Source organism: Streptomyces sp. NPDC045955 (assembly GCF_056430805.1).
Genome location: NZ_JBWKKY010000020.1, coordinates 56527 through 113411 on the forward strand (window position 1 = coordinate 56527; position 56885 = coordinate 113411).

Sequence of the window (56885 nt, forward strand, 5' to 3'; positions counted from 1 at the left end):
CTCCTTGGTGATGTTGACGTCCATGTCGTCGGCGCGGGAGTTCTCGCCGACGATCATGCCCTCGTACACCTCGGTGCCAGGCTCCACGAACAGCACGCCGCGCTCCTGGAGGTTGGTCATCGCGAAGGCGGTGACCGCACCGGCGCGGTCGGCGACCAGGGAGCCGTTGCTACGGGTCTGGAGGGTGCCGAACCAGGGCTCGAAGCCCTCGTGGATGGAGTGGCCGATGCCCGTGCCGCGGGTCTGGGTCAGGAACTCGGTCCGGAAGCCGATGAGGCCGCGCGAGGGTACGACGAACTCCATGCGGACCCAGCCGGAGCCGTGGTTGGACATGTTGTCCATGCGGCCCTTGCGGACGCCCATCAGCTGCGTGACGGCGCCCATGTGCTCCTCGGGGACGTCGATCGTCATGCGCTCGACCGGCTCGTAGACCTTGCCGTCGATCTCCTTGGTGACGACCTGCGGCTTGCCGATGGTCAGCTCGAAGCCCTCACGGCGCATCGTCTCGACCAGGATGGCCAGCGCCAGCTCACCACGGCCCTGCACCTCCCAGGCGTCCGGCCGCTCGGTGTCCAGCACCCGGAGGCTGACGTTACCGATCAGCTCGCGGTCGAGGCGGTCCTTGACCTGGCGGGCGGTGACCTTGCGGTCCTTGACGGCCGCCTTGTTGTCGGCGCCCTTGCCGGTGGCGCCGCGGCCGACCAGCGGGGAGGTGTTGGTGCCGATGACCATGGAGATCGCCGGCTCGTCGACCGTGATGAGCGGCAGCGCGACCGGGTTCTCCGGGTCGGCCAGGGTCTCGCCGATCATGATGTCCGGGATACCGGCCACGGCGCAGATGTCACCGGGGCCGGCCATCTCCGCCGGCTTGCGGGTGAGCGCCTCGGTCATCATCAGCTCGGAGATGCGGACGCTGCTGACGGACCCGTCGCGCTTCATCCACGCGACCGTCTGGCCCTTGCGCAGCTCACCCTGCTCGACGCGGAGCAGCGCGATACGGCCGAGGAAGTTGTCGGCGTCCAGGTTGGTGACGTGGGCCTGGAGCGGGGCGGCCTCGTCGTAGGTCGGGGCCGGGATGTGCTCCAGGATCGTGGAGAAGAACGGCTCCAGGCTGGTGGAGTCGGCCGGGACCGTGCCGTTCTCCGGCTTGGTGAGCGAGGCGATGCCGTCGCGGCCGCAGGCGTAGACGATCGGGAACTCGATCTGCTCCTCGTCGGCGTCCAGGTCGAGGAAGAGGTCGTAGGTCTCGTTGACGACCTCGTCGATCCGGGAGTCCGGGCGGTCCGTCTTGTTGATGCACAGGATGACGGGCAGCCGCTGCTGGAGCGCCTTGCGCAGCACGAAGCGGGTCTGCGGGAGCGGGCCCTCGGAGGCGTCCACGAGCAGGACGACACCGTCCACCATCGACAGACCACGCTCCACCTCGCCGCCGAAGTCGGCGTGGCCGGGGGTGTCGATGATGTTGATGGTGATGACGTCCCCCCCGTCCTTCGGGTGGTACTTCACCGCCGTGTTCTTGGCCAGGATCGTGATGCCCTTCTCACGCTCCAGGTCGTTCGAGTCCATCATGCGGTCGTCGACCGAGTCGAGCTGGTGCGCGGCGAAGGCGCCGGCCTGCTTCAGCATGCCGTCGACGATGGTGGTCTTGCCGTGGTCGACGTGGGCGACGATGGCGACGTTGCGGATGTCGTGGCGCGTGGCCATAAGAAGGCGTACTCCCGGAGTGTGAGGAATGCCCTGCGCGTACGTCGGTGGTGCGCGGGCCCTGCCGGGCTCAACATGCCACGGCCTCACCCCATGGTACGGGTCCGCGGGTGCGGGGGTGAGCCGGGATGCATCGGTGCAGGTCAGCTCCTGTTTCGAGGTACTCGGCGTCAGCGCCCGGCCCCGCTGGGGCTGCCGCCCCCAGATCCCCGCCCCGGCCTGCACGGCCTCGTCCTCAAGGGCTCCGGCGCCCGCGCCGAGCCGCTCCGGCTCGCCAGACCCCGGTCAGCCGGTCCCGCGTGGCGACGTGCGACCAGGTGAAGGTGCCGTTCGCACAGGCCTTCACCGCGGCCCTGTCGGGCGTACGGCCCTGGTCAGCCTCGTCGTCGCCCTGTCCCCCGAACATGCCGTCAACCCTGTCACCAGGATCCGGTGATCAACCCTGCCGTGCAGGTCAGCCGTACCGTGCCGCGCATCCGCCGGCTCCTCTTCCCCCGTGCGCCAACGCCCGCGCCCGCACCGTGATCGCTGCTGGGCTCATGGTGCGGGCGCCGGGGCGGGACGGCAAGGGAGCTACGCGACAGGTGACCCCTTCGCCGACGGCCCCGCCGCCGGCTTCGCGCCCTTCTTCAGGAAGCCCATGTCCTCGTAGACCGGCGTGCCGAAGCCGAACGCTCCGGTGTTCACGAGGGTCTTGCGGGCCGCGATGAGCTGGGGGCGCTGGTAGAGGGGGATGGAGCCGGCCGCCGCCCAGATGCGGGAGTCGGCCTTGCGGAGCAGGGAGCGGGACTTGCTCTCGTCGAGGGTGGACACGGCCTCGTCGAAGAGCTGGTCGACCTGGTCGGTGCCGACGCGGGTGTAGTTCTGCTCGACGTTCAGGGAGCCGTCGGCGGCCGGGACGGGCTTGGCGTAGACGGGGCGGGCGTCGGTGGCGGGGAAGGCGGTGGCCGGCCAGGAGTACAGGGCGAGGTCGTACTGGCCGGACGCGATGTGGTCCCTGAAGTAGGACTCGTCGGAGACCTTGGAGATGTCCGTGCCGATGCCGACGCGCTGAAGCATGCGGGAGATGCGGTCGGCGACCGTGCGCAGTGTCTGGGAGCCGGGTCCGGAGGGGAGCACGAAGCGGAGCGTGAGGGGCTTGCCGTTCTTGGCGAGCGGCGCGGCCTCGCGGTTCGCCGGGGCGGCGGTGCCCTTGGGGGCGTACGCGCCGGGGGCGCCGCCCCGGGCCGGGTGCTTGTACTGCTTGCCGTCGGGGGCGAGGTGGTCGGCGGGGTCCTGTCCGCCGTGCGCCTTGTTGTCCTCGCCGACGGCCTTCTCGCCCTCCGCGCCGGCCGCCTTCTCCTCTTCCTTCTCCTTCTTCTTCTGCTCCTTGAGGGGGCCGCCGCGCACCCACCCGGCATCCGCGAGCAGGGCCTGGGCCTCCTTGGTGTCCTGGCCGCCGAGGGCGCCGCTGTTGTCGGCGTAGTGGGCCTGGCCGGACAGGGCCAGGTGGCTGCCGACCGGGACGGCGGGCAGGCCCAGGGGCTTCAGGACGGTCTCGGCCAGTTCCCTGCGGTCGAGGGCGCGGGCGACGGCCCTGCGGACGCGCTCGTCGGCGAGCGGGCCCTCGGCGCCGTTCAGGGCGAGCTGGGTGAAGGCCGGCTCCAGGGACTTGCGCACCTCGAAGCCGCGCAGGGCCTGCTGCTGCCGGGCGTACTTGGCGGCCGCCTTGCGCGGCTTCTTGCGGTCGACGGTCTCCTCGTCCGCGGCCTTCTCGTCGGAGCCCTTGGCGACGGCCCGGGAGCGCGGGGCGTCCGCGGTGGACCGGTCGGCGCCGGGGCCCATCAGCGGGCTGCTGGAGCTCTGGGGGCGGGCGGCGACGGTGATGCGGCGGGCCGCGGAGGGGTCGATCTCGGCCACGTCGAGGGTGCCGGCGGCCAGCTCCGCGGCCCGCTTGTCGCGCGGCACGGTGCGCAGCACGATCTCGGAGAGCTTGGCGGGCTCGCCCCACCAGCGCGGGTTGCGGGCGAGGGTGATCTCGTCGTCCTTGCGGTCGACCTTCTTCACCGTGAAGGGACCGGCGGTCACCTTGAGCTTCTTGCGGGCCCCGTCGTTGAAGGAGTCCGGGGTGCCCATGACGTCCTTGGGGTACAGCGGCGAGAACAGCGACCGCCAGTCGGCGTAGGGGCGGCTGAAGGTGACCCTGACCTCCAGGGCGTCGTCCCCGCGCTCGATCTTCTGGATGCGGTCGTAGCCGGCGTTGCGGGCGGTCCAGTAGGCGGTGTCCTTGCCGGACAGGGCGCGCCACTGGGCGGCGAAGTCGGCAGCGCCGATCTCCCGGCCGTCGCTCCAGACGGCCTGCTGGTTCAGCTTGTACAGGACGACCTGCTTGGGCTCGGTCTCGACGACCTCGGCGGACTCCAGGTAGGCGGGGTTGCGCTCCGGGCGGCCGTCGGCGTTCATCCGGAACATCGACGGCAGGACGGCCTGGGCGACGCGGAGGGTGGTGGCGTCGGCGTCCGACTGGAAGGTGTTCAGGGTGTCGGGCACGGAGTCCACTGCCCAGCGCAGGGTGCCGCCGTCGGCGATCCGGTCGCGGCCCGCGGGCTGGATGTCCGGTGCGGCGAGCGGCTTGCCCGCCGGGTCCTCGGAGCCGCATCCGGTGAGCGCGGGCACCGCGAGCACACCCGCGGTGAGGAAGGCGACCGAGCGCGTGACCGCACGCGGGCCGACGCCGTGCTGGGACATCTGTGCTACCTCCGGGAAGCCGCGGGCGTTATGATCACTTTTGGCGGTATTTGGAGTTCATCTGATGTATGCGGCCACTGAAGAGGAAAGGGTTCGGCAACACAGGGCGACACGGCGGTCACGGGCGGGAAGCCACCCGTGCGGCGCAACGCACCGCAGGGTGCACCCGCACGCCTCGGCCAATCGATGCACATCCCTTCACAGCACAAGGTGTGACGCGCAACACTCGCAGGCGCATGAGCGTTGCCGCCTTGGGCCTCGAAGGACCCGCGGAAGTGAGGGCAAGTCATGTCCGTTCACGACGAACTGACGTCAGTCCAGCGCAGCCTCGACGAGCTGTTCCGCTCGCTGGGACGCCTGGAGAAGCAGCTCGGTACCGGCGGCCTGGAGATGCGCCGCGTCCGTGCCGACGCCAACCACCTGCGCGAGAGCGTCGCCCTGCTGCGCGACGCCGCCGCCACACCGACCGCACCCAAGCGCCCCGACCTCGTCACCATCTCGGACGCGCCGTACGACCCGTCGCTGTGGGTCGACTCGGACGACGAGGGGCTCGGCGCCCGGGACCGGCGCGCTCCCTGACCGGGAGGGCGTCGAGCGACCGACACGTCCCCCGAACCCGACCGGAGTCGTCAAGTGGCCACTGGTACGGAACCTCCCGCCACAGAACCCCATCCCCGAAGCGGCGGCGTACGGGCGGGTACGCGCGCCGCGATCGACGCCCCGCACCTGCGCACCGACCGCTGGTGGCTGGCCCCGGCCGGCACGGTCGCCGGGCTGCTGGCCTTCATCGTCTACTCGACGTGGCGGGCCTTCGCCGACACCGACTACTACGCGGCGCCGTACGTCTCGCCCTTCTACTCGCCGTGCCTGGCGGAGCGCTGCGAGCCGATGAGGGCCGGGCCGAACTGGGAGATCTTCGGCAGCTGGTGGGGGATCTCGCCCGCGATCATCATCCTGATCTTCCCGCTCGGCTTCCGTCTGACCTGCTACTACTACCGCAAGGCCTACTACCGGGGCTTCTGGGCGTCCCCGCCGGCCTGCGCGGTGGCCGAGCCGCACCAGAAGTACACGGGTGAGACCCGCTTCCCGCTGGTGCTGCAGAACATCCACCGGTACTTCTTCTACGCCGCGATCGTCGTCGCCGGGATCCTCACCTACGACACCGTGCTCGCCTTCCGCGACGAGCACTACGCATGGGGTCACATGGGCCTCGGCACGCTCGTGTTCCTGGTCAACATCGTGCTGATCTGGGCGTACACGATCTCCTGCCACTCGTGCCGGCACATCGTCGGCGGCAAGCTCAAGCACTTCTCCAAGCATCCCGTGCGCTACCGGATGTGGCAGTGGGCGGGCCGGCTCAACGCCCGGCACATGCAGCTCGCCTGGGCGTCGCTGGTGAGCGTGGCGCTCGCCGACTTCTACGTCTACCTGGTCGCGTCCGGCGCCTTCGACGATCCGCGGTTCTTCTGATGAGGGGTGCGTTCTGATGTCCGTGGTCGACCGGCAGGAGTGGGACGTCGTCGTGGTGGGGGCGGGCGGCGCCGGACTGCGCGCCGCCATCGAGGCCCGCGAGCGGGGCGCCCGTACGGCCGTGATCTGCAAGTCACTGTTCGGCAAGGCACACACGGTGATGGCCGAGGGCGGCATCGCGGCGGCGATGGCCAACGCCAACGAGAACGACAACTGGCGGGTCCACTTCCGCGACACCATGCGCGGCGGCAAGTTCCTCAACCAGTGGCGGATGGCCGAGCTGCACGCGCAGGAGGCGCCACAGCGGGTGTGGGAGCTGGAGACCTGGGGCGCGCTGTTCGACCGGACGAAGGACGGCCGGATCTCCCAGCGCAACTTCGGCGGTCACGAGTACCCGCGCCTCGCCCACGTCGGCGACCGCACGGGCCTGGAGCTGATCCGCACCCTCCAGCAGAAGATCGTCGCGCTCCAGCAGGAGGACTTCAAGGAGACCGGCGACTACGAGTCCCGGCTGAAGGTCTTCCAGGAGTGCACGGTCACCCGCGTCCTCAAGGAGGGCGGACGGGTGTCCGGCGTCTTCGGCTACGAGCGCGAGTCCGGCCGCTTCTTCGTCCTGGAGGCACCGGCTGTCGTGATCGCGACGGGCGGCATCGGCAAGTCCTTCAAGGTGACGTCGAACTCGTGGGAGTACACCGGCGACGGCCACGCGCTGGCGCTTCTCGCGGGCGCTCCCCTGCTGAACATGGAGTTCGTGCAGTTCCACCCGACGGGCATGGTCTGGCCACCGTCGGTGAAGGGCATCCTCGTCACCGAGTCGGTGCGCGGTGACGGCGGGGTGCTGCGCAACTCCGACGGCAAGCGGTTCATGTTCGACTACATCCCCGACGTCTTCAAGGACAAGTACGCCGAGACCGAGGACGAGGCCGACCGCTGGTACGACGACCCGGACCACAACCGGCGTCCCCCCGAGCTGCTCCCCCGCGACGAGGTCGCGCGGGCGATCAACAGCGAGGTGAAGGAGGGGCGCGGCTCGCCGCACGGGGGCGTCTTCCTCGACGTGTCGACCCGGATGCCCGCCGAGGTCATCAAGCGGCGGCTGCCGTCGATGTACCACCAGTTCAAGGAGCTGGCCGACGTCGACATCACGGCGGAGGCGATGGAGGTCGGGCCCACCTGTCACTACGTGATGGGCGGCATCGCGGTCGAGTCCGACACTGCGGCAGCCCGGGGGGTGCCCGGACTGTACGCGGCCGGTGAGGTGGCCGGCGGCATGCACGGCTCCAACCGGCTGGGCGGCAACTCCCTGTCGGACCTGCTGGTGTTCGGGCGCCGGGCGGGCTGGCACGCGGCCGAGTACGCGGCGGGGCTGGCCGGGGCGCGGCCCGTGGTGGACGACGGCCAGGTCGACGCCGCCGCCGCCGAGGCGCTGCGGCCCTTCTCCGCCGAGGCCGAGACCGAGGAGCCGAAGGGCGGCCCGCCGGAGAACCCCTACACCCTGCACCAGGAACTCCAGCAGACGATGAACGACCTGGTCGGCATCATCCGCCGCGAGGCGGAGATGAAGCAGGCCCTGGAGAAGCTGGGCGAGCTGCGGGCACGGGCCCGCCGGGCCGGCGTCGAGGGGCACCGGCAGTTCAACCCGGGCTGGCACCTCGCCCTGGACCTCAGGAACATGCTGCTGGTAAGCGAGTGCGTGGCGCGGGCCGCGCTGGAGCGCACCGAGTCGCGCGGCGGGCACACCCGCGAGGACCATCCGGGGATGGACCGCAAGTGGCGCCGGATCAACCTGCTGTGCGCGCTGACCGACCCGACGGGCGGGCTGGCGGCCACGGACCCGGTCCGCGGCCAGATCACCCTCACCCGGGAGACCACCGAACCCATCCGTGCCGACCTGCTCGCCCTCTTCGACAAGGAAGAGCTGGTCAAGTACCTCGCCGAAGAGGAGCTGTACGAATGAGCAGCTACACGGCCCACTTCAAGGTGTGGCGCGGTGACGTGGGAGGCGGCGGCCTGGAGGACTTCAAGGTCGAGGTCAACGACGGCGAGGTGGTGCTCGACATCATCCACCGCCTCCAGGCCACCCAGGCCCCCGATCTCGCGGTGCGCTGGAACTGCAAGGCGGGCAAGTGCGGTTCGTGCTCCGCCGAGATCAACGGCCGGCCGCGGCTGTTGTGCATGACGCGCATGTCGGTGTTCGACCGGGAGGAGACGATCACGGTGACGCCGCTGCGGGCGTTCCCGGTGATCCGCGATCTCGTCACGGACGTCGGCTTCAACTACACCAAGGCCAGGGAGATCCCGGCCTTCGTGCCGCCCGCGGACCTCGGTCCCGGCGAGTACCGGATGATGCAGGAGGACGTGGACCGTCCGCAGGAGTTCCGCAAGTGCATCGAGTGCTTCCTGTGCCAGGACACCTGCCATGTGGTGCGCGACCACGAGGAGAACAAGCAGGCCTTCGCGGGGCCGCGTTTCCTGATGCGGGTGGCGGAGCTGGACATGCACCCGCTGGACGCGGCGGCGGAATCCGGCCTGGACCGCAAGACCACCGCCCAGGACGAACACGGCCTGGGCTACTGCAACATCACCAAGTGCTGTACGGAGGTCTGCCCGGAGGGCATCAAGATCACGGACAATGCGCTGATCCCGCTGAAGGAACGGGCGATCGACCGCAAGTACGACCCTCTGGTGTGGCTGGGCTCGAAGATCAGGAGGCGTTCTTCAGCAGGCTGAGCGCCTGCCGGAGGTTGTGTTCCGCGATCTCCCGCATCCGCTCCGGGTGCGGGAAGTCGCCCTCGATGAGGGTCAGCGGGCCCGAGACCAGGCCGAGGTGCATCGACAGGCGGTAGAGGCGCATGCGTGCTTCGTCCAGGCCGGGGGCGCGCAGGGCGTCGTAGTGGGGACCGAAGCGGAGTTCGAGGAAGACGTGCTCGTGCTCCACGTCGAAGTACATCAGGCCCTCGATGTCGATGAGCGCCGGCTGCCCGTCGGGTGTGAGCAGGACGTGGTCCGGGCCCAGTTCGCCGTGCAGGAGGGTCTTGCGGTCGCGCGGCCGGACCTCGGCGGCCAGGGCGTGGATCGTGTCCTCCAGTCCCCGGCGTACCGCGGCGGCACGGGGTTCGCGCCGGGCCGCTTCCGCGAGGCAGCGCAGGGCGCCGTCGGTGATGCGCTGTTCGCAGGAGACGCCGTGGGAGGAACCGCCGTTGTCGACGACGGCGACCTTCCCGAAGCGCGGTCCGGTGTGGGCGTGCAGCGTGGCGAGGAGTTCCGCCATCCGGTCCATGAGCCGAGGTGCCTCGCGCGGGTCCCGGGCCAGGGCGTCCTCCAGGCTGCCGCCGGTCAGGTCCTCCACGACGGCCGCGTCGGCCGGGAGGTGGGTGTGCGTGGCGTCGGCGTACATCAGGCGTGGGGTGCGGACGCCGGAGGCGGCCAGGCGGTCGTGGGCCGCCGTGAACAGGTCGAGGCCGGTGCCGTGGGAGAAGACGTCCCGGGGGTCGGGGTCGGGCTGGTCCCAGTAGTCCTCGTCGGCCGACCACACGTAGGCGACGGCCGTGGAGTCGTCGTCGAGGATGAGGCGGTAGACGCCCTTCTTGGTGCCGCCACGCAGGCGTTCCACACCGGTGAGGGTGCGGCCGGGGCCCAGGGCTGCGCGGGTGAGGGGGGCGAGGTCGGCGCGGGTGAGGGGCCTTCGGGTCTTGGTCACCGCACCCAGTCTTCCTTGTACGCACGCCAGTCCGCCTCGGTCGCGGCGAAGTCGATGTACAGCGCCACGCCGAAGCGGGACCGGTCGGCGTCCGTGCGGGACAGGCCGAGGCGGACGCCCCGGACTGCGGCGGGCACGGTTTCGGCGTGGCCCCAGTGGTCGAAGTTGCTCTCCCAGTAGAAGGGCAGGCCCATCAGCAGGTCGGTCGAGGGCGGGGTGACCTCCAGGGCGAGGGAGGTCTGCTGGGCCACGTAGCCGCCGTAGATGCTCTCCAGCGGCTGCGCGGTGTCGTACGACATGACGGCGATCTGGTCGACGCGGCGGGCGACCTGGCCGAAGAACTCCTGGGACCACCACTTGGGGTGGTCGGTGAACGTCCCGGCCACGGAGTGGAGGGCGGGGAGCGGGTCGATCTGATGGGAGGCGACGGAGAGGAGGGCGTCCCGGGAGCGGGTCTCGCGGCGGAGGGCGTCGAGGAGGGTGAGGTAGTCGCGGTCGCCGGAGTGCAGGGGCTCCAGGTCGAGGTGGATGCCGTCGTAGCCGGTGTCCAGCACCTGGCGGGCGGAGCGGACGACGGCGGCTCGGGTGTCCGCGTTCGCCAGGCGCATGCCGTCGGGGCCCTCGGTGGCCAGGACGTCGCCCAGGAAGGCCTGGACGCGGACGCCGGGGATCTTCTCGTGTACGGCGTCGATGAACCAACGCGCCTTCGGATACACGGACCTGGGCAGTGTGCCGTCGTGTTCCAGCGGGCCCGAGTGGACGTACAGGTCGCGGATGCCGGTGCCTTGCAGGCGGCGGGCCAGGGCGGTGACGTCGGCGTCCTTCTTGCGGCCGTCGACCCAGGCGTGGCCGAGCCAGAGGGCGTCGCGGTTCCGGGTGTGAGTGCCTTGTGCGGGGTCGCCCTGGTAGTTGATGTACAGGGCTGTCTCGGCGGTCAGGAAGGGGAGGAACAGGGCCAGGAGCAGGGCGAGCGTCGTGCGTCTGCCCCAGCGGCGGCGCCGCCTGTTTCCTTCCCTGTCGGGTGCGGGAGCCCCCGGTGGCGGTTCCTCCCCGTCGGCGGCTGCCGCTGCGGCTTCGTCCGAGGTCGTGCCCTCCACGCGGTCCATGCGGTCTCCCCCCGGTGGTGCGGTCGGTGTTGCCGGGGAGGACGATCCGTACCGGTGTTCGGTTGCGATCAGAACAGGCTCAGCAGTGCCTCCGCCGGGTCCGTCAGGCTCGTTTCGCCACCCGGCAGGGGCAGTTCGAACCACACCGTCTTGCCCCGGGGCGTGCGGCGGGAGCCCCACGCGGCGCTGAGGAGGCCGACCAGCTGGAGGCCCCGTCCGCCCTCGTCCGTGTCACGGGCGCGGCGGCGGCGGGGCTGGACCAGGCCGGAGTCCCAGACCTCGCAGACCAGCGTGCGGTCCAGCAGCAGACGCAGCCGGATCTCGCCCTCGCCGTAGCGCAGGGCGTTGGTGACGAGTTCGCTGACCAGGAGTTCCGTGGTGTCGACCAGGGGTTCCATGTCCCAGCTGAGCAGCTGGGCGCGCGCGTACTCGCGGGCCCGGCCCACGCTGCGCGGCTCACGCGGCAGGGTCCAGTCGCCGACGGACTCGGTGGGCAGGCCCTGTACACGTGCCATCAGCAGCGCGATGTCGTCCTCGCCGTGATGGGTGTCGAGGGTGTTGAGGACGTGGTCGCACACGTCCTCCAGGGGCTGGGTGGGGTCGGAGAGGGTGCTGACGAAGGCCTGGAGTCCCTCGTCGAGGGGGTGATCGCGGCTTTCGACCAGTCCATCCGTGTAGAGCGCGAGGAGGGCGCCCTCGGGGAGTTCGACCTCGACCTCCTCGAAGGGCTCGCCGCCGACGCCCAGCGGCAGGCCCGGCGGCACGTCGAGCATCAGGGCCGGCTCGCCCGGTTCGACCAGGACGGGCGGCAGATGGCCCGCGTTGGCGAAGGTGCAGCGCCGGGTGACGGAGTCGTAGACGGCGTAGACGCAGGTGGCGAGGTACACCTCCGACAGGTCCGCCTCCCGGGGGCGGCGGGCCGCCCGGGTCGCCTGCTGCACTCCGCCCGGGGCGCCGAGACCGCGGGCGATCTCGTCCAACTGGGAGAGCACCTCGGCCGGTTCGAGGTCGAGCTGGGCCAGGGTGCGTACGGCCGTGCGGAGTTCGCCCATGGCGACGGCGGCGCGCAGGCCGCGGCCCATGACGTCGCCGACGACCAGCGCGGTGCGGTGCCCGGGGAGTTCGATGACGTCGAACCAGTCGCCGCCCACCTCGCTGGGCCGGCCGGTGTTGGCGTTGCCGGGCAGATAGCGGCAGGCGATGTCCAGGCCGGAGGCCTCCGGGTCGCCGGGCGGGAGCAGGGACCGCTGCAGTATCAACGCGCGTTGGTGCTCGCGCCGGTAGAGGCGGGCGTTGTCGATGCAGACGGCGGCTCGCGCGGCGAGTTCGACGGCCAGGTCCCGGTCGCGGTCGCCGAACGGCTCGCTGCCCTTCGTACGGGCGAACTGCACGAGCCCGACGACGGTGTCGTGGGCGACCATGGGCACGGCGAGCGTGGACTGCACGAGTCCGCCGTCCTCGCCGGGGACGGTCTGCGGGCGGGCCGTGCGCAGGGCGTCCGCACAGGGCGAGTTGAACGGGTAGTGGTGGACGGCGCCGACCGCGACGGGTACCCCGGTGCCGGTGAAGGGCGCGTCGGAGACGGCACTGGCGAAGGCCACGCGGCGCAGTTCGGCGCTTCCGTCGGCGAGCCCGGGCGGCGTCTCGTCGCCGACCAGCAGGCCCTGGTAGAGGTCGACGGTGGCCAGGTCGCAGAAGCCGGGGACGACGACGTCGAGGAGCTGACGGGCCGTGGTCTCCAGGTCGAGGGAGTTGCCGATGCGGGCGCCGGCCTCGTTCAGCAGGGCGAGGTTGCGGCGGGCGGCGGCGGCCTCGCGGGCGGCGGCGCGGCGCGAGGTGATGTCCGTGCCGAGCCAGGCGACGCCGATGGGCCGGCCCGAACCGCTGTGCACGCGATAGAGGTTGACGGACCAGTGGCGGCGCTCGTCGGAGCCCGGCACGAAGCCCGTGACGTGCATGTCCGTGATGGAGTTGCCGGTTTCCAGGACGCGGCGCAGCGTGGCGGCGACCCGCTCGGCCTCGCCGCGCTGGAGGTAGTCGTGGACGCCCTTGCCGCGGTGGTCGTCGGGTCCGCCGCCGAAGACGGACGCGAACCGGTGGTTGGCGCGGCGGACCCGCAGGTCGGAGTCGATCAGCAGGAAACCGAACGGGGATTGACCGAAAATGGCCTGCGAGGCGGCGAGGTCGGTCTCGATGCTGCGCAGGGTGCGGACATCGACGACGATGCAGACGGCGGCCTTCTCGCCGTCCTCGGTGCGCGTCGGCATGACGTACACCTCGGCGAGCCCCTCGCGCCCGCACTCCCCCTCGGCGTCCTTGGGCATCCGGAACGGCACCACGCCGGTCCACTCGCGGCCGTCGAGGATCTCGGCCATCTTGCGCATGCCCCGCTCGCGCAGGCTCGGGTCGATGAACGTCTCGATGGGGTCCATGCCGACGGCGCGTTCGGCGGGGATGCCGAAGAGGTGCTCGGCGCGCAGGCTCCACTGGTCGACGAGGCCGTCGGGGCCGATGGAGAAGGACGCGACCTTGATGTAGTCGTAGATGGAACCGGGGGGACTGCTCTGCCACATGGCGTCCCCGGGCTGCACCCAGTCGGCCGCGAGCGCACCTCCCACCGCGGAAGCCAGGCCGTCCGCGGCCATCGCCCTCGCGCCCTCCGACGGGTCCTCGGACTCCGTGGCCTTCGCTGGTATCTCGCTCACGCGAACCGTCCCCTCCAGCTCACCGCGTCCGGCACCGGTCACCGGGGGCGGCTGCCCGCAGTATCCAGCACTACGGTGCCGCACAACACGGTGTTCACGATCACAGCACGGTCCCGATGGTTTTCGGTCCGGACCGTGACAACACTTCCAGTCTTCTAACCAGGGGACACGTCGTCGAATCCCGTCCGTCGGCAACCGCCACTGGCCTGAACCATTCGCTCGACAGCGGCCGGGCGGACGTACACCGATTTTTCACTCCGGAACGGCGAGTTCGAACCACACGGTCTTGCCCACACTGCCGGGCCGGGTGCCCCAGCGGCGGCAGGAGGAGGCCACGAGTTGGAGCCCGCGGCCGCTCTCGTCCTCGGGCCTCGCGGCGCGCTCGCGGGGCGGGTCCGGAAGCGGGTCGGAGACCTCCACCAGGAGGACGCCGTTCAGTTCGGCGGGGCGGACCAGGCGGACGCCGATGGGGCCCGTGGCGTGCCGCAGGGCGTTGGTGACCAACTCGCTGACCAACAGCGCCGTGAGGTCGGCGAGGCTGTCGAGGCCCCAGCCGAGGAGCCGGCCGCGGACGGCCTGGCGTGCGGTGCGCACGGCGCCCGGTTCCGCGGGAAACGTCCACTCGGCGCGGTCACCTTCGGTGTCGATCACGCCGATCACTTCCCCGGCAGCGGGCCCACCCATGTCCTGTTTCATGGGGTTAATGGGCACATACCCGATATCCGGGTCGGGGTACCGCACGGGGCGGCACACCGTGGCACGAAAGACATTCAGGGCGCGCGCACAGCGGTCTTCGGATCTCGCACGCCGTCGGTCGGCCTCGCACGCCCTCGGTCGCCCTCAGGCGCCGGGCACTTCTCCGGTACGGGGGCCGCCGCCGAGAGGCCCCAGATGAGCGAGTGTCTGCCGCAGCGCGGGCACGTCCTGGTCGAGCCAGTCCACGTCCCAGATCTCGTCGGGGCCGAGCCAGCGCAGCGCGTCGTGGTCCTGGAGGGGCTCGGGGGCGGCGGAGCCGGGCCGCAGTCGCGCGGTCCACACCTGCAGCACGTACGGCGACTTCAGCGGCCACTCCCCCGGGACGCGCCCGCCGGCCTCGGCGTCGACGCCGAGTTCCTCGCGCAACTCCCGCACGAGCGCCGCGTCGGCCGTCTCCCCCGGCTCGACCTTGCCGCCGGGCAACTCCCAGCGCCCGGCCAACTCGACGGGCGCGCTGCGCCGGGCGGCCAGCAGGCGCCCGCCGTCGACCAGCGCGGCACCCACGACGACGATCCGCTCACTCATGCGGGGAGCCTACGTCTGCTCCGACCGCGATCCGATCCGAACGACAGGGCCCAGGTCAGTCCTGCGCCGCCCCCGACCCGTTCTGACCGAGCCGCTCGACCCAGTACAGCTGCCTGTGGCCGCGGCCGTCCAGGCTGTCCGCGATCTTCTGGGCCTCGGCCCGGGTCGCGTACCGGCCGACGCGGTAGCGGTTGCCGTTGTCGTCCTCGCGTATCACGAGCCAGGGAAGAGTGATCGTGCTGTCGTTCATCGCGCCCCTCCACTTCCCACTCGCGGCCTGTGCCGTGCCCCACCCGATAAGGAAACCGCAATGCGCATATGCCCGAGCCTACGCCTAACCTTCACGCAGCGAATACGGCTTTTCACAAAGAGGTACGCAACCGGCCAGAACACAGGGGGCGCACGACAACGAACGCGCCGTCCGCGTACCTCGACGCACCCGGCCGGAGGCATACCGCAGACGCCGCCGCCGGCCTGGGAGAACGAGGGCCGGCTCGGGGACACCGGCCGCTCCGGCCCGGGGACGGCCGGCGCGGTGATCGTGTGAGCGGGGCGCGCGGGGGGCGCGCCCCGGGACTGAAGTGAGCGTTCGCTACTTGACCGGAAGGTGGTAGGCGACCCGGTACCGATCGGCCGGGATGACCACGTCGGCCGTCTCGACCGGGCGGCCGGAGGCGTAGAACGTGCGCTGGACGACCAGGACCACATGGCCGGGGACGCCCCCGAGGACGAGCAGCTCCTCGGCGAGGCCGGGGCGGGCGCCCACCTCCTCGGTGACGTTGTCCACGATCACGTCGATCGCGCGCATGCGCTCGACGACCCCCATGCCGCCGAGCGGACCCTCCTCCGGCAGCATCACCGGCGTACGGCCCGTGAGGGCGAGGGGCTCCCAGGAGATGGAGAGCATCATCGCCTCGCCGCCCTCGCGGAAGAGGTACTTCGTGCACATCACGCGCTCGCCCGGCTCGATGCCCAGCCGCTCGGCGACCGCGACACTGGCCTCGGCCTGCTCACTGCTGGACTCCCAGGTGCCGCGCCCCTCGCCGTCGGCCTGCTCCTGTCGAAAGAGCGTGGCCCCGCCGGTCGGGCGGTATCCGGAGCGGGCGATGCGCCGGGGCACGGGCCGCTCGCGCACATACGTACCCGAGCCGGAGCGGCCCTCGACCAGGCCTTCCGCCATGAGCACCTTGCGGGCCTCCAGGGCGACGGTGTCCGAGACGCCGTACTCCTGGCGGATTCTGGCCTGGGAGGGGAGACGGGTGTGCGGTGGCAGCCGACCGTCGACGATCTTCTTACGGAGATCACCCGCGACGCGCAGATACGCCGGCTGCTCACCGAATGTCACTGGCCGCTCCCATCAGATTGTACAGACAGCAACAGCGTGGCAACCGTAGGTTGTGCGGTGCAAGCAGAGGCCAGAGAATCACTCGATGTGATGACATGGCGGCCCCGAGGGCTTTACGCAGGCACTTTCTCCCCGCTATAGCCGCGGTCACACCTCGGCTTCGGAGTCCCCGCCCTCGGTCTCGCCCGGGGTCGGCGGGGCCGTCGCGAGCCCGAGGGCCTTGCGCGCGGTGACGGTCGCCGGGCCGTCGACGTGCGCGTAGGCCTTGTCGTAGTGCGCGTAGTACGAGTCCGCGTCGTCCGCCTCGCTCGCCCTCGCCCACTGCTCGCGGGCGTCCTCCATGTCCTTCACCAGGTCGGCGACGGGCTTTTGGGCGCCGGACGGCCAGGAGTGCCCGCGCAGGGCCTCGATCTGCTCGCCGAGCACGTCGTGCACCTGGGTGGCCCAGGCCCGGTGCCCGGCGAGGTCGTCCTCGGGGGTGTCCTCGGGCTCCTCGTACAGCGCCGCGTCGACGGCGTTGGCCGCCGACAGGAAGACGACCTGGTCGGGGTCGAGCGTGGTGGGGTCGCCGCGCAGGGAGCCGGTCAGTTTCGCCTTCGCGTCGCTGTTGCCGAAGACGCAGCTGATCGCGCGGTCGCCGTAGCGCCAGCTGTCCCGGGACGGCATGAGGTAGTACACGTCGACGTCGGCCGGCATCGCCCAGGAGTCCATGGCGTACTGGTCCTGGAGCGCGTAGCACCTCTCGTCGGCGATGTCGGTGATCTCGGCGTCGCCCGGGAAGGCGCCGCCCGGCAGTGTCACGACCGCGAACACCTCGCCGTCGTGCCCGCCCGCGCAGGACACCCGGTCGACGTCGTAGGTGTCGCCCTCCAGACCGCCGGGCGCGTCGAAGCAGTCGCCCTTCCTCAGCGAGAGGCTCTCGTTGCCCTGCGCGCCGTCCTTGAAGCCCTCCCATGCCTCGGACAGCACGCCCGTGGACAGAGCCGCCGCCCACAGCGCGATCCCGGCGGACGACAGCACGGCCCCGGCGATCGCCAGTCCCCGGCCGCTCTGGCCGTTCCGCCTGATCTGCCGCAGCGCGATCAGCCCCAGCACGAGCCCCGCGGCGGGCACGAAGCAGAGCACGCCGAGCGCGAGCGCGGCGACGGCGAGGGCGTTGACGGAGACCGGGGCGCCGTACGGGCGGCCGGTGGGGCCGTAGGAGCCATAGGGGCCGTAGGGGCCGTAACCCTGGGCTCCCGGCGGCCAGTTCGCAGGCGGCGGGCCGTACGGGTCCGGGGGCTGCTGGTTCCCGGGGGGCGGGGGTATCGACACGGGTACGGTGCTCCTGGCTGAGGCGGTGGGAGAGAGCGGCCGTGCGGAAACCGACGTACGGCTGGCCGCATGGTAAGCGGCGGGGTGACGGGGACGGAATGCGGACGATCGACACGTCGGTGGGGGCGGTGAACCGCCTGACGGCACGCTGGGCCTCGGGGATCCGCGCGGGCACGGTGTACTCGGCGGCCGGGGTCTGGCCACTGCTGGCCTTCCTCGCGGCCGGGGCGACGGGCCGGGCGCGCGAGGAGCTGACGGAGGCACTCGGCCTGCCGGCGGACCGGGCGGCCACGGCCGGGCGCGAGTTGCTCGGGGTGCTGGCGGAGGTGGACGGCGTGGAATCCGCGCTGGGGCTGTGGACGAGCGGACGGTGGAACTGCGGGAGGAGTGGGCGGCGGGGCTGCCCCGGAGGCGCACGGTGTGCTGACGGGGGATCCGGCGGCCGACCGACGGGCCCTGGACGCGTGGGCCGCGCGGCTGACGGGCGGGGCGCTCGAGCACATGCCGGCGGCGCGGAGGGCTTCAAGGCCGCGGCGGTGACCACGATGAGCGCGATCCACCGGGGCCGGTCGCCCAAGGAGCCGCCGTACGGGACGGTCAGGGCGGTGGCGGTCTTCGAGCGGCCCTTCGGCCTGCTCGCCGTCCACCGCGAGACGAGCCTCGTCCTCGCGGCGGGCTGGGTCGCCGACCCGAAGCCCTACCCGGAGGACGAGGACGCCTACGTGCCGGACACGTCAGGAGACTGACGGCCGGTCACGGAACGAGGTCAGAACTGGAGCGCCCAGGCGTCGATCCGCCCGGTGTCGAAGCGGGCGTTGTCGCTCACCCGCAGCTTCCACGTGCCGTTCGCGGCCTCCGAGGAGGCGTTCACGGTGTAGGTGGTGTCGATGTTGTCCGCGCTGCCGCCGGTGCCGTAGCCCTTCAGCGTGTACGCCGTGCCGTCGGGGGCGATCAGCTGGACCTGGAGGTCGCCGATGTAGGTGTGGACGATGTGGACCTCGACGGCCAGGGCCGAGGGCGCGTTGCCGGAGACGCCGGTGACGGTCACCGGGGACTCGGCGGTGGCGTTGTCGGCGATGGGCTGGTCGGCGGTGTTCTCGAAGCGCGGGCCGGGCGGGGTGGTCGTACCGCCGCCGACGTTGAGGAGCCGGTTGGGCGAGCCGGTGCCGGGGCTGGTGACGACGCCGGTGGTGGCGGCGGCCGTCAGCGCGGCGGAGACCTGCGCGGGGGTGGCCGTGGGGTTGTCGGCCAGGTGCAGGGCGGCGGCTCCGGCGACGTGCGGGCTCGCCATCGAGGTACCGGAGATGGTGTTGGTCGCCGAGTCGCTCGTGTTCCAGGCCGAGGTGATGGACGAGCCGGGTGCGAACAGGTCGAGGACCGAACCGTAGTTGGAGTAGCTCGCCTTCGCGTCGCTCGACGTCGTGGCGCCGACCGTGACGGCCTCGGTGACGCGGGCCGGGGACCGGGTGGAGGCGTTGGTGGACTCGTTGCCGGCCGCGACCACGAAGGTGACACCGGCGGTGACGGCGTTGCGTACGGCCGTGTCGATGGCCGTGTCGCCGGGGCCGCCGAGGGACATGTTGGCGACGGCCGGCTTGACCGCGTTCCGGGCGACCCAGTCGATGCCGGCGACGACCTGGGCGGTGGTGCCCTGGCCGGAGTTGTTCAGCACCCGGACGCCGACGACCTTGGCCTTCTTGGCGACGCCGTAGGCACCGCCGGCGACCGTGCCGGCGACGTGCGTGCCGTGGCCGTGGCCGTCCTGGGCGGTGTCGTCGTTGTCGACGGCGTCGTAGCCGTAGGAGGCGCGGCCGCCGAAGTCGCTGTGTGTGATGCGGACGCCGGTGTCGATGACGTACGCCGTGACGCCCTCCCCGGCCGAGTCCGGGTAGGTGTACGAGCTGTTGAGCGGGAGGTTCTTCTGGTCGATGCGGTCCAGGCCCCAGGACGGCGGGCTGGGCTGGGTCCCGGTGATACGGAACGTCCTGTTCTGGACGACGGAGGCGACGGCCGGGTCGGCGGCGAGGCGCTTCGCCTCGGTCTCGGAGGCCTCGACCTCGTAGCCGTTCAGGGCCTTGGTGTAGGTGCGCTCGATGTCGGCGCCGTACTGGTGCGCCAGGGCCCGGCCCGCGGCGGAACCGGCCTTGTACGTCTTCAGGGTGACGATGTAGCTGTCGGCGACGGCGTTCGCCGCGCCCTCGTACTGAACGCGCCCGTCGGAGGCGGCCGGTGCCGCGCCGGCGGGCAGGGCGGAGACGAGGCTCGCGACGAGCGCCGCGGTGGCCGTCGCGCCGAGCGCGGCCAGTCTTCGCCGGGTGGATCCGTGGGGAGTACGCATCACTGCCATCTGAGGGGTCCTCCTCAATCGGTGGTGCGCCGTGGGGTGTGGTGCACGCCCGTCGGAGCCACCCTGGAGTCATGGTCATGTCAAACTTGGGTGACTCCTGTGCGTCAGCCGAAAGATTGAGGCCTCCACAGGAATTGCACAAGGGTCCTGCACGGCGGAGCCGGCTTCGGCCTGGTACCGGCGGGCCGGTGAGCCGGTGAGCCGGAAACGGCCTTCGCCCTCCACAGCGCCGTCGATCGGCTGCGGAGGGCGGAGCGGAAAGCGGCCGCGGACGTATCCGGGCAGTGATCTTGAACGGGACCGCCTAGTAGCTACGGGACCGCCTAATAGCTGTCGTAACTGGGCTCACCGTTCGGCCGGTAGACGCCGACGACGGTGCCGCCCTTCGTCGTCGAGACGCTGACCGGCTCCAGCGCGGTGGGAATCGCTCCGTCGGCGAACAGCCGCTTGCCGGTGCCGATGATCACCGGGTGGATGGTCAGCCGGTACTCGTCGACGAGGCCGTGCCGCATGAGGGTCTGGGCGAGGTCGCCGCTGCCGACGACGTTGATGTCGCCGTCGCCGGACGCCTTCAGCTCGCGTACGGCATCGACGACGTCGCCCTGCAGCAGCGTGGAGTTCTGCCACTCGACGGACGTCAGGGTCCGGGACGCCACGTACTTGCGCATGCTGTTCATCCGACCGGTGAACGGGTTGCCGGGATCGGCGGTCGGCCAGTACGACGCGAAGATCTCGTACGTCTTGCGGCCGAGCAGCATCGCCTCGGAGTGCTCGTACCAACCGGCGATGGCCGAGCCGACCTCGTCGTCGACCACCGGCTTCTGCCAGCCGCCGTACTCGAAGCCGCTCTCAGGGTCCTCGTCCGGACCGCCCGGCGCCTGCATGACGCCGTCGAGCGTCAGGAACGTGCAAACGATGATCTTGTGCATGGTGTGCTCCCTTCGTCGACGGGTAGACCGCGCCACCGCCGGAAACTCATCGGCGGAACATGCGCGGCGCAGCAGGTCCGAGGGCCGGTGGCCGGTGTCCGGTAGTCGGGGGTCGGGGGTCGGGGGTCGGGGGCAGGTATGCCAGGGGGGCGACGGTCAGTCGTCGAACCCCGTGGCCCGGGACCGCTTCTCCCATGCCAGGACCTCGTCGCGTACCTGGTCGAGATGGCCGAGGACCGCGCTGACGCCGTCGTCGCCCAGGGGCAGACGCAGCGGCGTGGTGTCGGCGTCGAGCGCGGCCAGGATGAGGGCGGCGGCCTTGGCCGGGTCGCCGGGCTGGGTGCCGTCACCGCCGGCGACCACGCCCCGGGTCTCGCTCACCTTGCCGTACACGCCGCTGTCCGCACTGGTTCCGGCCCGCCCGGTCTCGAACAGCCCCGTGCGGAAGGCGCCCGGCTCGACGATCAGCACCTTGACGCCGAACTCCGCGACCTCGTCCGCGAGCCCCTCGGACATGCCCTCCAGGGCGAACTTCGTCGCGCTGTACGCCGAGAAGCCCGCGAAGGACATCTGCCCGCCCATGCTGCTCATCTGCACGATCGCGCCCGATCGCCGCTCCCGCATGTACGGCAGCACGGCCCGGGTGAGGGCGGCCGGGCCGAAGACGTGCACCTCGAACAGCGCCCGCAACTCCGCCTCGGTGGTCTCCTCGAAGGCACCGACATGGGTCCGGCCCGCGTTGTTGACCAGGACGTCGATCCGCCCGTGCCGCGCCACGACGTCCCGTACGGCGGCCTCGGCGGCGCCCGTGTCGGCGACGTCCAGGCGCAGTGCCTCCACCCGGTCGGGGTGGGCGGCGACCAGGTCGTCCAGCGCCTCGGGGCGCCGGGCCGCGCCGACCACCACGTCGCCCGCGGCGAGGGCCGCCTCGGCGATCGCCCGCCCGAAACCGCTGCTCGCACCCGTGATCAGCCACACCTTGTTCATGAACAGCTCCCCGTCTCGTGTCGTTACGCCGATCAGCCTCTCGCCCATCACGCCGCCCGGTCCAAGACTTTTGGTGATAACCAATGGCTATGACCCTGGACGTTCATGTGCGCGACCTGCGCTACTTCGCGGCGGTGGCCGAGGAACTGCACTTCACCCGCGCCGCCGAGCGCCTCTACGTGTCGCAGCCCGCGCTGAGCAAGCAGATCCGGGCACTGGAGCGGCAGTTGGGCATCGAGCTGTTCCGGCGCGACCGGCACGGCGTGGCCCTCACCGAGGCCGGTACGGCACTGCTGCCGCACGCGCGCCGGGTGCTGGACGCGTGGGAGGAGGGCGCGGCCGCGATGGACACCGCCCGCACGGCGCAGCGCAGCACGCTGGTCGTGGGCATGAGCACCAGCCCGGTCCGCGGCGGCCTGCTGCCCGCGATCCGCTCCCGCTTCACGGCCGCACACCCGCAGACCCTCATCCGGCTGCGGCAGGTCAACTGGGAGGACCCGACCGCGGGCCTCGCCGACGGCGCCGCGGACGTGGCCTTCGTCTGGCTGCCGCTGCCCGGCCAGGAGCGCTACGACTGGACGGTCGTCGCCGAGGAACCGCTCATGGTCGCTCTCCCGGACGCGCATCCTCTCGCCGGCCGTACCGAGGTCGACTTCACGGATCTGCTCGACGAGCCGTTCCTCGCGCTGCCCGAGAGCACGGGCCCGCTGCGCGACTTCTGGCTGGCCCTGGACGCCCGCGACGGCCGCCCACCCCGGATCGGCGCCGAGATCGCGAGCACGGAGGAGACGTACGAGGCGCTGACCGCCGGTCTCGGCGTGTGTCTCGTCGCCGCGGGCAACGTCCCCCTGCTCACCCTGGGCGGCGTGACCGCCCGCCCGGTGCGGGGCGTCACGCCCAGCCGCTATGTCCTGGCCTGGCGCCGGGAGGACGGGCGACGTCCGCTGGTCCGGGCGTACGCGGAGGCCTGCCGGCGGGTCACGGGCCGGGAGTAGCCGAGCCGCTCCGGCCCTGGCCTAGCCGCTCCCGCCCTGGCCGAGCCGCCGACCCTCGACCACGCCCACGCCGGCCGCTCGTGAACATCTCGTTGCACACCACCTCCGTAGACCTCCTGCCCGCTGATACTGAGCGGGCGTTCGAAAGGCCGGGAGAGGCGGGGCGACGGTGGACTGGACCGTGTGGGGAGGGCTGGCCGCCGGGCTGGTGATCGCGACCGCGACCGCCCCGGTCGGAGTCTCCGGCGCGGTGTTCCTGCTCCCGGTCCAGCTGAGCGTCTTCGGTGTGCCCAACCCGGCGGTCACCCCGACCAACCTGCTCTACAACGTCGTCGCCGGACCCGGAGCCCTGTGGCGCTACCGCCACGACGGCGCCCTGCGCGGCGAGCTCACCCGGCGTCTGGTGCTGGGCACGCTGCCCGGCGTCGTCCTCGGCGCCACCGTCCGGGTCTTCGCGCTCCCCGGCCCGGGCGTCTTCCGGCTCCTGGCAGCCGCCCTGCTGCTGCCGCTCGGCCTGTGGCTGTTCCTGCGCGCCCTCGCCCCGGCACGCCACCGCCCGTCGCCCGCCGGCGAGTTGGCCCCGCGCACGCTGACCGGCCTCGCGCTGGCGGTCGGTGTGGTCGGCGGCATCTACGGCATCGGCGGCGGCTCCCTGCTCGGCCCGGTCCTCGTCGGACGCGGCCTGCCCGTCGCCCGCGTCGCCCCGGCCGCGCTCGCCGCCACGTTCGCCACGTCGCTCGTCGGCGCCACCGCCTACGCGCTGTTGTCGCTGATGAGCTCCGGAGAGGTCGCCCCCGACTGGTGGCTCGGCCTCGCCTGCGGCACGGGCGGCCTGGTGGGCGGCTACCTCGGCGCCCGCCTCCAGCCCCGCCTGCCCGACCGGGCCCTGCGCCTCCTCCTGGGCACCCTGGCCACGGCCGTCGGCATTCTGTACGCCGCCCAGACCCTGGACTGAATTGCTCCGTATAAACGGCCTGCCGATTCCTGAAATTCATCTCCCGGTCGACCGGGACCGTAAGCGACTCGGGGCGCCGTCTGACCGCCGAGACGGTCGACGGGCGCACCACGCGCCACCGTTACGACCTCCTCGGGCGCCGCACAAGCCGCACCACGCCAGCCGGAACGGTCAGCACCTACGCCTACGACGCCGCCCACAATCCCGTCGAACTGACCCTCGCGGACCGGGTGATCGGCAGCGAGTACGACCGCGCTGGGCGCGAACTGAGCCGCCGAGTCGGTGAGTCGATCACCATGCACAACGCCTATGACGAGGTCGGCCGCCTGATCCGCCAGGCCACCACGCGCGCGGACGGCGAGATTGTGCAACAGCGCTCCTACTCCTACCGCGAGGACGGCCACCTGCTGCGCACGGACGACAGGTTGAACGGCAGCCGCCACTTCGATCTGGACGCCGTGGGACGGGTAACGGGCGTCACCGCGCGGGGCTGGACCGAGCGCTACGCCTACGACGGCGCCGGTAACCAGACGAGCGCTCAGTGGCCCTCCGCCCACCCAGGCCACGAGGCCACGGGTGACCGCGTGTACGACGGCAACCGAATCATGCGCGCCGGACGCGTCCGCTACACATACGACGGCCAGGGCCGCATCACGCTCCGGCAGCGCACCAGACTGTCCCGCAAGCCCGACACCTGGCGGTACACCTGGGATGCCGAGGACCGCCTGATCTCTGTCGTCACACCGGACGGCACCACTTGGCGCTACCTCTACGACCCGCTCGGCCGCCGCATCGCCAAGCAGCGCCTGGCACCGGACACGTCGGCCGTCGTCGAGCAGACGGACTTCGCCTGGGACGGTGCCGTCCTGTGCGAACAGAGCAGCGGCACGGATGAGTCACCCCGGCTCACCGTCCTCACCTGGGACCACGACGGCTGGCGCCCTGTGGCTCAGCACGAGCGCGTGATTCCGGAAGGCGCGGCGCAGGAGAACCTTTCCCAGGACGACATCGACTCCCGCTTCTTCGCGATCGTCACGGACCTGGTCGGAACCCCCACCGAATTCCTCGACGAAGACGGCGCCATCGCCTGGCGCAGCCGCTCCACGCTCTGGGGCAAGACGGCCTGGGCAACCGGAGGTTCGGCGTACACACCGCTGCGGTTCCCAGGTCAGTACTACGACCCCGAGACCGAGCTCCACTACAACTACTTCCGCTATTACGACCCGGAGAGCGCCCGCTACCTCTCACCCGACCCACTCGGACTGCTGCCGGCGCCGAACCCCAACACCTACGTCCACAACCCGCAAACCTGGACCGACCCGCTCGGTCTCGCCCCCACGTGTCGCGAACTGGGGCTGCGCGAGGACGCCCAGCTGGCGCTCACCAAGCTGGAGAACATCAAGAAGGACCCGGTCGGCACCATCAACTCCCAGCCGAACCACAACCACTACAGCGCCGCCCGCCGCGAGGCCAATGGCGAGGTCGTGGCGAGAAAGCCGGACGGCACGCCCTACGACCACATCAGCGACCTCAAGCAGGCCCGCAACGGTCTGGACAGCATCCGCCGGATCCTGGAGCGCGAGATCCAGAGCCCGCCCGAGGGGCTCACCGAACGCGGCCTTGAGGTCCTCATCAAGAAGCGCAAGGAGACCATCGAGGAACTCGACCGTCTCAACGGTTTCCTGGCGTCGATTGGGCACCGATGAGAGCGGAAAGTAGGCTGACCCGGCCCCGCACTCCGCAGCGGCAACGGCTCCCTGCGGCAGTCGGCACACCACGAAAGGACTCCGTCGGTGCCCCAGCCCGTCGACCCCACCCAGTCCCTGGAACAGCTCGAGGGACAGCGCTGGCCCGACCCGCCGCAGGACACGACCTCCTTGGTCAAGGCCGTGCGCGAGCTGCGCCGTCGTCCAGTCGGTGACCTCCGGGCCGACGAGCTGGCCCGGCTGATCACCCAGGACGTCGGGCTGCCCTGGCTGCTCCCGCTCGCGGTCCGAATCCTGCGGGACACCGCGCCCGCGCAGGCCACGGGCGGATGGTACGACGACGACCTGCTGTACGCCGTCGTGACCCGGAGGCCACAGGTGTGGGAACAGTTCCCGGACCTGGCCCGCGAGCTGAAGACGACCGTCGAGACGCTGGTCGATCTCTCACGCTATGTAAGGGACGAGGTGGATGCCTTCCTCTCCTCGCTGCCCGAGGGATGCTGACGGCCGCTGTCCGTATGAACAGGCCGCGGCCGACATCCGGTCCCCTGCCGCTATGACCGTCGAAGGGCGACTGCTCCAGCCCCTTGATGGAACCGACACGGATCAGTTCCCTGGCAAAGGGGGCGCGGTCCGCCCCGACGATGTCGATCTCAGGTCGTTGATGCGAGATCCAGTAGCCGCCCACTGCGGGGGGCGCGCGGAGCCGATGGGACACCAGGGGGCCGACCCCGATGAGTCGGCCCCCTTCTGACCACGTCCGCCAGATCGGCGACGTGGTGGTGTGTCACCGCTAGACGTTGAACCGGAACTCCACCACGTCCCCGTCCTGCATCACATAGTCCTTGCCCTCCATGCGCGCCTTGCCCTTCGCGCGGGCCTCCGCCACCGAGCCCGACTCCACCAGGTCGTCGAAGGAGATGACCTCCGCCTTGATGAAGCCCTTCTGGAAGTCGGTGTGGATGACGCCGGCGGCCTCGGGGGCCGTGGCGCCCTTCTTGATGGTCCAGGCGCGGGATTCCTTGGGGCCTGCCGTCAGGTAGGTCTGGAGGCCGAGGGTGCGGAAGCCGACGTGGGCCAGGGTCGCGAGGCCGGGCTCCTCCTGGCCGACGGACTGGAGGAGTTCGAGGGCCTCGTCGTCGTCGAGCTCGGCGAGGTCCGCCTCCAGCTTGGCGTTGAGGAAGATCGCCTCGGCGGGGGCGACCAGGGCGCGCTGCTCGTTCTTGAAATCCTCGTCGATCAGCTCGTCCTCGTCGACGTTGAAGACGTAGAGGAAGGGCTTGGTCGTGAGCAGGTGCAGGTCGTGCAGGAGCTCGGCGCGCTCGCTGCCCTGGACGATGCCGTGCGCGAAGAGCGTGTCGCCCTTCTCCAGGATCTCCTTGGCCTCCTCGACCGCCTTGACCTTGGACTGGATGTCCTTCTTGATCCGCGACTCCTTCTGGAGACGCGGCAGGACCTTCTCGATGGTCTGGAGGTCGGCGAGGATCAGCTCGGTGTTGATCGTCTCGATGTCGTCCTTGGGCGAGACCTTGCCGTCGACGTGCACGACGTTCTCGTCCTTGAAGGCGCGGATGACCTGGCAGATCGCGTCGGACTCGCGGATGTTCGCAAGGAACTTGTTGCCCAGGCCCTCGCCCTCGGACGCACCGCGCACGATGCCCGCGATGTCGACGAAGTCGACCGTGGCCGGGAGGATCCGCTCCGACTTGAAGATCTCGGCCAGCTTGCCGAGCCGCGGGTCGGGGACGCCGACGACACCGACGTTCGGCTCGATCGTGGCGAACGGGTAGTTGGCCGCCAGCACGTCGTTCTTGGTCAGGGCGTTGAACAGGGTCGACTTGCCGACATTCGGCAGACCGACGATTCCGATCGTGAGCGACACGTTGCGACTTCCCGTGAGTGGAGAGGGCAGGAGGCCGGGAGACCGGCCGATCCACCAGTCTACGGCGTACCCAGAACCGTCCCGGCGGCGTATCGAACGCTTGGCCAAGCCTCGGTCCACGGCGTGTCTGAAGGCCTATTCGGCATATTGAACGACCTAAGTTGGTGCAGTGGAGCAATACAGGACGCGACCTGCCCAGTACGGACCGCGACGTGACCGGCCGCGATCGTCCCTGCCGCCGCAGGCGGGACGAGGAGCGGGCGGCGGCGCGGTGCGAGCGGTCCGGCAGCCGGGACCGCAGCGGCGTCACCCGGCGGAACGCCGGCCCGCCCCCGCCCCGGCACCCGCCTCGGCGAGGTTTCCGAACCCCCGGCTGACCGGGCTGGGCAGCGGATTGTTCTGCGCGCTGGTGATGTTCCTGCTCGGCGGGATCTGCGCCGTGCTGTTCGGGGCGTCACTGACGGCGTACGGGGTGCTGTTCCTGCCGGTGAGCGCGCTGACCGCCGTCTGGGTGCGGCGCGGGGATCTGATGACCGCGCCCGTCGTCGTGCCGATCGCCTTCGCCGTGGGACTGGTGCCGGTGGCGGACGGGGACGGCGGGATGGGCGGCAAGCTGATGGGCATGGTGACGGCGCTCGCCACGCAGGCCGGATGGCTGTACGGCGGCACGCTGATCACTGGGCTGATCGTGATCGCCCGGCGGATCCGGCTGGTACACCGGCGACGGACGGCGGCCGGGGCCCCGCCCGGGGCCCGTCCGTCCGGTGTGCCCCGGCTCTAATGCCCTGCCGCCCGCATCGCCGCCCCCACGATCCCCGCGTTGTTCTGCAACTGAGCCGGGACGATCTCCGCCTTGATGCCCTCGAGGTGCGGCAGGAACTTGTGTGACTTGCGGCTGACGCCGCCGCCGATGATGAACAGCTCCGGCGAGAACAGCATCTCGACGTGGGCGAGGTACTTGCGCACGCGGTGCACCGCCCAGTGCTCCCACGTCATGTCGTGGTCCTCCCGGGCCTTGCTGGAGGCCCGCTTCTCCGCGTCGTGCCCGTCGAGCTCCAGGTGGCCCAGCTCGGTGTTGGGGACCAGGACGCCGTCGACGAAGACCGCGCTGCCGATGCCCGTGCCGAACGTGAGCACGATCACCGTGCCCCGGCGGCCGCGGCCGGCACCGAAGTGCATCTCGGCGACGCCCGCCGCGTCCGCGTCGTTCACCACCGTCACCGGCAGTCCGCCCAGCCGCTCACCGAGCAGCACGCGCGCGTCGGTGTCGATCCAGCTGTCGTCGACGTTCGCCGCTGTCCGGATCGTCGCTCCGTCGGTGACCACGCCCGGGAACGTGACCCCGACCGGGCCCGTCCAGCCGAAGTGGTCGACGACCTGCTTGACGCCGTCGGCCACCCCGTCGGGCGTGGCCGGCTGCGGGGTGAGGACCTTGTGGCGCTCCTGCGCCAGGTCGCCCTTGTCCAGGTCCACCGGGGCACCCTTGATCCCGGAACCGCCGATGTCCACGCCGAAGATCTGCATGGCCCTACGTTACGACGAGGGACTGACAGTCACCGACCGGATGGCGAACCCCGCCCGGCGACTCCCCGATCACTCCCCGATCACTCCCCGGAATCCTCACCGGTGCCGGCACCGCCGCGCTCGGCGGCCAGCGCCGCCGCCTCCTCGCGCAGGTCGCGGCGCAGCTCCTTGGGCAGCGAGAAGGTGATGGACTCCTCGGCCGCCTTGACGATCTCGACGTCCTCGAAGCCGCGCTGGGAGAGCCACTCCAGGACCTGCTCGACCAGGACCTCCGGGACGGAGGCGCCCGAGGTGACGCCGACCGTGGAGACACCCTCCAGCCAGGCCTCGTCGATCTCGTCGGCGAAGTCCACGAGGTACGCGGCGCGCGCTCCGGCGATCTTGGCGACCTCCACGAGCCGCTTGGAGTTGGAGGAGTTCCGGGAGCCGACCACGATCACCAGGTCCGACTCGGCGCCCATCTGCTTCACGGCCAGCTGGCGGTTCTGCGTGGCGTAGCAGATGTCGTCGCTGGGCGGGGAGATGAGCTGCGGGAACTTCTCCTTCAGGGCGTCGACGGTCTCCATGGTCTCGTCGACGGACAGCGTGGTCTGGGAGAGCCAGACGACCTTGGACGGGTCGCGGACCTCGACCTTCTGCACATCACCCGGCCCGTCGACGAGCTGGATGTGCTCGGGGGCCTCGCCGGAGGTGCCGATGACCTCCTCGTGTCCCTCATGGCCGATCAGGAGGATGTCGTAGTCCTCGTTCGCGAAGCGGACGGCTTCCTTGTGGACCTTGGTGACCAGCGGGCAGGTGGCGTCGATGGTGGCGAGGCGGCCGCGCTCGGCCTCCTCGTGGACGACCGGGGCCACGCCGTGCGCGGAGAACATGACGATGTTCCCCGGGGGCACCTCCTCCGTCTGCTCGACGAAGATCGCGCCCTTCTTCTCCAGGGTCTGCACGACGTACTTGTTGTGGACGATCTCGTGCCGGACGTAGACCGGAGCGCCGTACTGCTCCAGCGCTTTCTCGACGGCGATCACGGCGCGGTCCACACCCGCGCAGTAGCCACGGGGGGCGGCGAGCAGGACACGGCGGCCAGGCGAAGCAGACATGCGTCCCATCGTAAGGCCGCGTCCGGCGGGTCGAAGATCGCGTCCGTGTGGAGTCCCCGGGAAGATCCGTGTGGAGTCCCCGGGAAGACCGGCAGGGGGCGATGTGAGTGACGCCCGGACGGGTGCGGGTGGGTTTCCCGGGCGGGGCGCCGTCCTCGTCGGGTCGGCCGGACGCGCCGCGGTGGGCCGACACGCCGTCAGTGGGCCGGTCGCCGTTCGCGACGGGGCGGACGCCGGGGCGCCCCTGGTGGCGCTGCCGTGCTCGGCCGGCATGACACGGGCCACGGCGGTACGGACGGCGCGGCGGGCCGTCGGGACGGCCCGCTGGTTCGTGGCGCGCCGGCGGGGCGGTCCGGTGAGCTGGTGGCGGCATGGGCTGGTACCGGTGGCGGGAGCTGCGCTCTGCTTCGCCGGGACCGCGAAGGCGTCGGCGACCCTACAGCTGGGGGGAGCCGGGTGGCCGGCGCCGTGGCCGGCGGCGCCGACCGGAAGGGCAGTCGCGAGCCGGTGTCGTCGTCGCCGTGAGCGGGGAGGCGCTGAGATCATGCCGGCCGCTGAGATCATGCCGGCCGCTGAGGCGGCGGGCCGGTGCGGGCCGGAGCCGGCGGCCGGGACACGGTGTCGCCCCCGCACGGCCCGGGAGCGGTGCGCCCGGCGGTGCGGGGCACCCTCCCTCGTCGTCGGGTGGGTGAGGTGTGTTGTCGGTGGTGGCCACTACTCTCGCGGCATGGCTGTGAACACGTCTCCGGAATCCCCGCTCCCCGTCGGTGAGGTGTCGCGGCTGATCGGGGGCTGGATCGACCGGCTCGGGGCGGTGTGGGTCGAGGGGCAGATCACGCAGTTGTCGCGGCGGCCGGGCGCCGGTGTGGTGTTCCTGACGCTGCGGGACCCCTCGCACGACATCTCGGTCAGCGTCACCTGCTACCGGCAGGTATTCGACGCCGTCGCGGACGTGGTGAGCGAGGGCGCCCGGGTCGTCGTCCTGGCGAAACCCGAGTGGTACGCCCCGCGGGGGCAGCTGTCGTTGCGGGCCGCCGAGATAAGGCCCGTCGGGGTCGGTGAGCTGCTCGCCCGCCTGGAGCAGTTGAAGAAGGCCCTCACGCGCGAGGGCCTGTTCGCGCCGGAGCGGAAGAAGCCGCTGCCCTTCCTGCCGCAGCTCGTCGGGCTGGTCTGCGGACGGGCCTCGGCCGCCGAGCGGGACGTGCTGGAGAACGCCCGGCACCGCTGGCCGGCCGTGCGCTTCGAGGTGCGCAACGTCGCCGTGCAGGGCGTGCACGCCGTGCCGCAGGTCGTGCAGGCCGTGAAGGAGCTCGACGCGATCGAGGCCGTGGACGTGATCATCGTGGCGCGCGGCGGCGGCAGCGTGGAGGACCTGCTGCCGTTCTCCGACGAGCAGCTGATCCGGACGGTGGCCGAGTGCCGTACGCCCGTGGTGTCCGCGATCGGGCACGAGCCCGACAACCCGCTCCTCGACCACGTCGCCGACCTGCGCGCCTCCACGCCGACCGACGCCGCGAAGAAGGTCGTGCCGGACGTCGGCGAGGAGTACGAGCGCGTGCGGCTGCTGCGGGACCGGGCACGGCGGTGCGTGGCGGCGCTGGTGGAGCGGGAGGAGCGCGGGCTCGCACACGCGCTGGCGCGGCCGTCGATAGAGGACCCGCACCGGATGATCGACGAGCGTGCCGACCATGTGGCGGACCTGCTCGACCGGGGCCGGCGCTGTCTGCGGCACCAGCTCGACCGGGCCGACTCGGAGCTGACGCACACGCACGCGCGCGTGGTGGCCCTCTCCCCCGCCGCGACTTTGAAGCGCGGGTACGCCGTGCTCCAGAAGGCGGACGGGCACGCGGTCCGCGATCCGGGCGAGGTGGCGGCCGGCGAGGCCCTGCGCGCGCGGGTCTCCGAGGGTGAGTTCTCCGTTCGAGTGGACACATAGGGTGGGTGGATGACCAGCGAGGTTGATGAGACACCGGGCATGACCGAGGCGCTCGGGTACGAGCAGGCGCGGGACGAGCTGATCGAGGTCGTCCGCCGCCTGGAGGCGGGCGGTACGACGCTGGAGGAGTCCCTCGCGCTCTGGGAGCGCGGCGAGGAGCTGGCCAAGGTGTGCCGCCGTTGGCTGGACGGGGCGCGGGCGCGGCTGGACGCGGCGCTGGCGGAGGAGACCTCGGACGAACCGGACGCCGAGTAGCGAAGCGGACATGGAGTAGCGCGGGCGGTTCACTGTGAGGTGAGACACGACACCCCAGAGTTGGTTGAACGTTGAACTTCACTCGCGTACGGTCGGAGACACCAGACGTACCCGCTCGAGAAGGTTCAAAGGTTTCTTCATGTCTCTCGTCCTTGACCCCGCCGCGCAGGACCTGCTGTTCCGCGAGGCCCGCACCGCCAACACCTTCACCGACGAGCCGGTGACCGACGAGCAGGTGCAGGCGATCTACGACCTGGTCAAGTACGGCCCGACCGCCTTCAACCAGACCCCGCTGCGCATCACCCTGGTCCGCTCCCCCGAGGCCCGCGAGCGCCTGGTGCGGCACATGGCCGAGGGCAACCGGCCCAAGACGGCCGCCGCCCCGCTGGTCGCGATCCTCTCCGCGGACAACGAGTTCCACGAGGAGCTGCCACACCTGTTCCCGGCCATGCCGCAGGTGAAGGACCTCTTCTTCGCCGAGCGCCCGGTCCGCGAGAACGCCGCCACGCTGAACGCCGCCCTGCAGGCCGCGTACTTCATCGTCGGCGTCCGCGCCGCCGGTCTCGCCGCCGGCCCGATGACCGGCTTCGACTTCGAGGGCGTGCGCAAGGAGTTCCTGGACGACGACCACACCCCGCTGATGATCGTCAACATCGGCCGTCCGGGCCCGGACGCCTGGTACCCGCGCTCCCCGCGCCTGGAATTCGACCAGGTCGTCACCACCGTCTGACCGACGGACGCGGGAACGGACGCGAGAAAGGCCCCCGGTGTTCGCCGGGGGCCTTCTCCGTGTGCGCTCCGTGCGTACGGAGAGCCTCACTCCGTCTTCAGCGCGTCCGCCATCTTCGTCAGCTGCGCGAACGACGCGGTGCCCGTCACGACCGTCGTCGAGCCCTTGGTGCCCTCCAGGACCAGCGCGTCATACCGGCCGCCCTCGTAGCGGGTCCAGGTCCGGCCGTCGATCTTCTCGGTCCTGCCGGTCTCCCGCGCGCCCTGGGTGGCCTCGTCGATGAAGACGGGGCGCCGCTGAGTGGACTGCTCGACGGCCACGTACTCCCCTTCGGGGTCGTGGAAGCCGAGGTGCCAGGCGTCGAACTCGTCGCCCTGGAAACGGACGGAGGTGGCCTTCCATGCGTCGGGCAGGCCCTGCGGCGCGGCGATGGGGTACGAGGCCGCGCGGCGCGCCGTGAGCAGCTCGACCCGGTAGTCGACGCGCTTGAGGTCGGGCGGGCTGTCGTCGTGCGGGATGAAGAGGTATATGACGCCCGCCACGAGGACGATGACTCCCATGGAGAGGATCATGTCCCGCGCCGTCTTCTGCTTGCCGTTCGTGCCTGCCACGCCCCTATCGTCGCAGGTCTCCGGTGCGCTCATCCGTGGGGGCCCCTGCTCATTTTGCGGTCTCGGCGATAGAGTCGGGCAACAACACCCTCATCCGGCCGTCGTCGTACAGAAAGGTGCGCTCCGATGACCGAGCATCATCACTTGCCGTCCGAGCTCGATGTGCCCTCCGAGGCCCCCGACCGCAACCTCGCCCTGGAGCTGGTCCGGGTCACCGAGGCGGCGGCGATGGCCGCGGGCCGTTGGGTCGGGCGGGGTGACAAGAACGGCGCCGACGGTGCCGCGGTGCGCGCCATGCGCACCCTCGTCTCCACCGTCTCGATGAACGGCGTCGTCGTCATCGGCGAGGGCGAGAAGGACGAAGCCCCGATGCTGTTCAACGGGGAGCGCGTGGGCGACGGGACAGGCCCCGAGTGCGATATCGCCGTCGACCCGATCGACGGCACCACGCTGACCGCGAAGGGCATGACGAACGCGATCGCGGTGCTGGCCGCCGCCGAGCGCGGGTCCATGTTCGACCCGTCCGCCGTCTTCTACATGGACAAGCTCGTCACCGGACCGGAGGCGGCCGACTTCGTCGACATCAACGCGCCGGTGTCGGTGAACATCCGCCGGGTCGCCAAGGCCAAGCGGTCCGCGCCCGAGGACGTGACGGTGGTGATCCTGGACCGGCCGCGGCACGAGGGCATCATCAAGGAGATCCGGGACACCGGCGCGCGCATCAAGCTGATCTCCGACGGCGATGTGGCCGGCTCCATCCTGGCGCTGCGCGAGGGCACGGGCGTCGACCTGCTGCTCGGCATCGGCGGTACGCCGGAAGGCATCATCTCGGCCTGTGCGGTGAAGTGCCTGGGCGGCACGATCCAGGGCAAGCTGTGGCCCAAGGACGACGAGGAGCGACAGCGGGCGATCGACGCGGGTCATGATCTCGACCGGGTGCTGATGACGGAGGACCTGGTCACCGGGGAGAACGTGTTCTTCGTGGCGACCGGCATCACCGACGGGGAGCTGCTGCGGGGCGTGCGGTACCGGGCCGAGACCGCCACGACCGACTCGATCGTGATGCGGTCGCGGTCGGGGACGGTGCGCAGGATCGATTCGGAGCACCGGCTGAGCAAGCTGCGGGCGTACAGCGCGATCGACTTCGACAAGGGGAAGTAGCGCGCACAGGGGTGGGGCTCGGACAGCCCACCCCGCGACGAAAGGGCGCCCCCGGTGCGGTGGGGGCGCCCTTTTCGTCGTGCGTGCCGGTCAGCCTGCCGCGGCTATCGTGCTCGCCGAGCGGGCCGCCTTCTTCAACTCCAGGTCCCGGCGGCGGCGTCGGGCCAGGACCACGCGGCGTTCGGCGGCGGTGAGGCCGCCCCAGACGCCGTAGGGCTCGGGCTGGAGCAGGGCGTGCTCGCGGCATTCGACCATCACCGGGCAGCGGGCACAGACCCGCTTCGCCGCCTCCTCCCGGGAGAGCCGGGCGGCGGTCGGCTCCTTGGAGGGGGCGAAGAACAGGCCCGCCTCGTCACGCCGGCACACCGCCTCGGTGTGCCACGGGGCGTCTTGGTCCCTGTCTCGCGCTGGCACCCGCGGGGCCGGAACGGCAGCTACCAGGGACGAATGCGGCGGTTGCAGCACGGTCTACTCCTGACGACGGCTTCGCGAGCGAGAGACGATGCAGCAAGGCCTACCCGCTGTGCGCGCGCCTATGCACTGAGTTCCGAAGCGCTGGTTTCGCCCTCGTTGCCGCGTTCCGTCGAGCGGCGTCACCGGTGGGCCGATTTGCCCCGGACCCCGGCGGATTCGCGAGTGTCAATGGTTCAGGTGCTTGCGCAAACTCTTGTCGACCTTGCGCTGCACCCGGTCGAGGATGTCAGCGACGACCTTGCCGCGCCGGGGCCGCGCCTCGACGCTGCCCAGGACGGCCCAGCCGTCGACGTAGACGACGGGGGCCTCCGGGTCGCCCGAGTCGAGCGTGTCCACCTCGAAGCTGCCGAGCACGCCGCCGCCCATGCCGCGCAGCGACACGTTCTCCGGGACACGGATCTCGACGCTGCCGAAGACCGAGAACGCCTTGATCATGACCTGCTGGTGGTCGAAGAGCGCCTCGCTGAGGTCTATCTCGACACTGCCGAAGATCGCGTACGCGTGGATACGGCGGCCCGTGCGCCAGCGCCCCTTGCGGACGGCGCTGCTGAAGATCGCGACCACGTTGTCGTCCGGGTCGATCGGGATGGCGCCGGCCGTGGGGCGGTACGGAGCCGGGGCCGGCGAGGGGCCGGGGTCCTGGCGGTGGGCGGCGGGCAGATCCCGTATGAAGACGTCCAGTTCGCCGACCGTCTTGGCGCGCAGCACCCCCTCGACGCGCTCGGAGTGCTCGTCCGCGGTGAGACGGCCCTCGGCGAGGGCGTCGCGCAGGATGTCGGCGATGCGGTCGCGCTCGGCGTCGGAGGCACGGAGCTCGGAGACGGCGGGCGCGGTCTGCTTCTGAAGGTCCACGGCAGCAGCGTACCGAAACACGATAGATCGCGACACCCCCGTGACGCCTCCGTGCCGCGGCCGAGTGTGACGAAGTGAGCCTTACCTCAGGGGCTCACTGGCGGAGGCAGGTTCTAGGCTGTTGGCGCTCGCCAAAGGAGGCGGGCCGCCGTCTGTCGAGTGAGGAATGGGCTGAGATGCCTGAGTTCGCGTACACCGATCTGCTTCCCCAAGGGGAGGACACCACGCCGTACCGGCTGGTGACCTCCGAGGGCGTCTCCACGGTCGAGGGGCCGGACGGGCGGACCTTCCTCAAGGTGGAGCCGGAGGCGCTGCGCAAGCTCGCCGAGGAGGCCATCCACGACATCCAGCACTACCTGCGCCCGGCCCACCTCGCGCAGCTGCGCCGCATCATCGACGACCCCGAGGCGTCGGCCAACGACAAGTTCGTGGCGCTGGACCTGCTGAAGAACGCGAACATCGCGGCGGCGGGCGTCCTGCCGATGTGCCAGGACACCGGCACGGCGATCGTGATGGGCAAGCGCGGCCAGAACGTGCTGACGGCGGGCCGCGACGAAGAGGCCCTGTCCCGCGGCATCTACGACGCGTACCGGAACCTCAACCTGCGCTATTCGCAGATGGCTCCGCTCACCATGTGGGAGGAGAAGAACACCGGCTCCAACCTGCCCGCGCAGATCGAGCTGTACGCGGCCGACGGCGGCGCCTACAAGTTCCTGTTCATGGCGAAGGGCGGCGGCTCCGCCAACAAGTCGTTCCTCTACCAGGAGACGAAGGCCGTCCTGAACGAGGCCTCCATGATGAAGTTCCTGGAGGAGAAGATCCGCTCGCTGGGTACGGCGGCGTGCCCGCCCTACCACCTGGCGATCGTGGTCGGCGGCACGAGCGCCGAGTACGCGCTGAAGACCGCGAAGTACGCCTCCGCGCACTACCTGGACGAGATCCCGGCGGAGGGTTCGGAGCTCGGGCACGGCTTCCGGGACAAGGAACTGGAGCAGAAGGTCTTCGAGCTGACGCAGAAGATCGGGATCGGGGCACAGTTCGGCGGGAAGTACTTCTGCCACGACGTGCGCGTGGTCCGGTTGCCCCGGCACGGCGCCTCCTGCCCCGTCGCCATCGCCGTGTCCTGCTCCGCCGACCGCCAGGCCGTCGCGAAGATCACGGCCGAGGGCGTGTTCCTGGAGCAGCTGGAGACGGACCCGGCGCGGTTCCTGCCGGAGACGACGGACGAGCACCTGGACGAGGCGGGGGACGTCGTCCGCATCGACCTGAACCAGCCGATGGACGACATCCTGGCCGAGCTGACGAAGTACCCGGTCAAGACCCGGCTGTCACTCACCGGTCCGCTGGTCGTGGCGCGGGACATCGCGCACGCCAAGATCAAGGAGCGGCTGGACGCGGGCGAGGAGATGCCGCAGTACCTGAAGGACCACCCGGTGTACTACGCGGGTCCGGCCAAGACGCCCGAGGGCTACGCGTCGGGGTCCTTCGGCCCGACCACGGCCGGACGGATGGACTCCTACGTCGAGCAGTTCCAGGCGGCGGGCGGCTCCAAGGTGATGCTGGCCAAGGGCAACCGCAGCAAGCAGGTCACGGACGCGTGCGCGTCGCACGGCGGCTTCTACCTGGGCTCCATCGGCGGTCCGGCGGCCCGGCTCGCCCAGGACTGCATCAAGAAGGTCGAGGTCGTCGAGTACGAGGAGCTCGGCATGGAGGCCGTCTGGAAGATCGAGGTCGAGGACTTCCCGGCGTTCATCGTCGTCGACGACAAGGGCAACGACTTCTTCCAGGACCCGGCCCCGGCGCCCACGTTCACGAGCATTCCGGTGCGGGGGCCGGGGCTGGCGTAGTGCCCCGGGGTGCGGCGGGGGTGGTTTCCCCCCCCCCCGCCCCTGCCCTTCCCCTCCCCAGGGGCTCCGCCCCTTCGGCCCCGCCAGGGGGCTCCGCCCCCTGGACCCCCGGCCTTTGCGCCCACCCACCGCCCGACACGGTCGGACGTGCGGCCCGGCCACCGGCGGGGACTGCGTCCCCTGCACCCCTCAGGGGCCTCGGACCCCCGACCCCTCATGAGCCTCGAGCCCGACCCCTCATGAGCCTCTGATACCCGTCTCTCTCGGCCCCGGGCCGCGCCGCCTCACGAGTCCTCGGGCCCCGCCGCCTCACGAGTCCTCAGGCCCCTCGCCTCACGAGTCTCCAGACCCCTCGCCCCACGAGTCCTCAGGCCCGCCACCTCACGAGTCCTCGGGCCCCCGCCCCACGCGTCTCCAGGCCCGCCGCCCCATGAGTCCTCGGGCCCCCGCCCCACGCGTCTCCAGGCCCGCCGCCCCACGAGTCCTCGGGCCCCCTCCCGACTCTTCAGGCCCGCCGCCCCCGATCCTTCAGTCCCTCCCGCCTCCGAGCCGCGGGTACTCGCCCCGGGCACGGCCCACGAGTCTTCAGGCCCCGCCCCCTCACAGGCGCAGGGCCCCACCTGCCTTCCGCTCCCGGCCCCTTCACATGCCTTCAGCCCCCATTCGCCCCACCCAGGAACATCACCGCCCCCTCGATCGCTATAGCCGGTATGAGCGACGAATACCGCATCGAGCACGATTCCATGGGCGAAGTACGTGTCCCGGCCGACGCCAAGTGGCGGGCTCAGACGCAGCGCGCTGTCGAGAACTTCCCGATTTCCGGGCAGCGGATCGAGCGGGCGCACATCGAGGCTCTCGCCCGTATCAAGGGCGCCGCGGCGAAGGTGAACGCGCGGCTCGGGGTGCTCGACGAGGATGTCGCCGGCGCGATCCAGGAGGCCGCCGGCGAGGTGGCCGAGGGCAAGTGGGACGAGCACTTCCCCGTCGACGTGTTCCAGACCGGGTCCGGGACCTCGTCCAACATGAACACCAACGAGGTCATCGCCACCCTCGCGACCGAGCGGCTGGGCAAGAGCGTTCACCCCAACGACCACGTCAACGCCTCCCAGTCGTCCAATGACGTGTTTCCGTCCTCCATCCACATCGCCACCACCGCCGCCGTCACCCGTGATCTGATCCCCGCACTGGACCACCTCGCCGTCTCCCTGGAGCGCAAGGCCGAGGAGTTCTCCGATGTCGTGAAGTCGGGGCGGACCCACCTGATGGACGCCACGCCCGTGACGCTGGGGCAGGAGTTCGGCGGGTACGCCGCCCAGGTGCGGTACGGGATCGAGCGGCTGGAGGCGTCCCTTCCCCGGCTCGCCGAACTGCCGCTGGGGGGTACGGCCGTCGGCACGGGGATCAACACCCCGCCCGGTTTCTCCGCCGCCGTGATCGAGGAGGTCGCCCGGACCACGGGGCTGCCTCTCACCGAGGCCCGGAACCACTTCGAGGCGCAGGGCGCGCGGGACGGCATCGTCGAGACCAGCGGGCAGCTGCGGACCATCGCGGTCGGGCTGACGAAGATCGCCAACGACCTGCGCTGGATGTCCTCCGGGCCGCGCACGGGCCTCGCCGAGATCGCACTGCCCGACCTCCAGCCCGGCTCCTCGATCATGCCGGGCAAGGTGAATCCGGTCATCCCGGAGGCCGTGCTGATGGTCGCCGCCCAGGTCGTGGGCAACGACGCCACCGTCGCCACCGCCGGCGCCGCCGGGAACTTCGAGCTCAACGTCATGCTGCCCGTCATCGCGAAGAACGTGCTGGAGTCCGTGCGGCTGCTCGCGGGCGCCACGCGGCTGCTCGCCGACCGGACCGTCGACGGCATCACCGCGAACCGCGAGCGGGCGCGGGAGTACGCCGAGTCCTCCCCGTCCGTCGTCACGCCGCTCAACAAGTACATCGGCTACGAGGAGGCCGCGAAGGTCGCCAAGAAGGCGCTGGCCGAGCGGAAGACCATCCGTCAGGTCGTGCTGGACAGCGGGTACGTGGAGCGCGGGGACCTGACCCTGGAGCAGCTCGACGAGGCGCTGGATGTCCTGCGGATGACACATCCGTGACGATCCGCCGCCCTGGCGCGCCCGGCGCGTGAACCGTGACACGCGCCGCAGCGTCGTATGCCCAGGGCACCTAATATCTGTGCATGGCAGACGGTGAAGCGGTGAGACGCGTGGAAACGGGTGGTGCGGCAGGCTTCTGGGAGCCCGGGAGCGAGATCCTTTGGCGATACCGGGAGAACGGCGGCGCGCGCTTCCACATCGCGCGTCCGGTCACCGTCGTACGGGACGACGCGGAGCTGCTCGCCGTGTGGCTGGCGCCCGGCACGGAGTGCGTACGGCCCGTGCTCGCGGACGGCACCCCTGTGCACCTGGAGCCGCTGGAGTCGCGCTACACCAAGCCGCGGGCCGTGCAGCGCGACCACTGGTTCGGCACGGGCGTGCTGAAGCTGGCACGGCCGGCCGAGCCCTGGTCGGTGTGGCTGTTCTGGGAGCCGGGCTGGCGGTTCAAGAACTGGTACGTGAACCTGGAGGAGCCGCTGGCCCGCTGGGAGGGCGGTGTGGACTCCGTCGACCACTTCCTGGACATCTCCGTGCACCCGGACCGCACTTGGCACTGGCGCGACGAGGACGAGTTCGCCCAGGCCCTGCGGGACGGGCTGATGGACGATCAGCAGGCCGAGAGGGTACGGGAGGCCGGGCGGGCCGCCGTGGAGGCGATCCGCGCCTGGGGGCCACCGTTCTCGGAAGGCTGGCAGCAGTGGCGCCCGGATCCGTCCTGGGCGGTACCGTCACTGCCGGAGGACTGGGACCGTACACCCGCGCATGTGTCCTCATGAGACCCTTGATGCGCCCCCGGGCAAGAAACGTAGGATCGTCCTCCGCAAGGGCGCGCGGCGGCAACCGACGGAGCACGCGCTGGGCTTGACCGATCGTCACCGAGGGGCGGCTGGACGTGAGCGAGGGGTACGAGGGCAACACCGGAAAGGCCTGCGCCACAGGCCCTCAGGGCCGCAGACGGTCCGCCGGTGACACAGGAACAACCTCTGACCACGCGGGGATTCCGTTCCTGGGGCACGTATTGCGGGTATCGGAGTTTCGGCGGGACCCACTGCACCTCTGGCGTGCAGCCCCGGACGGATGGATGCGACACGCGTGACGGAGCAGCCGACCTCCTTCGAACGCCCGCAACCGGGCGTCGACCCCGTGGACCCCCGCGGGGAGTTCTTGCATACCCCGACACCGGGACGTGCGCCCGGCGCGGGCGCCTTACCGGTACAGGGCCGCTGCGGCGGCGACGTCACCGCTCCGCTCACGACGGCGCACACCACGCCGGGCACGTCGGAGCCGGGCACCTCCACGCCGTTCGGCAAGGGCAAGGACACCGTGAGCGACCCCGTCTCCGAGCACTCCCAGCCGGGTACCGAGCAGACCGCCGAGCGCGACACCCCTCGGCCGCGGCCCGCCCCCGAGGGCATTCCGGTCCAGCCGGCCGACGAACAGGACCGGGCGGCGCCCGGCCCCGACGGCCAGGAGCGCCGCAGCGGCCAGAGCCTGCCGCCCGGCCGGCCCACACCGATGCGGCGGGACGGCGACCGGCTGCGCTTCGTGGGGGCCGCCACCCGGCGGATCGCCCGCGGCATCGATCTCGACGAGATCGTGATGGGGCTGTGCCGGGCCACCGTGCCCACGTTCTCCGACGCGATCCTGGTCTATCTGCGCGACCCGCTGCCCGTCGGGGACGAGCGGCCCACCGGCCCTCTGGTGCTTCGGCTGCGCCGCACCGACCGGATACCGGCCGAACGCGACACGGAGAACGGCTTCCTGCCGGCCACGCAGCCCGAGCCGAACGAGCTGGACTCGGTCGGCGCCGAGCTGTGCGAGGTGCGGCCCGGCAGCGCGCTCGCCGAGGTGCTGCGGGGTGTGCGCCCGGTGTTCACGGACGCGCCCGCGGCCCGCGCCGCGCTGCCCGAACTGCTCGGGGACGGCCGCGAGTTCGCCGTGCCGGACGGCCAGCGCGCGATCCTCGCCCCGCTGCGCGGCCGACGCCGCGTCATCGGTGCCGCCCTGTTCCTGCGCCGTCCCGAACGCATCGCCTTCGAGCCGGACGACCTGCTGGTGGCCGCCCAGCTCGCCACGCACAGCGCCCTGGGCATCGACAAGGCCGTGCTGTACGGCCGCGAGGCCTACATCGCGGACGAGCTCCAGCGCACGATGCTGCCCGAGACGCTGCCCCGCCCCACGGGCGTGCGGCTCGCCTCCCGTTACCTGCCGGCCGCGGAGACCGCCCGGGTCGGCGGCGACTGGTACGACGCCATCCCGCTGCCGGGCAGCCGGGTCGCCCTGGTCGTCGGCGACGTCATGGGCCACTCCATGACGTCGGCCGCCATCATGGGCCAGCTGCGCACCACCGCCCAGACCCTCGCCGGTCTGGACCTGCCACCGCAGGAGGTCCTGCACCACCTCGACGAACAGGCCCAGCGCCTCGGCGTGGACCGCATGGCGACCTGCCTGTACGCCGTCTACGACCCGGTATCGCACCGCATCACCATCGCCAACGCCGGTCACCCGCCGCCCGTCCTGCTCCACCTGGGCGGCCGGGCCGAGGTGCTGCGCGTGCCCGCCGGTGCCCCCATCGGCGTCGGCGGCGTCGACTTCGAGGCCGTGGAGCTGGACGCTCCCGCCGGGGCGACCCTGCTGCTGTACACCGACGGCCTGGTCGAGTCCCGGCTGCGGGACGTGTGGACCGGCATCGAGCAGCTGCGGGAGAAGCTCGCCGCGACCGCGCAGCTCACCGGGCCGGACCACCCGCCGCCCCTGGAAGCGCTGTGCGACGAGGTGCTCGACATGCTCGGCCCGGGCGACCGGGACGACGACATCGCGCTGCTCGCCGCCCGCTTCGACGGCATCGCGCCCAGCGACGTGGCGTACTGGTTCCTGGAGCCGGAGGACGCCGCCCCCGGCCGGGCCCGCCGCCTGGCCCGGCGCGCACTGCAGCGCTGGGGCCTCGAGGAGCTCAGCGACTCCGTCGAGCTGCTGGTCAGCGAGGTCGTGACGAACGCCGTGCGGTACGCCTCCCGGCCGGTCACGCTCCGGCTGCTGCGCACGGACGTGCTGCGCTGCGAAGTGGGTGACGACGTCCCGCAGTTGCCGCGCCTGCGGCAGGCGCGCGCCACGGACGAGGGCGGACGCGGGCTGTACCTGGTGAACCGCCTGGCCCGGCGCTGGGGCGCGACCCGGCTCAGCACGGGCAAGGTCGTCTGGTTCGAACTCAACCGCAACTGACCGTCTCGGACGCGTGAGGTCGACCGGCACAGGACCGCCCCCGGAGTTTCGCCGGGGGTGGTCCTTCCGTCGCCAGCGGGCTGCCGCTGCCTTCCTGGCGCGTTTCTGAACGCATGCGTTCTTACCGGCTGATGAATGGGATCTTCCCGCTCCGTACGGCCAGCCCGCGGCGAGGAGGAGACAGAGGGCCGCGGCGGCGAACAGCGCCACCACGGTGGGCGCGATCCAGGCGGGCACGAGGTTGATGACGCCATGGTCCGTATGACGGACCTGGCGGGCGGGGAGAAAGGAGACGGCCTGGCCACGATCCCCGAACACCGAGATCACGCCGTACATGTTGATCAGCCAGGCGACGCTCGCGAGGAGCAATGCCGCTTCCGCCAGGGCTCCATGGGCCTCGTCCACCAGCAGCACCCGCTTGGTCCACGAGAACATGATGACCTTGGCGGCCAGAACACCGATGGCCAAGACGGTGGTGGCCGGCACGACGACCAGCATGATGCCTCTCCTTTCACCGAGCAGACCGGGTCTCCGGTCCAGCGCCCGCCCGCGATCGGCTCCTCGTCGGTCAGCGACATCTCGCGGGCCGGCACGGTCGTCCGGGACACCTGCGGCCCCGTGAAGACCCGTCCCACCGCCTGACGACAGCACCGCTCAGCACGAGGGCGCCCGGGTTCGCCGGGCGCCCTTCGCCGTGCCTCCCGCTATCAGTCCTTTCCGTCGTCGCCCGGCTTGATCGGGTCGAACGGGTCGCCGCCACCGTCGTTCGGCGGTGTCGTCTGCGGGGACGCGGGCGGGGTGAAGGTGGGCGGTGTCGTCGACGGACTCGGCGGCGGGGAACTGCTCGGCTCCTCCGTCGTCGGCGGCGGTGACGACGACGAGGGCTCCTCGGTCGTCGGCTCCTGCGTGGGCTCCCTGGTCGGTTCCCGCGTCGGGGTCGGCGTCCGCGTCGGCTGGACGGCCGCGCCCTGCTCGGTGTCCAGGTCGAACTTGCTGGTGTCGCCCATCACGCCGAAGGTGTACGACGCCCAGATCAGCGCGGGGAAATCGCCGCCGTTGATCCGGGGCTCGCCGGCCGCCTTGTACATCGGGACGTGCTTGTACGGGGGCTTGTCGTCCTCTCCGAACAGGCCGACGGATGTGACCAGGCCGGGTGTGTAACCGGTGAACCAGGCCGACAGGTTGTCGTCGGACGTACCCGTCTTGCCCGCGACCTGCTGCCCGTCGCGCTTGGGGTTGTCGCGCACGGACCGCTGGGCGGTGCCGTCGTCGACCACGCCGGTCAGCACCGAGGTCACCGAGTCGGCGGCCTCGCGGCTGATGACCTGGTCTCCGATCGCATCCGGGATGGAGACCGCGCGGGTGTTGTGCTCGACGGACTTGAGGAGCGTCGGCGTGACCTTCCTGCCGTGGTTGTCGAGGGTCGCGTAGACGCCGGCCATCTCCAGCGGGCTCGCACCCATCGTGCCCAGAGTCTGGGCGGGCACCGCCTCCAGGCCCTTGGTGTTCATGCCGAGTTCGCCCGCGACCTTCATCACTTCGGGCATACCGACATCAACGCCCATCTGCGCGAAGACGGAGTTGATGGACCTGTTCATCGCTGTCTGGACGGTGACCTTGCCGTAGTTGGCGTCGTCTTCGTTCTCAGGCGCGAAGCCGACCTTGGTGCCGTCGTCCACGACCGGGCGCTTGCTCGTGCCGTCGTAGATCGTGTTCGCCCTGATCGGCGTGCCGTCCTGGGTCTTGGCGCCCCCCTCAAGGGCGGCCGCCAGGATCACCGGCTTGAAAGTGGAGGCGGGCTGGTAGTCGGTGCGGGTCGCGTTGTTGACGTAGTGCTTGAGGTAATCCCGACCGCCGTACATGGCGACGACCGCGCCGGTCTTCGGGTTCACGGACGCGGCACCGGCCTGGACGTCCGCGTCGACCTTGCGCTTTTTGGGGTCGAGCTTGCTGTCCAGCTGCTGCTCGACGGACTTCTCGAGCGCTGCCTGCTTCTTCTTGTCAATGTTGAGCGTGAGGGTCCAGCCGCCCTGGTTGACCAGCGCCTCCGCCTGCTTCGCGTCTTCGGCGGCGCCCTGGGCGACGAGCTGCTTCTCCAGCGCGGCGTTGGCGGCCTTCACCAGGTAGCCGGTCTGGCCTCCCATGCTCGGGTCGGCCTTCGGCTCCTCGGGCACCGGGAACGTCAGGGCCTGACGCTCGGACTTCTTCAGCCAGCCTTCCTCGACCATGTTGTTCAAGACGTAGTTCCAGCGCGCTCTCACCAGCTTCTTACCGGTGTCGGAGGCTATCGCCCAGTCGTACTGGTTCGGTGCCTGGAGCAGCGCGGCGAGGTAGGCGCCCTGCGCGACCGTGAGCCTCTCGGCGTCGGTGCGGTAGTAGGCCTGGGCGGCGGCCTGGATGCCGTAGGCGCCACGGCCGTAGTAACTGGTGTTGATGTAGCCGGCGAGGATGTAGTCCTTGGACTTCTCCCGGTCCAGCTTCAGGGAGATGACCAGTTCTTTCAGCTTGCGGGAGACGGTCTGTTCCTGCGTCAGGTAGTAGTTCTTGACGTACTGCTGGGTGATCGTCGAACCGCCCTGCGCGCCCTTGCCGGTGACTGTGTTGAGCAGGCCTCGGGCCGTGCCCTTCAGGTCTACGCCGGCGTCCTTGTAGAAGGTCTTGTTCTCGGCGGCGACGAAGGTCTTCTGGACGGGCTTGGGTACCTCGGCCAGGTCCACGATCTCGCGGTTGCGGTCACCCGCGCGGGCCAGCAACGAGCCGTCACTGTACTTGTAGACGTTGCTCTGCCACTCGGCATCGGCGTTCCCCTTCGGAATGCCGATCATCATGTACAGCACGATGAAGGCACCCATGCCGAGCAGGCACAGGCCGAAGAAGGTGCCGAGGATCTTCTTCCAGGTGAAGAGCCTGCGTATGCCGCTCTTCCCGGCCGCGCCCGACGAACGGCGGCGCTTGGGTGCCGCCCGGCGCCCACCGCGCTGTCTGGCGCGTCTTTCTTCCGCTCGTCCCATGGGTCCGATCCGCTCCGCTTCGTTCATGTGTGCTCACATGTCACACGGGTTCGCCGCTCAGGTCAGCTCAGAAAGCTAACACCGGGAGATAAGAGAGAGGGCTGCCGATCCGGCCCTTTACGGACGTGACAATCAGCACCCATCCCAACGGAACCGACGTTCGAGACACGCGTAGGGTTGCCACGGCGCCGAAAAGTGTTATCACTTAGCTAGACGGAAGCTATGCAGGAGTGGCTTCCCGGGAGGAACGGGGGATCACCCATGTCCATACACCAACCGCAGGTCACCGCCGACGTGCCCGAGATGCCGGCGCCCCGCGTGCGGGAGTTCGCCGCGCACAGCATCGGCGGCGGACTCGCCCTGCTGCTCGGCCTGCTCGGCCTACTGGCCGGCGCCGGGCTGATCGCGGCCGCCACGTCGGTCGACGGGGGCGGAGCCAAGGCCGCACTGATCATCGGCGGCATCGTGGTCGGGCTCGCGGCGTTCCTGGCCATGTGCGGGCTGAACATGGTGGCGCCCGGCGAGGCCCGGGTCGTCCAGCTCTTCGGCCGCTACCGCGGGACGATCCGGCAGGACGGCCTGCGCTGGGTGAACCCGCTCACCTCGCGCACCAAGATCTCGACGCGCGTCCGCAACCACGAGACCGCCGTTCTGAAGGTCAACGACGCCTACGGCAATCCGATCGAGCTCGCCGCGGTGGTGGTGTGGCGCGTCGAGGACACCGCCCAGGCCATCTTCGAGGTGGACGACTACGTCGAGTTCGTCTCCACACAGACCGAGGCGGCCGTGCGGCACATCGCCATCGAGTACCCCTACGACGCCCACGAGGAGGACGGCCTCTCGCTGCGCGGCAACGCCGAGGAGATCACCGAGAAGCTCGCCGTCGAACTGCACGCGCGCGTGGAGGCGGCCGGGGTGCAGATCATCGAGTCCCGCTTCACGCACCTCGCGTACGCCCCCGAGATCGCCTCGGCGATGCTCCAGCGGCAGCAGGCCGGAGCGGTCGTCGCGGCCCGGCGGCAGATCGTGGACGGGGCGGTGGGCATGGTCGAGGCCGCGATCGCCCGGATCACCGAGCGGGACATCGTGGAGCTGGATTCCGAGCGGAAGGCGGCGATGGTCTCCAACCTGATGGTGGTGCTGTGCGGGGACCGCGCCGCCCAGCCGGTCCTCAACACCGGGTCGCTGTACCAGTGACGGAGCCGTCCGAGGGTCCGGGTTCCCGGCGCCGGCCGCAGCAGCAGCGCAAGCAGGTGCTGCTGCGGCTGGACCCGGCGGTGTACGAGGCGCTGGCGCGGTGGGCCGGGGACGAACTGCGGTCGGCCAACGCGCAGATCGAGTTCCTGCTGCGGAAGGCGCTGGCCGAGGCGGGCCGGCTGCCGCGGGAGACCGGGCCGATGCCCCGGCGGGGCAGGCCGCCCGGGGGCTCTGAGCAATAGCCTGTTGCGGAACCGTGACAACAGCCCCCGACCTGCGGGGTCGTACCGCACGCCATGAACTGCACACTCGGCGTATACATGCCGCGTATACACCCCGTGTACAGTCCTGGTCATGTCCATCGGTCACACTCTCCTGGGACTCCTGGAGTCCGGCCCGCGCCACGGTTACGACCTGAAGCGGGCCTTCGACGAGAAGTTCGGTCACGACCGGCCACTGCACTACGGCCAGGTCTACTCGACGATGTCCCGGCTGCTGAAGAACGGGCTCGTCGAGGTCGACGGCATCGAGGCCGGCGGCGGGCCCGAGCGCAAGCGGTACGCGATCACCGAGGCCGGCATCACCGACGTCGAGCGGTGGCTCGCGACGCCGGAGAAGCCGGAGCCGTACCTCCAGTCGACCCTCTACACCAAGGTCGTCCTCGCGCTGCTCACCCACCGCGACGCCGCCGACATCCTCGACACGCAGCGCTCGGAGCATCTGCGCAGCATGCGGATCCTCACCGACCGCAAGCGCAAGGGCGATCTGGCCGACCAGCTGATCTGCGACCACGCCCTGTTCCACCTGGAGGCGGACCTGCGCTGGCTGGAACTGACCGCTGCCCGCCTGGACAAGCTCCGTGAGGCGGTGGCCCGGTGACGATTCCCGCTGGTTCGCTGCTCACTGCCCAGGACCTGCGCAAGGCGTACGGGCCGACCACCGCGCTCGACGGTGCCGAGTTCTCCATCCACCCGGGCGAGGTCGTCGCCGTGATGGGTCCGTCCGGGTCGGGCAAGTCGACGCTGCTGCACTGCCTCGCCGGGATCGTGACGCCCGACTCGGGCTCGATCACGTACGACGGGCGTGAGGTGACGGCGATGAGCGACGCCGAGCGCAGTGCGCTCAGGCGTTCGGAGTTCGGGTTCGTGTTCCAGTTCGGCCAGCTCGTGCCCGAACTCACCTGCGTGGAGAACGTGGCGCTCCCGATGCGCCTGAACGGGTTGTCCCGCAGGGAGGCCGAACGGACCGCGCTGGCGTGGATGGAGCGGCTGGAGGTCGACGAGCTGCGCAAGAAGCGGCCCGGCGAGGTGTCCGGCGGCCAGGGCCAGCGGGTCGCCGTCGCCCGCGCGCTGGTCACCAACCCGCGTGTGGTGTTCGCCGACGAACCGACCGGCGCGCTCGACTCCTTCAACGGCGAGCGCGTGATGGAGCTGCTCACGGACGCCGCCCGGTCCGCCAACACGGCCGTGGTGCTCGTCACCCACGAGGCCAGGGTGGCCGCGTACTCCGACCGCGAGATCGTCGTGCGCGACGGCAGGTCCCGGGACATGGAGCGCGTCGTATGAGGGCAGGGCAATGGGCCGCCGATCTCTCCATGGGGGTCCGGTTCGCCTTCGCGGGCGGACGCGAGGGGTGGATCCGGGCGCTGCTGACGGCCGTCGGCGTCGGGCTCGGTGTGGCACTGCTGCTGCTCACCACCGCCCTCCCGAACGCGCTGGCGGAACGGGACCGGCGTGAGGAGGCACGCAGCGACCACACCTTCAGCCAGCAGAAGATACCGAGGGCCGACAACACCCTGGTCATCCTGGACGCGGACACCACGTTCCACGACCAGGACGTGCGCGGGCGCATGCTGGAGGCGGAGGGCCCGCGGGCTCCGCTGCCGCCGGGGCTCTCGGAGTTCCCGGCCAAGGGCGAGATGGTCGTCTCCCCCGCGCTGAAGGAACTGCTCGCCTCCGACAGCGGGAAACTGCTGCGGGAGCGGCTGCCCTACCGGATCACGGGCACCATCGGCGAGCAGGGGCTCGTCGGCTCCCAGGAACTCGCCTACTTCGCGGGCGGCCAGGGGCTCGCCGACCTGCTCGATTCGGCCAGCGGGGCGCGGATCGACAGCTTCGGCAACCCGGACCTGGCGCCGTCCGACCCGTGGGATCCGGTGCTGCTCCTGCTGGTCCTGGTCGTCTTCGTGGTGCTGCTGATGCCGGTCGCCGTGTTCATCGCCGCGGCCGTGCGGTTCGGCGGCGAGCGGCGCGACCGCAGGCTCGCGGCCCTGCGGCTGGTCGGCTCCGACAGCGCGATGACCCGGCGGATCGCCGCCGGCGAGGCGCTCGCCGGATCCCTGCTGGGGCTGGTCCTCGGCACCGGGTTCTTCCTGCTGGGACGCCAACTGGCGGCCTCCTTCGAGGTGTTCCACGTCAGCGTGTTCCCGAGCTATCTGAACCCCTCTCCCCTGCTGGCCGGCCTGGTCGCGGTGGCGGTCCCGACGGCCGCGGTGCTGGTGACACTCCTCGCCCTGCGCGGGGTGGTCATCGAGCCGCTCGGCGTGGTGCGTACGGCCAAGCCCGCGCGACGCCGGCTGTGGTGGCGGCTGCTGCTGCCGCTGGGCGGGCTCGCGATGCTCTTCCCGATGATCGGACAGGGTGACGACGGCGGAGAGTTCAACCAGTACCTCGTCGGCGGCGGCGTCATGCTCCTGCTCATCGGCGTCACGGCTCTGCTGCCCTGGATCGTGGAGAGGGTCGTCGCCCGGCTCGGCTCCGGCGGGATCGCCTGGCAACTTGCCGTGCGCAGGCTACAGTTGAGCAGTGGTGCGGCGGCCCGCATGGTCAACGGCATCGCGGTGGCGGTGGCCGGGGCGATCGCGCTCCAGATGCTGTTCGCCGGGGTGGAGGGCAACTACACCGCCGCTTCGCAGTACGACGTCTCCCGGGCCCAGATGAGCGTGGACGTGACGGACAGCGCCGACACCGCGTCCACGGTCAGGGAGTACCGCGACACCGAGGGCGTGCGCAAGGTCACCGCACTGTCCGATACCCATCTCGGCGACCGGCGCGGCGAGGCGGACTCCTATGTTCAGGTCACCGTGGCCGACTGCGTGTCGCTGCGCGAGGTGGCCACGCTCCCGTCCTGCCGCGACGGCGACGTCTTCGCGGTCAGGGGCTCCGCATACGACAGCGAGAGCGACCACCTGACCAAGCCCGGAACGACCCTGTGGGCCGACCCGGCCGACACCCCGCGCTCCGGCGACCGCTGGGTCTCCTGGACCGTGCCGCAGGACATCAAGCAGGCACAGCCCCGCGAGGACCCCACCGGGTACGAACGCGGCGGCATTCTGGTCACCCCCGGCGCGCTGCCCGGGAAGCTCGCGGCGGCCACCTCCGCACGTCTCTTCCTGAGCGTGGACCGCTCGGTGCCGGACGCCTACGAGTACGTGCGCAACACGGCCGCGCGCCTTGACCCCACGGCGCAGCCGATGACCTGGAACAGCGTCGAGCGCAACGAACGCTACGCCACCATCCGCACCGGCCTGTCCGTCGGCGCCGCGTGTGTGCTGGCGCTGATCGGCGCGAGCCTGCTGGTCTCGCAGCTGGAGCAGTTGCGCGAACGCCGCAAGCTGCTGTCGGCCCTGGTGGCCTTCGGCACCCGGCGCCGCACCCTCAGCCTGTCGGTGCTGTGGCAGACGGCGATCCCGATCGGACTGGGCCTGCTGCTCGCCGCGACGGTGGGCATGGCCCTGGGCGCGGTCCTGCTGCGGATGACCGACATGTCCGTCCGGGTCGACTGGCCGAGTGTGCTGTCGATGACCGGCATCGGCGCGGGAGTCGTCCTCGTGGTGACGCTGCTGAGCCTGCCGCCGCTGCTGAGGATGATGCGGCCGGACGGGCTGCGAACGGAGTAGCAGCTCCGGGCTCTTTCGCGCCGGCTGTCAGGCGTCCTGGTCGAGCACCCGGACGGGCAGCGGCCGCAGGGCCTCCCGCAGCGCCGCCGCCAGTTCCTCGTACTCCGCGCCGCGCGCGGCCCCCGCCCGCATCGCCAGAGCGACCCTGCGGGTGGGGGCCGGGTCGGTGAAGTACCCGGTCAGGAGCTGGTTGCTGCGGGAGATCTCGACCTTGAGGGCGGTGCGCGGCAGCAGCGTGACGCCGAGCCCGCCCGCGACGAGCTGCACCAGGGTGGACAGCCCGGCGGCGGTCGTGGTGACCGGCGCGTCCTCGCGGCCGGCCTCCCGGCAGATGTCGAGGGCCTGGTCGCGCAGGCAGTGCCCCTCGTCCAGCAGCAGCAGGTTCAGCTCGCGCAGCGCCTCGCGCCGGATGCCCTCGCGTCCGCCGAGCGGGTGGTCGAGCGGTGTGACGAGCACGAAGTCCTCGTCGAACAGCGGCAGTTCGGCGACGCCCGGCACCCCCAGCGGTACGGCGAGCAGCAGCAGGTCGAGCCGGCCGCTGGTGAGACCGTCGAGCAGACTGGCGGTCTGCTCCTCGTGCACCTGGAGGTCGAGGTGCGGATACCGTTCGTGGACGAGCCGCAGGACGGTGGGCAGCAGATACGGCGCCACGGTCGGGATGACCCCCAGCCGCAGCACACCCGTGAACGGCGCCCGGACCGCCTCGGCCTCCTCCATGAGCGCACCCACCTCGGCCAGGACCGCCTTGGCCCGTACGGCGATCCGCTCGCCCTCGGGTGAGAGCAGCACCTTGCGCGTCGTACGCTCGAGGAGCGTCACTCCGAGTGTCTCCTCCAGCGCCGAGACGGCGCCCGAGAGGGCGGGCTGGCTCATGCCGATGGCCCCCGCCGCGTCCCGGAAGTGCAGGTGCTCGGCGACCGCCGCGAAGGCCCGCAGCTGGGCGAGGCTGGGCTGCCTGCGCTTATTACCCACAGTCACTAATAACTACCTCCGATCAACTCGACCGAGTGTAGCTATTTCCGTAATCAATCGACCCTGTGCCAACATCAATAACGTCCAACCCATGGGAAACACCCGCAATCCGGGTGTTTCTTCGCTGCAAGGAGAGCGTGTGCTCACTGTCGGTGACAAGTTCCCCGAGTTCGATCTGACCGCCTGCGTCTCGCTGGAGAAGGGCAAGGAGTTCCAGCAGATCAACCACAAGACCTACGAGGGTCAGTGGAAGGTCATCTTCGCGTGGCCCAAGGACTTCACCTTCGTGTGCCCGACCGAGATCGCCGCCTTCGGCAAGCTGAACGACGAGTTCGCCGACCGCGACGCCCAGGTCCTCGGCTTCTCCGGCGACTCCGAGTTCGTCCACCACGCCTGGCGCAAGGACCACGACGACCTGCGCGACCTGCCGTTCCCGATGATGGCCGACTCCAAGCACGAGCTGATGCGCGAGCTCGGCATCGAGGACGAGGACGGCTTCGCCAAGCGCGCGGTGTTCATCGTGGACCAGAACAACGAGATCCAGTTCTCGATGGTGACCGCGGGTTCGGTCGGCCGTAACCCGAAGGAGGTCCTGCGGGTCCTGGACGCCCTCCAGACGGACGAGCTGTGCCCCTGCAACTGGTCGAAGGGCGACGAGACCCTCGACCCGGTCGCGCTGCTCGCCGGAGAGTGATCTGACATGTCCCTCGACGCACTCAAGTCCGCCATACCGGACTACGCCAAGGACCTGAAGCTCAACCTGGGCTCGGTCATCGGCAACTCGGACCTGCCGGCCCAGCAGCTGTGGGGCACGGTCCTCGCGACCGCGATCGCCTCGCGCTCCCCGATCGTGCTGCGCGAGCTGGAGCCGGAGGCGAAGGCCAACCTGTCGCCCGAGGCCTACACGGCGGCGAAGGCCGCCGCCGCGGTGATGGCGATGAACAACGTCTTCTACCGCACGCGGCACCTGCTGTCGGACCACGAGTACGGCAACCTGCGCGCGGGCCTGCGGATGAACGTCATCGGCAACCCGGGCGTCGACAAGGTCGACTTCGAGCTGTGGTCCTTCGCGGTCTCCGCCATCAACGGCTGCGGCATGTGCCTGGACTCCCACGAGCAGGTCCTGCGCAAGGCCGGCCTCGACCGCGAGGTCATCCAGGAGGCGTTCAAGATCGCGTCCGTGATCCAGGCGGTCGGCGTGACGCTGGACGCCGAGGCGATACTGGCCGAGTAACCCCCGGCTGCACGCCCCGCATTGCAGGGCCCCCGCCCACCTGACCGGTGGGCGGGGGCCCTGCCCGTTCGAGTTCGCCTTCTCGTCCGACCGCTGCGGGCGGCGAGTGGGGACAGGCCCGGGGGCCAGAGGGGGGAGCCCCCTGGGAACCGGACTACTGCGACGGCGTCTCGGAAGGGCCGGGTTGCTCCACCGCCCCCACCGCTGTCGCACCCCGCGGGCGGACCGAGTGCCGCAACGCCGACTTCCTGGAGTACGCCCGCAGATACCCCGCGACCGTGTTCGTCACGGCCACCAACGGCACGGCCACCACCGCACCCCCGATCCCGGCGACCATCCCCCCGCATGCCACGGACAGCACCACGGCCAGCGGATGCACCCGCACCGCCCGCCCCAGAATGAACGGCTGCAGGATGTGGCCCTCGATCTGCTGCACCGCCAGCACCACCACCAGGGTCATGACAGCCGTGAACACCCCCTGGGTGACCAGCGCCACGACCACCGCCAGCGCCCCGGACACCACCGCACCCACCAGCGGGATGAACGCGAACAGGAAGATGAACACCGCCAGCGGCACGGCCATCGGCACGTCGAGGAAGTAGATCCCCAGCCCGATGAAGATCGCGTCGATCAGCGCGACGATCACCGTGCCCCGCACATACGCCGTCAGCGTCCGCCACGCCGCCGGCCCGGCCCCGGCCACCCCCGGCCGCGCCGCCGCCGGCACCAGCTTCAGCGTCCACTCCCAGATCCGCTTGCCGTCGTAGAGCAGGAACAGCGTGGAGAAGACCGCCAGCAGAATCCCCGTCAGCGACTCGACGACGACCGTCACGCCCTCCAGCCCCGCCGAGGTGATCTGGTCGGTGTTAGCGCCGACCGCCTCCCGCAGGTTCTTGGCGATCTCGTTGATCTGCTTGTCCGTGACGTGGAAGGGGCTGTTCAGCAGCCAGTTCCGCAACTCGTCGATGCCGTCCTGGATCTGGCCCGAGAGGTCGTCGATGTTCTCCATGACCTGCCAGGTCACGAACCAGCCGATCAGCCCCATGACGACGAAGCCGAGGATCGCGGTCAGCGCCGTGGCCGGCCCGCGCGGCACCCCGAGCCGCCGCAGCCGTGTCACGGTCGGCTGGAGGATCGCGGTGATGAGCAGCGCGCTCACGAACGCCAGCACCACCAGCTGGACGGCGCTGATGATCCGCATCAGCACCCACAGCGTGCCCGCGAGGACGAGCAGCCGCCAGCCGGCCTCCGCCGCGACCCGCACCCCCCACGGCACGGCCAGCGCGGGATCAGGCCGGGCGGGTACGTCGGGCGCGTAGTCCGGGGGCGGCGGCACGTGGTCGTCGGACGGCGTCCCGGACTCGGTCTCGTCCCGCTCCCGTTCGGCCTCGGCGCGGCGTTCGTTCCACCGCTCGCTCATCTCGGTCAGTCCGGCACCGAGCCGGCCGAGCCACCCTGGCACTCGCGACATGATCCGTCCTTTTCCCCCCGTCTCTCCGCACCACTCCCCCCTGGAGTCGTCCGTCAAGACCGTACATGGCGCGAGCCCCTCACCGTACGACGGTGAGGGGCTCGCGCTGAGGATTGGCTGCGGCTGAAGGGCCGCGGGCTCAGTACCAGTTGTTGGCCTGCCAGAACGACCAGGCGTCACACGGGCTGCCGTAGCGGTCGTTCATGTAGTTCAGGCCCCACTTGATCTGGGTGGCCGGGTTGGTCCGCCAGTCGGCACCGGCGGACGACATCTTGGAACCGGGCAGCGCCTGGAACATTCCGTAGGCCCCGGAGGAAGGGTTGACCGCCTTGTAGTTCCAGTCGGACTCGTGGTCCACGATGTTGCTGAAGCACTGGAACTGACCCGCCGGCACCATCTGCCGCGCCATCGCCTGGATCTGCGCGATGGAGTAGGAGGTCGCGACGGGGAAGTCGGAGATGTCCTTGGAGCGGCTGGCGGCCTCCTTGGCCTCCGCGCGCTCCTTGGCGGCCTTCTCGGCCGCGGCGGCCTTCTCGGCGGCTTCCTTCTTCTTGGCGATGGCCGTCTCGGCCGCAGCCTTGCGGGCGGCCTCCTCGGCGTCCTTCTTCGCGCTCGCGTCGGCGGCGATGGCCTGTGCGTCGGCCTGCTGCGTCAGCGACGCCGTCTGTACCTGGGCCTGCTGGCCCGCGGGAATGTCTGCGAGCAGCGTGGTGCCGCTGGCCGTCGCTTCGGCGTCGTTGTTCTGCGCGGTGCTGCCCGAGGCAACGCCGACGACGCTTCCGACAGCGGTGACCGCCGTGGCCGAGGCCACTGCGAATCCCCGGACCGAGATCCGGCTCACACGGTTTCCTTCCAGCATCGCCCGCTTCGGTGACCCTCGCGGACGCAATCGTGCCCCTGGCACTGGCCTCCCCAACTGCGGGGTCACGGGAGGCGCGGGCCCGGTGGGCAACTCCCTCACAGGAGTGCCGCGTGGTGCTCGGGCGGCATACGACATCGCTATGTAGTTGACGCCGTGCTTTGAGTGGTGCCGTACCGCTGGGGGTACAGGTGTGTCGTATGCGGGGCCTGACAGGAGTGAGACTCTGCCGCAACTCGACGGCGCAAGGCAATTCCGAGTTGCGTGTGAAAGCTCACATCCCGTTTGACGCGGGAGATTCACAGAAAAGCCCACACACGAAGGCGCCGCCCGGCTAGGCTCTTCGCCTTTCCGGACGGCGCCAACTACTGCGTAACCGCCCCCGTCAGGGCAGGACGGTCAGATGTGTCCGTCTTCGAGCATTTCGGTCACAAGAGCAGCGATCTGCGACCTCTCGGATCGCGTCAGGGTCACGTGCGCGAAAAGCGGATGCCCCTTCAGCTTCTCGACGACGGCGACGACTCCGTCGTACCGACCGACCCTCAGATTGTCGCGCTGCGCCACGTCATGGGTGAGAACCACGCGTGAATTGGCCCCGATACGGGACAGAACGGTAAGAAGTACGTTCCGTTCCAGCGACTGCGCCTCGTCGACGATCACGAACGCGTCGTGCAGCGAGCGGCCACGGATGTGGGTGAGCGGCAGCACCTCCAGCATCCCTCGGGCGGTGACCTCCTCGATGACCTCCCGGCTGGTGACCGCCGACAACGTGTCGAACACCGCCTGCGCCCAGGGGCTCATCTTCTCCGCCTCGGAGCCGGGCAGATAGCCGAGCTCCTGCCCGCCCACCGCGTACAGCGGACGGAAGACCATCACCTTCTGGTGCTGACGGCGCTCCAGCACCGCCTCCAGACCCGCGCACAGCGCCAGCGCCGACTTTCCGGTGCCGGCCCGGCCGCCCATCGACACGATCCCGACGTCCGGGTCGAGCAGCAGGTCGAGCGCGATCCGCTGCTCGGCACTGCGGCCCTTGATGCCGAACGCCTCACGATCCCCGCGTACGACACGGACGTTGCCCTCGGCCGTGACCCGCCCGAGCGCCTTGCCGCGCTCCGACTGGATCATCAGGCCCGTGTGCACCGGCAGGTCGGCGGCCTCGGGGACGTAGACGTGCCCCTCCTCGAAGAGGATGTCCACCTGCTCGCCGGTCAGGGTCAGTTCGGACATTCCGGTCCAGCCGGAGGAGTCCGTGATGGCGAGCTCCGCGCGGTACTCCTCGGCG

General features: G+C 70.8%; 51 protein-coding genes (2 of these 51 only partly in view). 26 read left to right on the forward strand and 25 right to left on the reverse strand.

The window, feature by feature from the left end:
* The 3 genes from typA to AC07F0_RS31855 form a co-directional block, all read right to left on the reverse strand.
* Positions 1-1704: the 5' portion of a translational GTPase TypA gene (gene typA, locus AC07F0_RS31845; RefSeq protein ID WP_436728597.1), read on the reverse strand. The gene continues 204 nt to the left of window position 1, outside the view; 1704 of the gene's 1908 nt are visible here — the first part of the coding sequence; its start codon is at positions 1702-1704; its stop codon lies beyond the left edge, outside the window.
* A gap of 235 nt (positions 1705-1939) precedes the next feature.
* Entirely contained in the window at positions 1940-2110 is a 171-nt protein-coding gene (locus AC07F0_RS31850; RefSeq protein ID WP_478983447.1) for a hypothetical protein, read from the reverse strand.
* 167 nt (positions 2111-2277) lie between these two features.
* On the reverse strand, positions 2278-4431 hold the full coding sequence (locus AC07F0_RS31855) for an ABC transporter family substrate-binding protein (protein ID WP_478983448.1): 2154 nt from the start codon (positions 4429-4431) through the stop codon (positions 2278-2280).
* 288 nt (positions 4432-4719) lie between these two features.
* Here AC07F0_RS31855 and AC07F0_RS31860 point away from each other — a divergent pair, with 288 nt between their 5' ends.
* From AC07F0_RS31860 to AC07F0_RS31875, 4 genes are read left to right on the forward strand one after another with little or no spacing between them, the layout of a single operon-like run.
* Positions 4720-5010, forward strand: a complete 291-nt coding sequence (locus tag AC07F0_RS31860) for a hypothetical protein (RefSeq protein ID WP_190049518.1) — start codon at positions 4720-4722, stop codon at positions 5008-5010.
* A gap of 54 nt (positions 5011-5064) precedes the next feature.
* Positions 5065-5901, forward strand: coding sequence for a hypothetical protein (locus AC07F0_RS31865; RefSeq protein ID WP_478983449.1), 837 nt, complete (start codon positions 5065-5067; stop codon positions 5899-5901).
* Positions 5902-5917: 16 nt separating this feature from the next.
* Positions 5918-7858 carry a fumarate reductase/succinate dehydrogenase flavoprotein subunit gene (locus AC07F0_RS31870; RefSeq protein WP_478983450.1) on the forward strand — a complete coding sequence of 647 codons (1941 nt, stop codon included), beginning with the start codon at positions 5918-5920 and terminating at the stop codon, positions 7856-7858.
* Positions 7855-8631 (forward strand): succinate dehydrogenase/fumarate reductase iron-sulfur subunit, encoded by a 777-nt coding sequence (locus AC07F0_RS31875; RefSeq protein ID WP_478983451.1) that lies wholly within the window; start codon positions 7855-7857, stop codon positions 8629-8631. Before AC07F0_RS31870 ends, AC07F0_RS31875 begins: the two co-directional genes overlap by 4 nt.
* On the opposite strand, the gene AC07F0_RS31880 is transcribed toward AC07F0_RS31875, so the two are convergent.
* From AC07F0_RS31880 to AC07F0_RS31915, 8 genes are all read right to left on the reverse strand, one after another.
* Complete coding sequence (locus AC07F0_RS31880; RefSeq protein ID WP_478983452.1) at positions 8606-9601, reverse strand: phosphotransferase family protein; 996 nt, start codon at positions 9599-9601, stop codon at positions 8606-8608. The genes AC07F0_RS31875 and AC07F0_RS31880 overlap by 26 nt on opposite strands.
* Entirely contained in the window at positions 9598-10707 is a 1110-nt protein-coding gene (locus AC07F0_RS31885; protein WP_478983453.1) for a glycosyl hydrolase family 18 protein, read from the reverse strand. Before AC07F0_RS31885 ends, AC07F0_RS31880 begins: the two co-directional genes overlap by 4 nt.
* A gap of 68 nt (positions 10708-10775) precedes the next feature.
* Positions 10776-13412 carry a SpoIIE family protein phosphatase gene (locus tag AC07F0_RS31890; protein ID WP_478983454.1) on the reverse strand — a complete coding sequence of 879 codons (2637 nt, stop codon included), beginning with the start codon at positions 13410-13412 and terminating at the stop codon, positions 10776-10778.
* Between the two features lie 252 nt (positions 13413-13664).
* The gene (locus AC07F0_RS31895) at positions 13665-14096 is read right to left on the reverse strand and encodes an ATP-binding protein (protein WP_478983455.1); all 432 of its coding nucleotides are present in this window, start codon (positions 14094-14096) and stop codon (positions 13665-13667) included.
* A 156-nt stretch (positions 14097-14252) separates the two neighbouring features.
* Positions 14253-14693 (reverse strand): (deoxy)nucleoside triphosphate pyrophosphohydrolase, encoded by a 441-nt coding sequence (locus AC07F0_RS31900; RefSeq protein ID WP_478983456.1) that lies wholly within the window; start codon positions 14691-14693, stop codon positions 14253-14255.
* A gap of 55 nt (positions 14694-14748) precedes the next feature.
* A complete protein-coding gene (locus tag AC07F0_RS31905) occupies positions 14749-14943 on the reverse strand; it encodes an SPOR domain-containing protein (protein ID WP_436728587.1) in 195 nt (64 codons plus the stop codon).
* 342 nt (positions 14944-15285) lie between these two features.
* Positions 15286-16038, reverse strand: a complete 753-nt coding sequence (locus AC07F0_RS31910; RefSeq protein ID WP_478983457.1) for a GntR family transcriptional regulator — start codon at positions 16036-16038, stop codon at positions 15286-15288.
* A 147-nt stretch (positions 16039-16185) separates the two neighbouring features.
* Positions 16186-17352 (reverse strand): DUF4190 domain-containing protein, encoded by a 1167-nt coding sequence (locus tag AC07F0_RS31915; protein WP_478983458.1) that lies wholly within the window; start codon positions 17350-17352, stop codon positions 16186-16188.
* 98 nt (positions 17353-17450) lie between these two features.
* Here AC07F0_RS31915 and AC07F0_RS31920 point away from each other — a divergent pair, with 98 nt between their 5' ends.
* The gene (locus AC07F0_RS31920; protein WP_478983459.1) at positions 17451-18098 is read left to right on the forward strand and encodes a hypothetical protein; all 648 of its coding nucleotides are present in this window, start codon (positions 17451-17453) and stop codon (positions 18096-18098) included.
* A 20-nt stretch (positions 18099-18118) separates the two neighbouring features.
* Here the strand turns inward: AC07F0_RS31920 and AC07F0_RS31925 are convergent, their stop codons facing one another.
* The 3 genes from AC07F0_RS31925 to AC07F0_RS31935 all read right to left on the reverse strand — a co-directional run bounded on the left by AC07F0_RS31925 (position 18119) and on the right by AC07F0_RS31935 (position 21615).
* Positions 18119-19699: a S8 family peptidase gene (locus AC07F0_RS31925; RefSeq protein WP_478983460.1), complete on the reverse strand. Its 1581-nt coding sequence runs from the start codon at positions 19697-19699 to the stop codon at positions 18119-18121.
* 323 nt (positions 19700-20022) lie between these two features.
* Entirely contained in the window at positions 20023-20628 is a 606-nt protein-coding gene (locus tag AC07F0_RS31930; protein ID WP_478983461.1) for a dihydrofolate reductase family protein, read from the reverse strand.
* 156 nt (positions 20629-20784) lie between these two features.
* Entirely contained in the window at positions 20785-21615 is an 831-nt protein-coding gene (locus tag AC07F0_RS31935) for an oxidoreductase (protein WP_478983462.1), read from the reverse strand.
* 89 nt (positions 21616-21704) lie between these two features.
* Between AC07F0_RS31935 and AC07F0_RS31940 the strand changes: the two genes are divergently transcribed.
* The 4 genes from AC07F0_RS31940 to AC07F0_RS31955 all read left to right on the forward strand — a co-directional run bounded on the left by AC07F0_RS31940 (position 21705) and on the right by AC07F0_RS31955 (position 25775).
* Positions 21705-22610: a LysR family transcriptional regulator gene (locus tag AC07F0_RS31940; protein ID WP_478983463.1), complete on the forward strand. Its 906-nt coding sequence runs from the start codon at positions 21705-21707 to the stop codon at positions 22608-22610.
* Positions 22611-22779: 169 nt separating this feature from the next.
* A complete protein-coding gene (locus tag AC07F0_RS31945; RefSeq protein WP_478983464.1) occupies positions 22780-23565 on the forward strand; it encodes a sulfite exporter TauE/SafE family protein in 786 nt (261 codons plus the stop codon).
* A 230-nt stretch (positions 23566-23795) separates the two neighbouring features.
* Positions 23796-25271 carry a polymorphic toxin type 28 domain-containing protein gene (locus AC07F0_RS31950; RefSeq protein WP_478983465.1) on the forward strand — a complete coding sequence of 492 codons (1476 nt, stop codon included), beginning with the start codon at positions 23796-23798 and terminating at the stop codon, positions 25269-25271.
* An 87-nt stretch (positions 25272-25358) separates the two neighbouring features.
* Positions 25359-25775: a contact-dependent growth inhibition system immunity protein gene (locus AC07F0_RS31955; RefSeq protein WP_478983466.1), complete on the forward strand. Its 417-nt coding sequence runs from the start codon at positions 25359-25361 to the stop codon at positions 25773-25775.
* A 289-nt stretch (positions 25776-26064) separates the two neighbouring features.
* Here the strand turns inward: AC07F0_RS31955 and ychF are convergent, their stop codons facing one another.
* Entirely contained in the window at positions 26065-27153 is a 1089-nt protein-coding gene (gene ychF / locus AC07F0_RS31960; protein WP_478983467.1) for a redox-regulated ATPase YchF, read from the reverse strand.
* 169 nt (positions 27154-27322) lie between these two features.
* Between ychF and AC07F0_RS31965 the strand changes: the two genes are divergently transcribed.
* Complete coding sequence (locus AC07F0_RS31965) at positions 27323-27934, forward strand: DUF6542 domain-containing protein (protein WP_478983468.1); 612 nt, start codon at positions 27323-27325, stop codon at positions 27932-27934.
* Here AC07F0_RS31965 and ppgK read toward each other — a convergent pair.
* Together ppgK and AC07F0_RS31975 are read right to left on the reverse strand one after the other, a co-directional pair.
* Positions 27931-28677, reverse strand: a complete 747-nt coding sequence (gene ppgK / locus AC07F0_RS31970; protein WP_466094049.1) for a polyphosphate--glucose phosphotransferase — start codon at positions 28675-28677, stop codon at positions 27931-27933. The two genes, AC07F0_RS31965 and ppgK, sit on opposite strands and share 4 nt — an antisense overlap.
* Before the next feature lie 80 nt (positions 28678-28757).
* Entirely contained in the window at positions 28758-29783 is a 1026-nt protein-coding gene (locus AC07F0_RS31975) for a 4-hydroxy-3-methylbut-2-enyl diphosphate reductase (protein WP_436730946.1), read from the reverse strand.
* Positions 29784-30501: 718 nt separating this feature from the next.
* On the opposite strand from AC07F0_RS31975, the gene xseA reads away from it, so the two are divergent.
* From xseA to AC07F0_RS31990, 3 genes are all read left to right on the forward strand, one after another.
* Positions 30502-31710, forward strand: coding sequence for an exodeoxyribonuclease VII large subunit (gene xseA, locus AC07F0_RS31980; RefSeq protein ID WP_478983469.1), 1209 nt, complete (start codon positions 30502-30504; stop codon positions 31708-31710).
* A 9-nt stretch (positions 31711-31719) separates the two neighbouring features.
* On the forward strand, positions 31720-31965 hold the full coding sequence (locus AC07F0_RS31985) for an exodeoxyribonuclease VII small subunit (RefSeq protein WP_436730944.1): 246 nt from the start codon (positions 31720-31722) through the stop codon (positions 31963-31965).
* Positions 31966-32104: 139 nt separating this feature from the next.
* The gene (locus AC07F0_RS31990) at positions 32105-32695 is read left to right on the forward strand and encodes a malonic semialdehyde reductase (RefSeq protein WP_478983470.1); all 591 of its coding nucleotides are present in this window, start codon (positions 32105-32107) and stop codon (positions 32693-32695) included.
* Between the two features lie 86 nt (positions 32696-32781).
* On the opposite strand, the gene AC07F0_RS31995 is transcribed toward AC07F0_RS31990, so the two are convergent.
* Entirely contained in the window at positions 32782-33306 is a 525-nt protein-coding gene (locus AC07F0_RS31995; RefSeq protein WP_478983471.1) for a DUF4245 domain-containing protein, read from the reverse strand.
* Between the two features lie 126 nt (positions 33307-33432).
* Here AC07F0_RS31995 and glpX point away from each other — a divergent pair, with 126 nt between their 5' ends.
* Positions 33433-34467, forward strand: a complete 1035-nt coding sequence (gene glpX / locus AC07F0_RS32000; protein ID WP_020275873.1) for a class II fructose-bisphosphatase — start codon at positions 33433-33435, stop codon at positions 34465-34467.
* 90 nt (positions 34468-34557) lie between these two features.
* On the opposite strand, the gene AC07F0_RS32005 is transcribed toward glpX, so the two are convergent.
* Both AC07F0_RS32005 and AC07F0_RS32010 read right to left on the reverse strand, forming a co-directional pair.
* Complete coding sequence (locus tag AC07F0_RS32005; protein ID WP_078945338.1) at positions 34558-34932, reverse strand: WhiB family transcriptional regulator; 375 nt, start codon at positions 34930-34932, stop codon at positions 34558-34560.
* 174 nt (positions 34933-35106) lie between these two features.
* Positions 35107-35793, reverse strand: coding sequence for a DUF1707 SHOCT-like domain-containing protein (locus tag AC07F0_RS32010; RefSeq protein WP_478983472.1), 687 nt, complete (start codon positions 35791-35793; stop codon positions 35107-35109).
* A gap of 176 nt (positions 35794-35969) precedes the next feature.
* On the opposite strand from AC07F0_RS32010, the gene AC07F0_RS32015 reads away from it, so the two are divergent.
* The 5 genes from AC07F0_RS32015 (at position 35970) to AC07F0_RS32035 (ending at position 43603) form a co-directional block, all read left to right on the forward strand.
* Positions 35970-37640, forward strand: coding sequence for a fumarate hydratase (locus AC07F0_RS32015; protein ID WP_478983473.1), 1671 nt, complete (start codon positions 35970-35972; stop codon positions 37638-37640).
* Positions 37641-38350: 710 nt separating this feature from the next.
* Positions 38351-39739 carry a class II fumarate hydratase gene (locus tag AC07F0_RS32020; protein WP_478983474.1) on the forward strand — a complete coding sequence of 463 codons (1389 nt, stop codon included), beginning with the start codon at positions 38351-38353 and terminating at the stop codon, positions 39737-39739.
* 83 nt (positions 39740-39822) lie between these two features.
* Positions 39823-40515, forward strand: a complete 693-nt coding sequence (fomD, locus tag AC07F0_RS32025; protein WP_478983475.1) for a cytidylyl-2-hydroxypropylphosphonate hydrolase — start codon at positions 39823-39825, stop codon at positions 40513-40515.
* A gap of 301 nt (positions 40516-40816) precedes the next feature.
* Positions 40817-42961 carry a SpoIIE family protein phosphatase gene (locus AC07F0_RS32030; RefSeq protein ID WP_478983476.1) on the forward strand — a complete coding sequence of 715 codons (2145 nt, stop codon included), beginning with the start codon at positions 40817-40819 and terminating at the stop codon, positions 42959-42961.
* 261 nt (positions 42962-43222) lie between these two features.
* Entirely contained in the window at positions 43223-43603 is a 381-nt protein-coding gene (locus AC07F0_RS32035; protein WP_478983477.1) for a hypothetical protein, read from the forward strand.
* 65 nt (positions 43604-43668) lie between these two features.
* Here AC07F0_RS32035 and AC07F0_RS32040 read toward each other — a convergent pair whose 3' ends face one another.
* Complete coding sequence (locus AC07F0_RS32040) at positions 43669-45972, reverse strand: transglycosylase domain-containing protein (RefSeq protein ID WP_478983478.1); 2304 nt, start codon at positions 45970-45972, stop codon at positions 43669-43671.
* A gap of 261 nt (positions 45973-46233) precedes the next feature.
* Here AC07F0_RS32040 and AC07F0_RS32045 point away from each other — a divergent pair, with 261 nt between their 5' ends.
* The 5 genes from AC07F0_RS32045 to AC07F0_RS32065 all read left to right on the forward strand — a co-directional run bounded on the left by AC07F0_RS32045 (position 46234) and on the right by AC07F0_RS32065 (position 51067).
* Positions 46234-47169 (forward strand): SPFH domain-containing protein, encoded by a 936-nt coding sequence (locus tag AC07F0_RS32045; protein WP_478983479.1) that lies wholly within the window; start codon positions 46234-46236, stop codon positions 47167-47169.
* On the forward strand, positions 47166-47411 hold the full coding sequence (locus AC07F0_RS32050) for a type II toxin-antitoxin system antitoxin (protein WP_436730534.1): 246 nt from the start codon (positions 47166-47168) through the stop codon (positions 47409-47411). The genes AC07F0_RS32045 and AC07F0_RS32050 overlap by 4 nt, the downstream gene beginning before the upstream one ends.
* 112 nt (positions 47412-47523) lie before the next feature.
* Positions 47524-48048 carry a PadR family transcriptional regulator gene (locus tag AC07F0_RS32055; protein WP_382590125.1) on the forward strand — a complete coding sequence of 175 codons (525 nt, stop codon included), beginning with the start codon at positions 47524-47526 and terminating at the stop codon, positions 48046-48048.
* Complete coding sequence (locus AC07F0_RS32060; RefSeq protein WP_478983480.1) at positions 48045-48734, forward strand: ABC transporter ATP-binding protein; 690 nt, start codon at positions 48045-48047, stop codon at positions 48732-48734. The genes AC07F0_RS32055 and AC07F0_RS32060 overlap by 4 nt, the downstream gene beginning before the upstream one ends.
* Positions 48731-51067, forward strand: coding sequence for an ABC transporter permease (locus tag AC07F0_RS32065; protein WP_478983481.1), 2337 nt, complete (start codon positions 48731-48733; stop codon positions 51065-51067). The genes AC07F0_RS32060 and AC07F0_RS32065 overlap by 4 nt, the downstream gene beginning before the upstream one ends.
* Positions 51068-51094: 27 nt before the next feature.
* On the opposite strand, the gene AC07F0_RS32070 is transcribed toward AC07F0_RS32065, so the two are convergent.
* The gene (locus tag AC07F0_RS32070) at positions 51095-52045 is read right to left on the reverse strand and encodes a LysR substrate-binding domain-containing protein (RefSeq protein ID WP_478983482.1); all 951 of its coding nucleotides are present in this window, start codon (positions 52043-52045) and stop codon (positions 51095-51097) included.
* A 133-nt stretch (positions 52046-52178) separates the two neighbouring features.
* Here AC07F0_RS32070 and AC07F0_RS32075 point away from each other — a divergent pair, with 133 nt between their 5' ends.
* On the forward strand, positions 52179-52733 hold the full coding sequence (locus AC07F0_RS32075; RefSeq protein WP_399407080.1) for a peroxiredoxin: 555 nt from the start codon (positions 52179-52181) through the stop codon (positions 52731-52733).
* 6 nt (positions 52734-52739) lie between these two features.
* Entirely contained in the window at positions 52740-53273 is a 534-nt protein-coding gene (locus AC07F0_RS32080) for an alkyl hydroperoxide reductase (RefSeq protein ID WP_478983483.1), read from the forward strand.
* Between the two features lie 154 nt (positions 53274-53427).
* Here the strand turns inward: AC07F0_RS32080 and AC07F0_RS32085 are convergent, their stop codons facing one another.
* From AC07F0_RS32085 to AC07F0_RS32095, 3 genes are all read right to left on the reverse strand, one after another.
* Positions 53428-54744, reverse strand: a complete 1317-nt coding sequence (locus AC07F0_RS32085) for an AI-2E family transporter (RefSeq protein WP_478983484.1) — start codon at positions 54742-54744, stop codon at positions 53428-53430.
* A gap of 139 nt (positions 54745-54883) precedes the next feature.
* Positions 54884-55585 carry an aggregation-promoting factor C-terminal-like domain-containing protein gene (locus AC07F0_RS32090; RefSeq protein ID WP_478983485.1) on the reverse strand — a complete coding sequence of 234 codons (702 nt, stop codon included), beginning with the start codon at positions 55583-55585 and terminating at the stop codon, positions 54884-54886.
* A 417-nt stretch (positions 55586-56002) separates the two neighbouring features.
* Positions 56003-56885: the 3' portion of a PhoH family protein gene (locus AC07F0_RS32095; RefSeq protein ID WP_356929349.1), read on the reverse strand. The gene runs 443 nt beyond the window's last position; the window shows 883 of its 1326 coding nt (coding positions 444-1326); the start codon falls outside the window, past its right edge; the stop codon is at positions 56003-56005.

What these genes read in the sequence shown, in the direction of transcription:
- AC07F0_RS31985 (WP_436730944.1), top strand. Translation starts at nt 31,720, where the DNA reads ATGACCAGCGAGGTTGATGAGACACCGGGCATGACCGAGGCGCTCGGG.
- AC07F0_RS31940 (WP_478983463.1), top strand. Translation starts at nt 21,705, where the DNA reads ATGACCCTGGACGTTCATGTGCGCGACCTGCGCTACTTCGCGGCGGTG.
- AC07F0_RS31930 (WP_478983461.1), bottom strand. Translation starts at nt 20,628, where the DNA reads ATGCACAAGATCATCGTTTGCACGTTCCTGACGCTCGACGGCGTCATG.
- AC07F0_RS31875 (WP_478983451.1), top strand. Translation starts at nt 7,855, where the DNA reads ATGAGCAGCTACACGGCCCACTTCAAGGTGTGGCGCGGTGACGTGGGA.
- AC07F0_RS31870 (WP_478983450.1), top strand. Translation starts at nt 5,918, where the DNA reads ATGTCCGTGGTCGACCGGCAGGAGTGGGACGTCGTCGTGGTGGGGGCG.
- AC07F0_RS31860 (WP_190049518.1), top strand. Translation starts at nt 4,720, where the DNA reads ATGTCCGTTCACGACGAACTGACGTCAGTCCAGCGCAGCCTCGACGAG.
- fomD (WP_478983475.1), top strand. Translation starts at nt 39,823, where the DNA reads ATGGCAGACGGTGAAGCGGTGAGACGCGTGGAAACGGGTGGTGCGGCA.
- AC07F0_RS31975 (WP_436730946.1), bottom strand. Translation starts at nt 29,783, where the DNA reads ATGGGACGCATGTCTGCTTCGCCTGGCCGCCGTGTCCTGCTCGCCGCC.
- AC07F0_RS31895 (WP_478983455.1), bottom strand. Translation starts at nt 14,096, where the DNA reads ATGGGTGGGCCCGCTGCCGGGGAAGTGATCGGCGTGATCGACACCGAA.
- AC07F0_RS31905 (WP_436728587.1), bottom strand. Translation starts at nt 14,943, where the DNA reads ATGAACGACAGCACGATCACTCTTCCCTGGCTCGTGATACGCGAGGAC.
- AC07F0_RS32080 (WP_478983483.1), top strand. Translation starts at nt 52,740, where the DNA reads ATGTCCCTCGACGCACTCAAGTCCGCCATACCGGACTACGCCAAGGAC.
- glpX (WP_020275873.1), top strand. Translation starts at nt 33,433, where the DNA reads ATGACCGAGCATCATCACTTGCCGTCCGAGCTCGATGTGCCCTCCGAG.
- AC07F0_RS32045 (WP_478983479.1), top strand. Translation starts at nt 46,234, where the DNA reads ATGTCCATACACCAACCGCAGGTCACCGCCGACGTGCCCGAGATGCCG.
- AC07F0_RS32015 (WP_478983473.1), top strand. Translation starts at nt 35,970, where the DNA reads ATGCCTGAGTTCGCGTACACCGATCTGCTTCCCCAAGGGGAGGACACC.
- AC07F0_RS32085 (WP_478983484.1), bottom strand. Translation starts at nt 54,744, where the DNA reads ATGTCGCGAGTGCCAGGGTGGCTCGGCCGGCTCGGTGCCGGACTGACC.
- AC07F0_RS31935 (WP_478983462.1), bottom strand. Translation starts at nt 21,615, where the DNA reads ATGAACAAGGTGTGGCTGATCACGGGTGCGAGCAGCGGTTTCGGGCGG.
- AC07F0_RS32065 (WP_478983481.1), top strand. Translation starts at nt 48,731, where the DNA reads ATGAGGGCAGGGCAATGGGCCGCCGATCTCTCCATGGGGGTCCGGTTC.
- xseA (WP_478983469.1), top strand. Translation starts at nt 30,502, where the DNA reads ATGGCTGTGAACACGTCTCCGGAATCCCCGCTCCCCGTCGGTGAGGTG.
- AC07F0_RS32035 (WP_478983477.1), top strand. Translation starts at nt 43,223, where the DNA reads ATGACGGACCTGGCGGGCGGGGAGAAAGGAGACGGCCTGGCCACGATC.
- AC07F0_RS31925 (WP_478983460.1), bottom strand. Translation starts at nt 19,699, where the DNA reads ATGGCAGTGATGCGTACTCCCCACGGATCCACCCGGCGAAGACTGGCC.
- AC07F0_RS31885 (WP_478983453.1), bottom strand. Translation starts at nt 10,707, where the DNA reads ATGGACCGCGTGGAGGGCACGACCTCGGACGAAGCCGCAGCGGCAGCC.
- AC07F0_RS31990 (WP_478983470.1), top strand. Translation starts at nt 32,105, where the DNA reads ATGTCTCTCGTCCTTGACCCCGCCGCGCAGGACCTGCTGTTCCGCGAG.
- AC07F0_RS31855 (WP_478983448.1), bottom strand. Translation starts at nt 4,431, where the DNA reads ATGTCCCAGCACGGCGTCGGCCCGCGTGCGGTCACGCGCTCGGTCGCC.
- ppgK (WP_466094049.1), bottom strand. Translation starts at nt 28,677, where the DNA reads ATGCAGATCTTCGGCGTGGACATCGGCGGTTCCGGGATCAAGGGTGCC.
- AC07F0_RS32020 (WP_478983474.1), top strand. Translation starts at nt 38,351, where the DNA reads ATGAGCGACGAATACCGCATCGAGCACGATTCCATGGGCGAAGTACGT.
- AC07F0_RS32055 (WP_382590125.1), top strand. Translation starts at nt 47,524, where the DNA reads ATGTCCATCGGTCACACTCTCCTGGGACTCCTGGAGTCCGGCCCGCGC.
- AC07F0_RS31850 (WP_478983447.1), bottom strand. Translation starts at nt 2,110, where the DNA reads ATGTTCGGGGGACAGGGCGACGACGAGGCTGACCAGGGCCGTACGCCC.
- AC07F0_RS32030 (WP_478983476.1), top strand. Translation starts at nt 40,817, where the DNA reads ATGGATGCGACACGCGTGACGGAGCAGCCGACCTCCTTCGAACGCCCG.
- AC07F0_RS31900 (WP_478983456.1), bottom strand. Translation starts at nt 14,693, where the DNA reads ATGAGTGAGCGGATCGTCGTCGTGGGTGCCGCGCTGGTCGACGGCGGG.
- AC07F0_RS31920 (WP_478983459.1), top strand. Translation starts at nt 17,451, where the DNA reads ATGCGGACGATCGACACGTCGGTGGGGGCGGTGAACCGCCTGACGGCA.
- AC07F0_RS32040 (WP_478983478.1), bottom strand. Translation starts at nt 45,972, where the DNA reads ATGGGACGAGCGGAAGAAAGACGCGCCAGACAGCGCGGTGGGCGCCGG.